Genomic DNA, 57,671 nt, shown 5'->3' on the forward strand with positions numbered 1-57,671 from the left:
CGACTGATCAAAGTCAGAGGGGAGACGGAAAAAACACACAGAGAGTTTATGATTCCAATTCCAGACGGCCTGATGCCGCATCTGCAGTTGCTGATGGACATCGCGCATCGCGTCGGCTTCGTCGCCGCCGATCAGATCTTCAATGTGAACAGATTTTCGGGTCATTACAGTCGTTCACAGATGAACTCTGATCAAGTCGAAGCGATGTACAAAAAGCTCACAGCTATGACAGGCATACGAATGACGCCTCATCGCTTCAGACACACGATCGCCAGTGAAATGATGCGACAGCCAGAACGAAACATCCACATCACGAAAAACCTGCTCAACCATTCCAACATCGCAACCACCATGGAATACATCGAGCCTGATTACGATGTGATGCGCGAAGTCATGAACGAGCGCGGAAGGAAACCAGCGAAAATCAACTACCTCGCCAAGTCAGATGCTGACAACCAAGAAAATATGCGGACAGCAAAGAGAAAACTCGCGAAAAATTTAACTCTGCACGCAATGGAAATCAGCCCCTGCGCAGATACGAGCGTTTTGTTGGGAGGCACAGAAACTCTTGCCCCAATTGCAATTAACCAATCACCCCTCACTGCCCCAGGCCAAAACGGCACGATCAACCAAGATAAAGATATTGCCGCGCACCACCAGAAGGTGAACAGCGCTGAATCAGTGCCAATTCAGCAGGAAATACCTCCAGATAACTCTGCCAAGCTGCGAACGAGTCGTCGAACTCAGTTTTCAGGCTACAGTCCGGACGATCTCGTCACGCGGTTGGAGGACAGCTCGCAGTGGGATGTGGGTGCTCTAAACGGCAAATTGACTGCAAACCCGATGACCGGCGATAGCCCGCCATCGTCCGGAACCGATGAGAACATGGGGTGTTTGCCGGTGTCGCGCTTTGAGCCTGCTGCTTGGACAAGCCGATCTGGATGATGAGCAGGGTTGCAATCGCTTACTGCCATCAGTCACGGACCTATCCAACCGTCATCTGAACCGACAGCCGACTTCAGTAGGCGTATGAAAGGCCGATAAGACGGACGCACTGGGAAATGCACGCGCACAAAAAAACGCCCTGACCGCAAGCTTTCGCTTGGAGCAGGACGCTGCAATTTGACATCACCGCGTGTCAGCGCTATGTTTCGCGACAGACGGCTGCTTGCCTGGATAAATCGCTTCGCCTGCAAAGCTCGCCTCAAGAAGAAAACGACTCACTGCAATTGAAGATCTGAAGCACACAACAGCATTTGGTCGGGGTAAGGGGATTCGAACTCCTGACATCCTGCTCCCAAAGCAGGCGCGCTACCGGACTGCGCTATACCCCGGTAAATCAAGGCACCTCAACCAGCTGCCTGCGAACTGATACGAGTGGCATCAGATCTTTAAAATTCGGCTCCAAGGTGAACCTTGAAGCCAAAAATGGTGGGTCGTGTGGGATTCGAACCTACGACCAATTGGTTAAAAGCCAACTGCTCTACCAACTGAGCTAACGACCCAAATATGGTCGGGGTAAGGGGATTCGAACTCCTGACATCCTGCTCCCAAAGCAGGCGCGCTACCGGACTGCGCTATACCCCGACTGAAACTGCGTTGCATCTTGCGAAATCTGGCTCCACGACCTGGACTCGAACCAGGGACCCAGTGATTAACAGTCACTTGCTCTACCAACTGAGCTATCGCGGAACTATTGATTTCAGATTCAACGTTACAACCTGTTGCCTTGAAACCAGCGTGCTGTTAACTCGTTGATTTCAATCTCATCGACCTTTGCGCTTCGTTTGTATCGTTGCGTTCACGTCTCTGAGGCGCGCTATTCTACAATTTTAAAAACACCTGTCAACCCTATAAATTGCTTTTTAAGACAATGATTTGCGATTTTTTTTCAGATCGCCTTTCGGGCCTGATTTACAGCTGGCAGCGTCCTCAAGAAAAAGGCCCTCGGCGTGAGGGCCCTCTATAGAGAGTAGAAGAACGCTGTCAGGCAAACACAATCTCGTCGTCGACCACCTTGCCGGTGATGGTCGTGCCTGGCATGAAGCCTCCAGAGAGGATCATCTGTGCCAGCGGGTTCTCGATCCAGCGCTGGATCGCCCGTTTCAGCGGCCGTGCACCATAGACCGGGTCGTAACCGACGGCAATCAGCTTGTCCAGAGCCTCTGGGCTCAAGGTCAGCGCCAGCTCGCGCTCGGCCAGACGCTTGCGCAGACGACCCAGCTGGATATCGGTGATACCGGCAATCTGATCACGCGCCAGCGGCTCGAAAATCACCACTTCGTCGATCCGGTTAACGAACTCAGGACGGAAATGCGTACCGACCGCGTCCATCACCGCAGCACGCTGCGCCTCACGATCACCGACCAGCTCCTGAATCTGCGCCGAGCCCAGGTTGGAGGTCATGACGATCACGGTATTGCGGAAATCCACCGTCCGCCCGTGGCTGTCAGTGAGGCGTCCATCTTCAAGCACCTGCAACAGAATGTTGAATACGTCGGAATGCGCCTTCTCGACCTCATCGAGCAGAATCAGCGAATACGGCTTGCGACGCACGGCTTCTGTCAGGTAACCGCCCTCCTCGTAACCGACATAGCCTGGTGGTGCACCGATCAGGCGAGCAACGGAATGTTTCTCCATGAACTCGGACATGTCGATACGCACCATGGCCTCTTCGGTGTCGAACAGGAACTCGGCCAGCGCCTTGCACAGCTCGGTCTTGCCCACCCCGGTAGGACCGAGGAACATGAACGAACCACTTGGCCGATTAGGGTCTGACAGACCGGCACGCGAACGACGCACAGCGTTGGAAACCGCGACCACTGCCTCTTCCTGACCGATCACCCGATTGTGCAACAGGGTTTCCATGCGCAACAGCTTCTCGCGCTCGCCTTCCAGCATCTTCGACACAGGAATACCGGTCCACTTCGACACGACTTCGGCAATTTCTTCCTCGGTCACTTTGCTGCGCAGCAACTGATTCTCGGGCTTGCCATGCTGATCGACCATTTGCAGGCTGCGTTCCAGGTCAGGAATGATCCCGTACTGCAATTCGGCCATACGGTTCAGATCGCCGCGACGGCGTGCCGCTTCCAGTTCCTGACGAGACTGTTCGATTTTCTGCTGGATCTGCGCCGAACCGGTGACTTCGGCCTTTTCCGAGGTCCAGATTTCTTCAAGATCCGCGTACTCAAGCTCAAGGCGTTCGATTTCGCCCTGGAGTTTTTCCAGACGCTTGATCGCAGCTTCGTCCTTTTCCTTCTTGAGAGCCTGGGCTTCTACCTTCAGCTGGATCAGGCGTCGCTCAAGGCGGTCAAGCACTTCGGGCTTGGAATCGATCTCCATGCGAATGCGGCTGGCCGCTTCGTCGATCAGGTCAATCGCCTTGTCCGGCAACTGGCGATCGGTGATATAGCGGTGGCTCAGTTTGGCCGCTGCGATGATCGCACCATCGGTGATGGCAACCTTGTGGTGCACTTCATAGCGCTCCTTGAGGCCACGCAGGATCGCAATGGTGTCTTCTTCGCTCGGCTCGTCGACCAGCACTTTCTGAAAACGACGCTCAAGCGCAGCATCCTTCTCTATATATTGGCGGTACTCGTTGAGCGTAGTGGCGCCGACACAGTGCAACTCGCCGCGCGCCAGCGCAGGCTTGAGCATGTTGCCAGCGTCCATCGAGCCTTCACCCTTGCCCGCGCCGACCATGGTGTGCAGCTCATCGATGAACAGGATGATCTGGCCTTCCTGCTTGGACAGCTCGTTGAGCAGCGACTTCAGGCGCTCTTCGAACTCGCCACGGTACTTGGCACCGGCAATCAGCGCGCCCATGTCCAGCGACAGCAGACGCTTGCCGCGCAAACCATCCGGCACCTCGCCATTGATGATGCGTTGCGCCAGCCCTTCGGCGATGGCGGTCTTACCCACGCCAGGCTCACCGATCAGCACCGGGTTGTTCTTGGTACGGCGTTGCAGGACCTGAATAGTGCGACGAATCTCGTCATCACGGCCGATCACCGGATCGAGCTTGCCCTCTTCGGCACGCTTGGTCAGATCGACGGTGTACTTGTCCAGTGCCTGACGCGACTCTTCGACGTTCGGGTCGTTAACCGCACCTTCGCCGCGCAGGTTGTTGATGGCATTTTCCAGCGCCTTCTTGCTGACGCCCTGTCCCAGCAGCAACTTGCCGAGCTTGCTGTTCTCGTCCATTGCCGCGAGCAATACCAGCTCGCTGGAGATGAACTGATCACCTTTCTGCTGTGCCAGACGGTCGGCCTGGTTGAGCAGGCGCGCCAGATCCTGCGACATGTTGACGTCGCCGGTCGGGTTCTGGATTTTGGGCAGCCGGTCCAGCTCTGCACTCAGTTCCTTGCGCAGGCTGTTGATGTCGAAGCCGACTTGCAGCAGTAAAGGCTTGATGGAACCGCCCTGCTGTTCAAGCAGCGCCTGCATCAAATGCGCAGGCTCAATGGCGGGATGGTCGAGGCCAACGGCCAGCGACTGGGAATCCGATAACGCTAACTGTAATTTGCTGGTCAATCTGTCGATACGCATTAGTCACCTTCCTTTTAATGCAGGCCGGAGCAATGAACACACCTATAACGAAAACCTGCTGAATAGCCAGTTAGATGCGGACGATTCTGCGCGTTTCAAGCTGGCCGGGGTTGATACACATCAGAGGAGCGCTCAGGCAAGCCTAGCTGGCTGGCGTAAAACAGCCTGCATTCAGGCGTGATCGATCCAGATCAACGAAGCGAAACGGCCAGTGCGAGCGGCACGCCGGTAGGAAAAGAACCGAGGGTCGGTAAAAGTGTCCAGACCGCCGCCATACACGGCATGGATACCCTGCGCAGCAAGACGCAGTCGGGCAAGCCTGTAGATGTCGGCCATGAAGCGATCAGGATTCGAGCTGGCGACAAATGCATCGGCTGTCTGGGGATGGCTGCGAGTAAAGACTTCACGCACTTCGGAGCCGACTTCGAACGAAGGCTGGCCGATGGCCGGGCCCAGCCAGACCATGATGTCTTCGGCAGCGCACTGCAAACTGTCGGCAGTGGCTTCCAGCACACCAGCCGCGAGCCCGCGCCAGCCGGCATGCGCTGCAGCGACGCGAGTGCCATCACGACGACAGAACAACGCGGGCAGACAGTCGGCGGTCATGATGGTGCAGGCGACGCCGTGGTTGCCGGTCCAGCTGGCATCCGCTTCGACGACCCGGGACGGGTCGGCAGGCACGACGCCTATGCCGTGCACCTGCTTCAACCAGGCAGGTTGAACATTGAGGCTGGAGGTCAGGCGCAGGCGATTGGTCGCCACGGCCTCGGGGCTGTCGTCGACGTGATCGCCCAGATTAAAGCTGTCGAACGGAGCCAGGCTGACCCCGCCCGAGCGAGTGGTAACGCAAGACTTGATCTGTGCTGGCGCAGGCCAGTCAGGTATCAGCCAGTCATTCACCCGATGAACGCCTCGCGATCCTGCTTGAGCAACGATAGCAGCCAGACAAAATCATCCGGCAGTGGCGATTCCCAGCTCATGCGCTTGCCGGTGACTGGATGGTCCAGCTCCAGGAAGCGGGCATGCAGCGCCTGGCGCGGAAAGGTCTTGAGCGAATCGACCATGGTCAGGCTGGCCGCTGGCGGAATGCGGAAACGACCGCCATAGGCCGGATCGCCGACCAACGGGTAGTTGATGTGCGCCATGTGCACGCGGATCTGGTGCGTCCGGCCGGTTTCCAGCTTGACGCGTACATGGGTGTGCGAACGGAAGCGTTCCAGCACGCGGTAATGACTGACGGCCTGCTTGCCGCCCTCCATGACGGCCATGCGTTGACGCTGCTGGCCGTGACGACCGATCGGTGCGTCGATCTTGCCGCCAGCAGTCACCACGCCGATCACGATGCACTCGTAGATGCGGCTGACACTGCGGCTCTGCAACTGGGTCACCAGTTGCGTCTGTGCCTGGATGGTCTTGGCGACCACCATCAGACCGGTGGTGTCCTTGTCCAGGCGATGCACGATACCCGCACGCGGAACATTGATAATGTCCGGCACGTGGTGCAGCAAGGCATTGAGCAGCGTGCCGTCGGCATGACCGGCAGCCGGATGCACCACAAGCCCCGCAGGTTTGTTGATGACGAGGATCTGGTCGTCTTCGTAGATGATGTCGAGCTCGATATCCTGAGCGACCCATTCACCCTGGGCCTCCTGCTCGGCAATCAGTTCGAGAACAGCGCCACCATGCACGATGTCGCGAGGGCGCAGTACGCCTCCGTCCACAGTCAGGCGGCCGTCCTTGATCCAGGCGGAAAGGCGCGAGCGCGAGTGCTCAGCGAATAATTGTGCGGCGACTTGATCGAGGCGTTGACCGCCCAATTCGGACGGCACCTCTGCGCGGAGTTCTATATTTTCGGACATGACCAGACTAGGTGGCGGCTAGCCTTTGGTTTCGGCAGCGCGCTTGTGGTTAAATACGGCGTCTTTTGTCCCGCCGGTATCGCGGGGCGCTCATCATAACAGGACGGCCCCGCCCAAGACAGCAGGCCGTTATAGGGACGCAAGCCGCCATGCAAGTGAAACACCTGCTGCTGATCGCCATCCTCGCATTGACTGCGGCCTGTTCGTCGAAGGAAGTCATCGACGAAAACCTCAGCGAAGTCGAGCTGTACCAGCAGGCGCAGGCCGACCTGGGAAATAACAGCTATAACAGTGCCACCGAGAAGCTCAAGGCGCTGGAGTCACGCTACCCGTTCGGTCGCTACGCCGATCAGGCCCAGCTCGAGTTGATCTACTCGAACTACAAGAACGGTGAACCCGAAGCAGCCAAATCCGCTGCCGAACGCTTCATCCGCCTGCATCCGCAGCACCCGAACGTCGATTACGCGTATTACATGAAGGGCCTGACCTCCTTCGACCAGGACGTAGGCCTGCTGGCGCGTTTCCTGCCGCTGGACCAGACCAAACGTGACCCGGGGGCTGCCCGCGACTCGTTCAACGAGTTCGCTCAATTGACCAGCCGCTTCCCGAACAGCCGCTATTCGCCTGATGCCAAGCAGCGCATGATCTACCTGCGCAACCTGCTGGCTTCCTACGAAATCCACGTGGCCGATTACTACCTGACTCGTCAGGCCTATGTTGCCGCCGCCAACCGTGGCCGCTATGTAGTGGAAAACTTCCAGGAGACGCCATCGGTAGGTGACGGTCTGGCTGTGATGGTCGAATCCTATCAGCGCCTGCACCTTGACGACCTGGCAGCCACCAGCCTTGAAGTGCTCAAGACCAACTACCCGAACCACCCGCAGCTGGCTGACGGCAAGTTCACACCGCGTCAGGCCGAAGCCGACAACCGCTCGTGGCTGTCGAAAGCGACGTTGGGGCTGATCGACGGTAGCGCACCGCTGCCACCGGGCCAGACCCGCGCCGATCAGGACATGAAGAAGCAGTATCAGGACGCCAAGGACGCCATCCCGAAAGAGCTGCTGCCGGAAAATCAGGCAGAGCTGGACGAACAGGCAGAAAAAGAAGCCGAAGCGAAAGGTACCAAGAGCCGTTCATGGTTCAGCTACATGACGCTGGGTCTGTTCGACTGATCTGCACTGCATGAACAAAGAGGCCTGCGGGCCTCTTTTTTTATGCATCACATTTATGAGCAGCAGCCTCTGTGCGCCCGCCTGCGGCTTGGCTACACTGCGCCATCGTCAACCACCAAGCTGGTAATCATGATTCGCCTATTAATGTGGGTCGCGTTGATCGCGGCGGTGATCTGGTTCATCAAGCGCCTGATCAATCCTCCTACACCGAAATCCCGCGCCGAGCCGCCGGAAATAGCAGCTACCCCGATGGTGCGTTGCGCACACTGCGGCGTTCATCTGCCTCAGGATCGTGCGTTAAGCCAGGCGCAGCAATGGTATTGCAGCGAGGCACATCGCCTGGAAGGCCCCGCGGCACGTGACCGCTGATACGCCCTCCCTTGCCAGCCCGCAGGCGCAGCGGATTCTGCGGCTGTACCACCTTTACCGACTGACCATTGGCGTCGTACTGGTCTTGCTGATCTCCAGCAGCCTGGAAACCGAACTGCTGCAACTGGCCAACCCGAATCTGTTCCGTTCGGGCTGCTGGTTGTATCTGGTGTTCAACATTCTGGTGGTGGTGCTGCTGGAACGCCCGAGCCGTCAGGCACAGCTGTTCAGCCTGGCAATGACCGACGCAATCATGCTCTCCGCGCTGTTCTACGCAGCGGGCGGCCCTTCCAGCGGCATCGGCAATCTGCTGATTGCTTCAGTGGCGATCAGCAATGTGCTGCTGCGTGGCCGTATCGGTCTGCTGATCGCCGCTGTTTCTGCCATTGGCATCATCTACCTGACGTTCTACATCAGCTTCGGCACACCGTCGGTCTCCAATGACTACGTGCAGGCCGGCTCGCTGGGTGCCCTGTGCTTCGCCGCAGCATTGCTGGTGCAGGCTCTGACGGCACGCATGCAGGTCAGTGAAGTGCTGGCCGAACAGCGCGCTGCGGATGTCGACAGCCTTGAAGAACTCAACGCGCTGATCCTGCAACGCATGCGCACCGGGATTCTGGTACTGGATGCCCGCCGCCAGGTGTTGCTGGCCAATCAGGGGGCCCTGACCCTGCTGGGCCACGAGCGACTGGTCGGGCAGATTATCGACGCCTACTCGCCGCAACTGGTAGAACGTCTGCGCCAGTGGCTCGTCAATCCGATCATGGTGCCGCGCAGCATCACGACTTCCCCCATCGGGCCGGTGCTGCAACCGAGCTTTGTCGCACTCAATCGTGGTGATCAACGGCAGACGCTGATCTTTCTCGAAGACCTGTCGCAGATTGCCCATCAGGCGCAGCAGCTCAAACTCGCCGCACTGGGACGCCTGACCGCCGGGATTGCCCATGAGATACGCAACCCGCTGGGCGCAGTCAGCCACGCGGCACAACTGCTCAACGAGTCGGAAGAACTCAGCACGGAAGATCGACGCCTCGGGCAGATCATCCATGAGCAATCTGGACGAATTGATCAGGTCATTGAAAACGTTCTGCAACTGTCACGTCGGCGCGAGGCGCAACCCGAGCTGCTGGATCTGAAAACCTGGCTGGAACAGTTTGTAACCGAGTTTCGCAGCGCCGCCGCGGCCAATCAGTCGATTCATGTCGACATCAGCCCCGGCACGCTGACGACGCGCATGGATTCTGGACAACTGACCCAAATCATGACCAACCTGTTACAGAACGGCCTGCGCTACAGCGGCAAACATCATCCATCCGCGCAGGTCTGGCTGAAGCTGCATCACGACTGGAAAAGCGATTTGCCCATCCTGGAAGTACTGGACGACGGACCTGGGGTCAGCGAACAACACCTGAGCAAGATGTTCGAGCCGTTTTTCACCACAGAGAGCAAAGGCACCGGTCTTGGTCTATATCTGTCACGCGAGCTGTGCGAAAGCAATCAGGCGCACCTGGAATATGTCCCGCGACAAGGTGGCGGCAGTTGCTTGCGCATCACCTTCGCCCACCCGTTCAAAACGAGCTGAGCATGAGCCAACGGCAAAAAATCCTGATAGTCGATGATGAGCCGGATATTCGTGAGCTTCTGGAGATCACGCTGGGGCGCATGAAACTCGATACTCGCAGCGCCCGTAACGTTGCCGAGGCGCACGAATTGCTGGCCCGCGAGCCGTTCGACATGTGCCTGACCGACATGCGTCTGCCCGACGGTAACGGCCTGGAACTGGTGCAACACATCCAGCACGGCTACCCCCAGGTGCCGGTGGCAATGATCACCGCCCACGGCAATCTGGATACCGCAATTAACGCACTCAAGGCCGGGGCTTTCGATTTTGTGACCAAACCGGTCGACCTCGGCAGGCTGCGCGAGCTGGTCAACAGCGCGCTGAGCCTGCCTTGCGCCCAGCCAGCACCTGGCATCGACAGCCGTCTGCTGGGCGATTCGCTGGCGATGCGCACCTTGCGCAATCAGATCGGCAAACTGGCGCGCAGTCAGGCCCCCATCTATATCAGCGGCGAGTCGGGCAGCGGCAAGGAGCTTGTCGCACGGTTGATCCATGAACAGGGCCCGCGTATTGACAGGCCGTTCATACCGGTCAACTGCGGGGCAATTCCTTCCGAACTGATGGAGAGCGAATTCTTTGGTCACCGCAAAGGCAGTTTCAGCGGTGCCCACGAAGACAAGCCCGGTCTGTTTCAGGCGGCGCATACCGGGACGCTGTTTCTCGACGAGGTCGCCGACCTGCCGTTGGCGATGCAGGTGAAACTGCTACGAGCCATCCAGGAAAAGTCCATCCGCAGCGTCGGCGGCCAGCAAGAACAGGTCGTGGACGTGCGCATTCTGTGTGCCACCCACAAGAATCTGAATGCGGAGGTCGCGGCCGGTCGGTTTCGGCAGGATCTGTATTACCGATTGAACGTGATCGAAGTGCGTGTGCCCTCATTGCGCGAGCGGCGTGAGGATATCGATCAACTGGCAGCCAGCGTTCTCAAGCGCCTCGCAGGGAACGGCGCACAACCCGTCGCGCACCTGAACGCGCAGGCGCTGGAAACGCTGAAAAGCTACCGCTTCCCCGGTAACGTGCGCGAACTGGAAAACATGCTGGAGCGCGCTTACACGCTTTGTGAAAACGATGAAATCCACGCCAGCGACCTGCGCCTGACAGAGTCCGCCAGCCCTCAGGAGGGCGACGGCCCGAGCCTGGCCGACATCGACAACCTTGAAGATTACCTCGAAAGCATCGAGCGCAAGCTCATCCTGCAGGCACTGGAAGAAACCCGCTGGAACCGCACCGCAGCGGCAGAAAGGCTCAGTTTGTCCTTCAGGTCACTGCGCTACCGGCTGAAGAAGCTGGGCCTGGATTGAATGCGTTGCGTGGCAAAAAACGTGTGACGCAGAGCGTCACGAAAGGCATTCCCACGCTGGAGCGTGCAGAACGACAGGTGCGCGTGAGAACACCATCGCGCCCTACGCTCTGCGTGACCGTGAGAATGGCTAGCCTGTCAGACGCCCCGTCGGCGTGTAAGGTGCCGGGTCGATGATCGGCTCGCGGTCCAGCAGCAGGTCGGTGATTAACTGGCAGGAAGCAGGCGCAAGCACCAGCCCATTGCGGTAATGACCACAGTTGAGCCAGAGCCCGTCAAAACCGTCAAGCGCTCCGATAAAAGGGATGCCCTCAGGCGAACCAGGGCGCAAACCTGCCCACTGGGCGACCGGCTCTACAGGGGCCAATTGCGGAAGCAACTCGACGGCCGACGCCTTCAAACTCTCCAATGCAGCCTGTGTGGTGGTTTTGTCGAAACCTTCATGCTCAAGGGTGCTGCCAATCAGGATATGCCCGTCACGACGCGGTATCGCATAACGCCCTTTTGCCAGCACCATGCTCGACAGAAAGTCCGGTGCACACTTGTAGAGAATCATCTGGCCTTTTACCGGCTCGACCGGCAGCTCCAGACCCAGGGTCTTGAGCAATTCGCCGCTCCACGCACCCGCCGCCAGAATCACCCGATCACCGGTGATGTTCCCTGACGGTGTCTGCACACCCGAAATCCTGCCGCCCTCATGCACAAAGCCGCTGACTTCACACTGCTCGCGAATCTCGACATCGGGCATTGCCAGCAAGGCCGCCTTGAGCGATTTGACCAGCCGAGGATTGCGTACATTGGCCACATCGGCCATGTAGATCGCCCGCGAATAGCCCTCCCCCAGCACCGGCACGGCATCATTCACCGCCGAGATATCCACGCGGTTCAAGGAGCGTTTTTGGCGCACCGCCCATTCAAGCGCAGCCGGTTCGTCGTCAAGGTCGAGCCAGTACAGGCCCGTCCTGTGGACTTCGGGATCGATACCGCTCAGTGTGAGCAAACGCTCGGCAAGGTGTGGGTAAAAATCCTGCGACCAGTGCGCCAACGCGGTGACTGCCGGGCTGTAGCGCCACGGATAAAGCGGCGAGACAATTCCGCCGCCCGCCCAGGAGGACTCCTGGCCAACGCCCGAACGGTCCAGCAACACGACGCTGACCTGCTCGGACGCCAGATTGAAGGCGGTCAGCAACCCTATGACGCCACCGCCGACAATGACTGTTTTTTGCTTGGACATCTCGGTCTCAGGACAAGAAAAGCGGTTTTAGCGGCCCCAACAGTCTTTGGCCGTTACGCCGCCTGTCGTGCCCGTATTGGTACGCGCCCCGGTGTTAGTGATCACGAAGCTGCCGCACTTGTCGCCAGCCATCAGCGTACCTGCAACAGGGTCAGCTGTCAGGGTGAAGTCGGTGGCGGTAAGGGTCGGCGTTATAGTGTAGTACGTATTGCCGCCGCTCACGGTGGCCCCCACGTAAGTGGGTTGGGCCGCTCGTGAATAAAACCGCTCCAGCGCCTGAGTCTGCTCGGACAGCAGGCTGGCGATTGCCGACCGCTGGGTACGCTTCACGTATTCGGTGTAACTGGGGTACGCGATGGCAGCCAGAATACCGACAATCGCCACGACGATCATGAGTTCGATCAGCGTAAAGCCCCTGGATGTCGCTCGCATGATTAGTTTCCCTATTGGATTTGTCGCCACATGATGCGTTTGTAAACGTTACCACTCCCGCCCTTTTCCTTCAGGACGTCAGGCGTGTTGCCAGTGGAGTTATTGATGATTTTTACCTCGTTACCGTCCCCCGTACCCGCGACAATAGCCGATACGACAGGGATACCGGTGTACCCGATCCCGGCAGCAAACAGATCTGAATTGTTGATGCTGTTATCGCCGTTGGTATCAAGCACCTGATAGTTGAGCATGCTCCCGGTGGCCGCGTTGAGTTCAAAAACGCGTCCAGTTCCCGTGCTCTCGCAAGGGTCTGCGGAGTTCACTGAGGCTGTCGAGAAGATAATGCGTCCCCTGCTGGTCTGCGCGGGGTAAATAATCCGCTCCCCCAGATAAGGTGCAACGGCCGAAAGCGGCATGTACCAGCCCTTTTTGACAGACCAATCCACATCATTGGTTGTCGACGTGAAGTACGTAGCTCCGTTACTGATGACACTGCCATTGACCGCTTGCGCCTGCAGGTTTGCTTCTACAGTGCTGCCCGTCCCGCTGTCGGCATCCCATATAGCGTAAAAATCCTGAAGCGCGGTGGTTTGCTTGTCTGCGACTTCCAGGAACTTGCCAGTCCCGAAATAAACGATCTTGCCGTTAAGTGGATGATCCAGCATGAAGGGTTGAGCCGTTATCGGCTGATTTGCGCCACGCGGTGCGGTGAACAAGGGTGCGCCGCCAAAAGCCACTTTCCAGCTGGCGGCAGTAGCACCGCTCATGTCGAACTTCCAGAGTCGTCCTTTCAGGTCGCCAGCGTAGGCGGCCTGAACCACATTCTGGGAATTGACGCGCAACTTAACCGACGACAACCCGTTATCGGTTTCGTTGTTAAGGACCGGCGTCTGTATCTCGGCGATGAACGCACCGGTATTGGCATTCAATACATAGAGCGACGCTCTGCCAGTGAAACTGCCGTAACCGTTACCGACCACCATAATCCCGGTACCGTCTGCCATTCGTGCGACATCGGGTTTGGAATAGGTATATCCCAGGTTGTTGAATTTGTTATTTGCGTCAGAAGTATCGGGTGCCTTGACCTCCCATAACGCACTGACCGTATTGCTGACGCCCTCGAACAACTTGATGGCAAAAAACGCTTTGCCACCTGCTCCGGTGCCGCCATAAGCAACGGTGCGCCATGCTGATCCGGCTGACAGCTGCGTATCGAACACTGCAATCTGCCCATCCACGGTAAACTTATGAACGCCAGATCCATAAGTGGTCGCTGCAATGGTGGCCAGCGAGGTCAGTGCAGTCGACGGCATATACGCATATCGTCTTGAGCCGTCACTGGTGTTGATCACGTTGAAAAAGCCATCGTTGGCATTGGCCAGAATACTGGGCGTCATGCTGCTTGCCTTGGTGGCAAGGTACGTAGTGTAGGTGCTGTCCCCGGTCAAATCAGCAGCGGTCTTTTGTGATGGGAATGCCGTGCCAAGCGACGAGTTGACAATATCGCCCAGCAGCCGGGTACGTGCCCGGAACTTCGCGTTGGCAGTGCCTTTGGCCCATGCGATAAGTTCCGCTCCCGTCGTATTGGTTGGCAACGTGGCATTCAGTGCCGCCTGCTGGGCAGGGCTGAAGCTGGCGTAATCCAGCGCGATCCTTGCCGGGGTGGTAGCAGTACTCCACGATTCGAAGACCGGTGCCGTCGATCCGCTGACGATCGCGGTGTCGGTGGTCCAGACAGGTGTGCTCAACGCCCCCGTTATCTGATCCAGGTTATAGGCTCTGATAGTGCCATGCCAATCTGTCGGGTCGTAAAGGGTCTGATAAAACTGAGTACCCGCCTGAAGCGTCGACGAGTTTGCCGCTCCTCCTGCACCGGAACCGACTTTGGCATAGATGTCACTCAGCGCCAGATTCAAGGCGGAACTCAACCCCGCACTGTCGTTGGCCTGAAAGTATTTGCCATGCCCGTGGTTATCGTCGGCAGCATCGATCAGCATCTGGTTCGACGCAGTAAATCCGATAGTATAGGTGCTCATATTTTGTTTCACGAAACCTGCTGTATCCCAGCTTTTGCCGGTCAGGTCACCCCCGGCAGACACAGCATCCCGGCGCAAATCGATGTCATAGGCAAATTTGGCAAGATCGTCCAGATAAAGCGTGTCCCCTTCACCATCGCCGGACAGGTTGTCACCGTCATTGGCTGCATTCAAATCCCAGTTGGGTAGCGAGCGGGTGGTGTCCAGAACATCATCAGGATCGTTGGCCGGGAACGTCCGGTCATAGGTTGGCAGGCCATCGGTAATCACGACGCCATAGTTTTTCTGACAGCGGTACTGTATCGGACTCACATAGGTCGATCCGCTTTGATAGAACGGTGTCATGCCTCGAAAATATCGGGTGATCTCGTAATAGGTTTCTGCCAGCGGGGTATTGGCTGACGGCGTCAGATTGCTGATGGCCGTCTTGAGATCAGTGATATTTTGCGTGGCCTGCTGTTGAGAGACGCCGGTGGTCTGGTAAGTACTGACCGCCACCGGGGAGAGGTCTGTGACCACTCTGGCAATCTTGCCGCCCGGCCCGGGGTCGCTGTTCGTGGGCTGGTTGAAGGACGCGAGCCCGATCCTTAGCGATGTATTGTTGGTCACAAGGTTGGTCCCCACGGTTTTCGCGACATTCATTCGGTAATCGTTGGGGATGACACCATTGGTGTAATTACGAACACCAAAGAAATTAGGGCTGACAAGGTCAATGAGGTAGGAGAGATAATCAGCCGTATAACGCGTTAGTCCGTTACCGGCAGGATCTGGCAAGTTAAGGCAGTACTGTATGTTATTGCGAAAAACCGGACGCCCGCCAAATGGACACATCAGTGACAGGGTGAAAATACTGTAGGCATTGATATCACCTACCGAGAGAGTCTGATCGTCAGAGATAGTGCTCATGAACGGGCACACTACGGTAATCAGTCCACTCAGGCACTGAGTCGAGTAGTAACCAATATTCGGACGATTGACCGACGCGTCAAATCCTGAATCCCAGATAATGTTGTACATACTGCCCGAATTGTCGACAAGCAGCATAAGGTTGGGCGGTACCGCCGGAGAACTTAATAATGGTACTTGAGCTGGCGTAAAGGCATAGACTGGACTCGCCAGATAAAGCACCAGCACCATGCCATAGACGTATTTCAGGCCCCTGCGAAACGCCTTAGCAATTGGCATAGATACTCTCCAGCACCGTTCGCGAGGTGCCCTGAACGGCAACGGCGGTCACACGGTACATGGTGACCGAGCCAGTACAATTTGGACGATTGATCGGCGCCGTCGTGGTGCCCAGGTTCTGGATGCCATACAGCATGGTGCTTGTCCCTATCCAAGTCACCCCTGAAGTACCCAGGCCCGCATTCAAAACGGTAGTCGAATCAGCAGGCGGAGCACAGGTAGCAGGAGTACAGACAGCCATTGCAAAACCGGACGCCATGATTGCCGACTCTCCGAGACGTAACTGTGCCTCAGCTGCCTGAAAAGAAACATTACGAACCGTAACGCTGCCTGCCATCTTCTCTTGCAACGTAGCGTTCTGCATGGAAGAAATACCCAGCAGGGTGAGCAACAGCAGGAACACCAGACTGACCAGCAGCACCATGCCGCGCTGCCGTGAGGGGAAAGCCTGTGTCGAATTGAATAGAACGATCTTGTTCATGCTAGGCCTGTTCAAAAGCGGTTACGCAGATAAGCGACAACGTTGTACTGCTGGGGCTTGACGATATCGTTCTGCCCATCCCGCACCGTCAGGCTGATGCGAACGCTGCGTACATCGCCGGCATTTGCTTTGGTAACAGCCGTGGTATAGGACATCGGATTACCCGCCATGCCGAAGGAAACGCTGAAGTCTGCGACATTCTGCAAGAGCGGTTGAACGGCCCCGGCCGTGCCGTATTGAATGTTCAGGTTTGTTCCGGTAAGCGTGTAGACCAACTGGCGCAACGGAAAAGCCGTTTGCCCTGAAGCGGGCGCTCGTGTATTTGCGTAAAGCTGCGTGGTGGTCTGACAGTCTGAAACAATGGTCCAGGTTGGCGCGCTACCAGCGGTTCCTACGTCGGCAGTGACCAGCGTCAGTGTCTTGCTCGCGTTATCCCAAAGGACCGGATTGTCAAGTGCTGCGGGCCAGGCGATAGCAGGTGACACAGGCGTGTAATTGCTGAAACTCAGGCAACCATACATTCCGGTCATCCTGATTTCCTGAATAAGCTTGCTCAATATGAAACGTGCGTCCTCTTGCATCCGTGCTGCAGCATTCTGGCTTTGATAGGTGCCTCTGGCAGCCGTGAATATCTGCACGATACCGAGGCTGACGACCAGCCCCAGCACCAGCGCCACCATGATTTCGACCAGACCGAAGCCTCTGGAAGGTTTCCTCATGGGTTGACCCCGATCCTGGAGACCAGTTTGAAGCTCTGAGTGGTCGGGCTGCCGGTCGTATTCCCTGTTGCCTGATTGCTCGAGCTCGCAGCGCGTGTGTCGCTCCAGCCAATGATGATGGTCACCTCCGGAGCCTTGCTGACATCAATGCTGCCCGTGCCGCTCGTGCCTGCAAAATTAATGATGTTTTTCTTGAAATCGAACAGATCCTGAACCCTGGCATCGTTGAGGTTGGCAACTTGCGTCGCCGCCAGACTTGCCAGGGCATAGTTGGCCAGGACATTGGTCGACCCATTGGCAGACGAGTTGCCATCAACATTGGCGCGGATACGATCCATCATGTCGTAGGCAATGAAGCTCGCCTGGCTGGTCATCGCCGAGCTGTCGGTGTACTTGAGCGCGTTGAGCTGGATAGCGGCTGCGCCCAGCAGGCCTATTGCCAGGATGAGTACCGAAACCAGCACCTCGATCAGGGTCATGCCGGTCTGGCGATGTGGGGGATCATTGAGCATTGCAGCTTCCATTGAGAACGATTCGGCCAGTCAGGCAAATACTCATGGTTTTGGTCGTGCTGCCTCGGGTGTAGGTCATGGTCACCGCCGCAGCCGGGGCAATGAGGGCACCCAGATTGTTGAAATCAATTGCCGTGGCATTGTTGTCTGCCACCAGCGTGCCGCCGCTGCCGATTGCGGCCACTTTACGAAGCGCCTTCTTGTTGGCATCGGAAACCAGATAAACCTGCAATTCGCTGGTCCAGGCCGTTCCGCTGGTGGGTGCGATGCGCACCGCCACTCCCCTGTTTATCGCCTCAAGTCGCGCATAGTTGAGCGCGCGCTGCAAATCACTGAGCTCGGTGTCGGCCTTGTTGCTCTGAATGGAGCTGGTGAAACTCGGGATAGCGATAGCCGCCAGGATGCCCACCAGGGACACAGTGACTAACAATTCGATGAGGCTGAATCCCTTGGCTATATGACGCATTGAGTGTCTCCTAGACGTTACGACTATAAGGCAGCAATGCCGCTGGAAAATCCATGGCGGGACGTACGGTTGTTTTGCGACGACGAACGTCCGCAAGGTGCTGAAACAGCGGCTTCCAAGGAGGAAGGCATATGAAGCATGCAGGATTCACACTGATCGAATTATTGATCGTCGTTGCACTGATCGGCATTCTCGCCAATATCGCAACACCCTCTTTCAAGGAACTGATCGATTCAAGTCGCGGGCTTGCAACCGCTCGTGAACTGGCCAGCGGCATACGCTCGGCGAGAGCCGCCGCCGTTACACGCAATCAGATCGTTACCATTCACGCCATTGAAGAAGACTGGAGCAACGGCTGGCGGATCATACTCGACGTGGATGGCAAAGGTCCCGACGAAAACGATACGGTACTGATAGAACGCGCCAATGGCGACACAGCGCGGGTGGTCGATAACCGCAAGCGTGTCGAGGACATCAGTTTCAACGGTTTGGGCACGTTGCGGCGCAGAAACGCCAGGACATTGCACGTTTGCGCCGCGGACCAGCCGGTCAGCAACTATCGAGTGATAGTCGCACCGGCGGGGCGCGTGAGGGTCGAGGACACGAAAACCGATGCAGCGCTGTGTGGCTGAACAGCCTCAGAGCAGCGACTTGACCCGCAGTTCCTTGGGCATGGAGAAGGTGATGTTCTCTTCGCGACCAGCGAGTTCATCTGCACCGGTAGCGCCCCAGGCCTGCAATTGCTGGATAACACCGCGCACCAGGACCTCAGGGGCGGACGCACCGGCGGTAATGCCAATACGCTCGACGCCGTCGAACCAGCCTTGCTGCATGTCTTCGGCACCGTCGATGAGGTAAGCCGGAGTCGCCATGCGTTCGGCCAGCTCGCGCAGGCGGTTCGAATTGGAGCTGTTCGGGCTGCCCACCACCAAGACCACATCGCACTCGTCGGCCAGTTGCTTGACCGCGTCCTGACGGTTTTGCGTGGCGTAGCAGATGTCGTCCTTGCGCGGCCCGCCAATGGCTGGAAAACGCTTGCGCAAGGCGTCGATCACCCGACTGGTGTCGTCCATGGACAACGTGGTCTGGGTCACGAATGCCAGAGAATCCGGGTTACGCACCTGCAGGCTGGCAACGTCGTCTTCGTCTTCGACCAGATAGATCGCACCGCCATTGCTGGCGTCGTACTGGCCCATGGTGCCTTCGACTTCCGGGTGACCGGCGTGGCCGATCAGAATGCACTCGCGACCGTCACGGCTGTAACGGGCAACCTCGATATGCACCTTGGTGACCAGCGGACAGGTGGCATCGAAGACTTTCAGGCCACGACCGGCTGCCTCGGTACGCACCGCCTGAGAAACACCGTGGGCGCTGAAGATGACGATGACGTCGTCCGGCACCTGATCCAGCTCTTCGACGAAGATCGCACCACGAGAGCGCAGGTCTTCGACGACGAATTTGTTGTGAACGACTTCATGGCGCACATAAATCGGCGGACCAAACACTTCCAGAGCGCGATTGACGATTTCGATCGCGCGGTCCACTCCGGCACAGAAGCCGCGGGGGTTGGCGAGTTTGATTTGCATGCTGTGCCTCATGGTTGGTACGGGGCAGCCCGGCCTGGGCCGGGCTTGATGGCGAAGGTCAGGAAGCCAGAATCGCCTTTACTTCGAAGATTTCCACTTCGAAGCTCAGTGTCTTGCCTGCCAGCGGGTGATTGAAGTCGATGGTGACCTGATCATCATCGAAAGCCTTCACCACGCCGGGCAATTCGGTATTGGCGGCGTCGTTGAAGATCACCAGCAACCCTTCGGACAGTTCCATTCCCACAAACTGCGAGCGTGGCATGATCTGCACGTTTTGTGGGTTGGGCTGACCAAAGGCGTTTTCCGGCGGAATCTGTACAGTCTTCCGGTCGCCCGCCTTGAAGCCGAAAATCGCCATTTCGAAACCGGGCAACAGGTTGCCGTCACCGACCTTGAAAGTGGCCGGAGCCTTTTCGAAGGTGCTGTCGACGGTATCGCCGTTTTCCAGACGCAGGGCGAAGTGCAAGGTGACCTGCGTATTCTGACCGATGCGCAGCTCGCCAGACGAGCCTTGAGTCGACGACTGCTCAGTCATTGACGGTTTCTCCGGTTTTCTTGCTCTTGAACATGTCCAGCGCCAGCATGATTGCGCCGACAGTGATCGCGCTGTCGGCGACATTGAACGCCGGGAAGTACCAGCGGTTCTCCCAGTGGACCAGAATGAAGTCGATCACATGGCCCAGCACGATACGGTCGTACAGGTTGCCCAGCGCGCCGCCGAGCACCAGCGCCAGCGCAACGGCCAGCCACGTATCGTCGCGCCCCAGACGCTTGAGCCAGACGACCAGCACGGCACTAACCACAATGGCGATCAGGGCAAACAACCAGCGCTGCCAGCCAGCACCGTCTGCCAGAAAACTGAAGGCAGCACCGGTGTTATAGGCCAGGGTCCAGCTGAAGAGGTCTGGAATCACAATGATCTGTTGATACAGGCTCAATGCGTTTTCGAAGTAATACTTGCTGGCCTGGTCGATGACCAGAACCAGCACGCTCAACCATAGCCAGGCCAGTCGGCCATATGCGGCGTTAGGCATAGTGACGGACCTCGCCGGTGCCGTTGATGTTGTCTACGCAACGGCCGCAGATTTCCGGATGCTCAGGGTTCACACCCACATCCTCGCGGTGATGCCAGCAACGGGCACACTTGGCGTGGCTAGACTTGAGCACCTTGAGCTTCAGGCCCGCGACCTCGGTAACCACCGCATCAGCCGGAGCCGACACAAGCGGAGCAACGCTGGCCGTCGAGGTGATCAGCACGAAGCGTAGTTCGTTGCTCAGCTTCGACAGGTCAGCCACCAGCGACTCTTCTGCGTACAAGGTCACTTCAGCCTGCAGGTTGCCGCCAATGGCCTTGGCAGCGCGCAGGTTTTCCATTTCCTTGTTGACCGACGTCTTCACCGCCATGATCCGCTCCCAGTAGGCGCGGTCCATGTCGAAATCGGCAGGCATTTCGGTCAGGCCTTCGTACCAGGTGTTGAGCATCACCGATTCGTTGCGCTCGCCCGGCAGGAACTGCCACAGTTCGTCGGCGGTAAAGGCCAGGATCGGCGCGATCCAGCGCACCAGCGCTTCGGAGATGTGAAACAGTGCCGTCTGGCAGGAACGCCGTGCAGTGCTGTCGGCCGCTGTTGTGTACTGACGATCCTTGATGATGTCCAGATAGAAACCACCCAGCTCCTGCACGCAGAAGTTGTGGATCTTGGAGTACACGTTCCAGAAGCGGTATTCGCCGTAATGCTCTTGCAGCTCGCGTTGCAGCAGCAGCGTGCGATCCACGGCCCAACGGTCCAGCGCGAGCATTTCCTCGGCAGGCAGGATGTCGGTCGCCGGGTTGAAGCCCGACAGGTTGGAGAGCAGAAAACGTGCCGTGTTGCGGATACGACGATAAGCGTCGGCGCTGCGCTGCAGGATCTGATCGGAAACCGCCATCTCGCCCGAATAATCAGTCGCCGATACCCACAGGCGCATGATGTCCGCGCCCAGTGAATCGTTGACCTTCTGCGGTGCCACGACGTTATTCAGCGACTTGGACATCTTGCGACCGTTCTCGTCGACCACAAACCCGTGAGTCAGCAACTCGCGATACGGCGCGTGATCGTCCAGCATGCAACCGGTCAGCAGCGAGGAATGGAACCAGCCGCGGTGCTGGTCGGAACCTTCCAGATACAGGTCGGCACGTGGGCCGCTTTCATGGCCCATCGGGTGTGAACCGCGCAGTACATGCCAGTGCGTGGTACCCGAGTCGAACCAGACGTCCAAGGTGTCGGAGATCTTGTCGTATTTGGCAGCCTCGTCGCCCAACAGCTCGCTGGCGTCCAGCTTGAACCAGGCTTCGATACCCTCTTTCTCGACGCGCTGGGCCACTTCTTCCATCAGTTCGACGGTTCGCGGATGCAGTTCGCCGCTTTCCTTGTGCAGGAAGAACGGAATCGGCACGCCCCAGTTGCGTTGACGCGAGATGCACCAGTCAGGTCGGTTGGCGATCATCGAGTGCAGGCGCGCCTGTCCCCAGGCCGGTACGAACTGCGTATCTTCGATGGCCTTGACCGCACGCTTGCGCAGTGTTTCGCCGCTTTCAGGCTGCTTGTCCATGCCCACGAACCACTGCGCGGTAGCGCGGTAGATCAGTGGCGACTTGTGGCGCCAGCAATGCATGTAGCTGTGGCTGATGGTTTCGGTGTTCATCAGGCTGCCGACTTCGACCAGCTTATCGATGATGTTCTGATTGGCCTTGAAGATGAACTGGCCACCAAAGAACTCCAGCGACTCGACATACACGCCGTTGCTCTGCACCGGGCTGATGATGTCGTCGTTGGTCAGGCCGTACTGCTTGCAGATATTGAAGTCGTCTACGCCATAGGCAGGCGAGCAGTGAACAATACCGGTGCCGGCACCCAGCTCGACGTAGTCAGCCAGATAAACGGGCGACAGGCGATCATAGAACGGGTGACGGAAGTTGATCAGTTCCAGCGCCTGACCGGTGGTGGTCGCGATGACCGAGCCTTCCAGCTTGTAACGGGCCAGACAGCTTTCGACCAGTTCGGAAGCCAGCACCAGCAGTCTGTCGCCGACATCGACCAGCGCGTACTCGAATTCAGGGTGGACGTTCAGCGCCTGGTTGGCGGGAATGGTCCACGGCGTGGTTGTCCAGATGACGATGGACGCAGGCTTGCCCAGCGAGGAAACGCCGAACGCGGCTGCGAGTTTTGCTTCGTCAGCGATCGGGAACGCGACGTCGATGGTTGAAGACTTCTTGTCCTGATACTCGACTTCGGCTTCAGCCAGTGCCGAGCCGCAGTCGAAGCACCAGTTGACCGGCTTGAGCCCCTTGAAGACGAAACCGCCCTTGACCATCTCGGCCAGCGCGCGGATTTCTCCGGCTTCGTTGGCGAAGTTCATGGTCAGGTACGGATTGCTCCAGTCACCCAGCACACCCAGACGGATGAACTCGGACTTCTGGCCTTCGATCTGCTCGGCGGCATAGGCGCGGCACAGCTCACGCGTACGGTCTGCAGAGAGGTTCTTGCCGTGAGTCACTTCGACCTTGTGCTCGATCGGCAGACCGTGGCAATCCCAGCCCGGTACATAAGGCGCGTCGAAACCCGCCAGGGTCTTGGAGCGCAGGATCATGTCCTTGAGAATCTTGTTGACCGCATGACCGATGTGAATATTGCCGTTGGCGTATGGAGGACCGTCGTGCAGGACGAACTTGGGACGATCCTTGCCAATCTCGCGCAGCTTCTGGTACAGGCCAATGCTGTCCCAGCGCTGCAGAGTTTGCGGCTCGCGCTGGGGCAGGCCGGCCTTCATAGGGAAGGCGGTGTCCGGAAGGTTTAGCGTGGCTTTATAGTCAGTCATTTCAGGCTCTTGTTTAGCGGTTAGCCATGCCAATGGGCACGGGCGGCGGCGACGTCCGCATTGATCGCCGTCTTGAGCGCCTCCAGTGAGGCGAAACGCTGCTCATCACGCAGCTTGTGGTGGAAAGCCACCGTCAAACGCCGGTCATAAAGATCGCCGGCAAAATCCAGAAGATGCACTTCAAGGTGGGCACTGCCATCACCCTCTACCGTCGGGCGCACGCCGATGTTGGCGACACCCGGCCAGGCTTTGCCATCAATGTCCGTGCTGACCAGGTAAACCCCGCTCAACGGCACACGACGACGCTTGAGCTGCACGTTGGCGGTAGGTGTACCCAACTGGCGTGCCAGCTTCTGACCATGCAATACCCGTCCGGTTATCTGAAACGGACGACCAAGCATACGCTCGGCCAGGGCAAAGTCCGATGCAGCCAAAGCCTTGCGCACTTTGGTACTGCTGACCCGGATGCCGTCTATTTCAACGGTCTGCGCCGCTTCTACGGTAAAGCCATACGTCGTACCGGCCTGTTGCAGGAAGTCAAAGTCGCCGACCCGGTCAAAACCGAAACGAAAATCGTCGCCGACTTCGAGGTGCTGAACACCAAGCCCCTCGATCAGAACCGTTTCTACAAAACTTGCCGCGCTGAGCTTGCACAGGCGCTGATTGAAGGACAGGCAAAGTACCCGGTCAACGCCTTCGGCACTCAGCAGCTCAAGCTTGTCACGCAGGCGGGCAAGACGTGCAGGAGCCGTCTCGGGGGCGAAGAACTCACGCGGCTGAGGTTCGAAAATCACCACACAGCTGGGCACACCCAATTCGACGGCACGTTCGCGCAGACGCGCCAGGATAGCCTGGTGGCCGCGGTGAACGCCGTCGAAATTGCCAATCGTGGCGACGCAGCCCCGATGCTCGGGGCGCAGGTTGTGAAGGCCTCTAACCAGCTGCATAACGCACTTCTTGCTCATAAAGTGGCCGATTATAACCACACACGGCCGTGGACGACAGGCAACACACCAAGACCGGATGAAGGTTCTCGGCGTGCGGCGACAAAAAACGGCGGTCAACCCTTGCGATGCACCCTACATAATGGCCTTGCGGGCAAAATCCCTGAGGCGAAAGCCTAATAGCAGAAGCATGGCGAAATAGGTCACGACCCCGGCGGCAACCAGCGCCCCCAGACGCAGAAAACGCTCCAGCATGTGCCCTTCATCCCACGCCGGCATGACCTGCATCAGCCCCAGCAGCACCGTCGACATCACGGCAACGGCGATCACCAGTTTGAACAGGAATTTCGTCCAGCCAGGCTGCGGTTGAAACAGATCCTGTTTGCGCAATTGCCAGAACAGCAACCCGGCATTGATACACGCCCCCACGCTGATGGCCAGTGCCAGACCGGCATGCTGCAAGGGCACGATAAAGGCCAGGTTGAGCAGTTGAGTCACTATGAGGGTGAAGATCGCGATTTTCACCGGGGTGCGGATATTTTGTTGCGCATAAAAGCCGGGAGCCAGCACCTTGATCAGAATGATCCCCAGCAAACCGATCGAATAGGCGACCAGGGCACGCTGGGTCATGGCCGAATCAAGCGCATCGAATTTACCATACTGGAACAGCGAAACGGTCAACGGCTCGGCGAGCAGCCCCAGTGCCAGGGTACAGGGCAGGACCAGCACAAAGCACAACCGCAGCCCCCAGTCGAGAATGCGCGAGTACTCCTGACGGTCCCGTTGCGCATAGGTTTTGGACAGGATCGGCAGCAGGATCGTGCCCAGCGCCACACCCAGCACACCGGAGGGCAACTCCATCAGACGGTCGGCGTAGTACATCCATGACACCGAGCCGGCGACAAGGAACGAGGCAAATATCGTATTGATGATCAGAGATATCTGACTGACAGAGACGCCAAGTATGGCGGGCAGCATCTGCTTCATCACGCGCCAGACGCCGGTATCGCGCAGGTTCAGACGCGGCAGCACCAGCATGCCGATCTTTTTCAGGTGGGGCAGTTGGTAAAGCAACTGCAACAGACCGCCGACCAGAACTGCCCAACCCAGCGCCATGACCGGAGGATCGAAATACGGGGTCAGGAACAGCGCGAAAAAGATCATGCTGACGTTGAGCAGCGTCGGCACGAACGCCGGTACCGAGAAACGGTTCCAGGTATTGAGGATCGCTCCGGCCATCGATGACAGAGAGATCAGCAATATATAAGGAAAGGTCACGCGCAGCAGATCCGAGGTCAGCGCGAATTTCTCCGGGGTATCGACGAAGCCGGGCGCAGTGGCCCAGATCACCCAGGGCGCAAAGATCACTCCAAGCAGCGTCACCAGTGCCAGCGCCAGGGTCAGCAGGCCGGTGACATAGGCGACAAACGTACGAGTCGCCTCCTCCCCCTGCTGGCTCTTGTATTCCGCAAGAATGGGTACGAATGCCTGGGAAAAGGCACCCTCCGCGAAAATCCTGCGCAACAGATTGGGCAGCTTGAAGGCGATGAAAAATGCATCCGTGGCCATTCCGGCTCCGAAAGTGCGCGCGATGATGGTGTCGCGAACAAAGCCCAGAACCCGGGAAACCATGGTGATAGAGCTGACGGCGGCGAGTGACTTGAGTAGATTCATTGAAAGAGTTGTGCGCCTTGGCAAAGGATGGGCGATTAAGCCATCCATTTATGCGATACTTCGCGCCGCAAAAACGCCCGAAGCAAAGGCCGCGAGTTTACAGGTCACAGCCCGGAAATAAATCCTCCGGTCAAATGTAGCAACCACTCAGCGGAACACCTTAACTGCCCTTGACAAGACTTCAACTCATCGGCATGATTCGCGGCCTATTTTGTTTGCTATTTCACAAAGTCTTTCGAGGAGCTCGACGGTGGCCAACACACCTTCCGCCAAAAAACGTGCAAAACAGGCTGAGAAGCGTCGCAGCCACAACGCCAGCCTGCGTTCCATGGTTCGTACCTACATCAAGAATGTAGTTAAAGCCATCGACGCAAAAGACGCAGAAAAAGCGCAAGCCGCTTATGTTCTGGCTGTACCTGTTATCGACCGCATGGCCGACAAAGGTATCATCCACAAGAACAAAGCTGCTCGCCACAAAGGTCGTCTGAACGGTCACATCAAGGCTCTGAGCCTTGCTGCTGCAGCCTAAGCGACAAGCTTGTTAAAAAACCGACCTCAGGGTCGGTTTTTTATTGCCTGCTGGAAAGTAGCGGGGAACGCAAATGTGCGCGCTGCACAGATCTTTGACGCAGAGCGTCACGAAAGGCATTCCCACGCTGGAGCGTTAGGAACGGCAGCCCTGTAACTATCGTACCCACGCTGGAGCGTGAGGAACGAGAAGCGTCCGATCCCGCTACAGACTCAAGGCGCAGGCGCAGTTGTCCAAGGCAGGATCGGAATTGCAGTCACGGCATTCTGCGGACTGCCCTCGATGACCCGGTCGCTGTAAACCAGGTACACCAGCGCATTGCGCTTCTTGTCGAAGAAACGCACCACTTGCATCGTCTTGAAGACCAGCGAAGTACGCTCCTTGAACACCTCATCACCGTCCTTGAGCGTTTCCTTGAAGCGGATTGGCCCGACCTGACGGCAGGCGATGGACGCCTCGGCACGATCCTCGGCCAACCCCAGGCCACCCCTTACCCCACCTGTCTTGGCTCGCGAGAGGTAGCACGTCACCCCGTCCACCTTGGGATCATCGAACGCCTCGACCACGATGCGATCGTTTGGCCCCACCATCTTGAACACAGTCGACACCTGACCAATCTCTTCCGCCGAGGCCAGCACCGGCAGCAGCAACGCGACGGCCAACACACCTTTCATGAAACGCATCAAATCTTCCTTCTGCAGCCTTGAGTCAGACAAGGATCAGGTTGTCCCGATGAATCAGCTCAGGCTCGGCCATATAGCCTAGCTCGCGCACAATGGATTCGGATGAATGACCAATGATTTTCTGGGCCTCGATGGCACTGTAGTTACTCAGCCCGCGAGCGATTTCGCGACCATCCGGAGCGACACAAACGACCATTTCGCCACGCCGGAAGCTGCCCTGTACCAGCTTGACCCCCACCGGCAGCAGGCTTTTCTGATCCTTGGCCAGCGCCACCACCGCACCATCATCCAGCACCAGCGTGCCACGAGTCTGCAGATGACCTGCAAGCCACTGCTTGCGTGCGGCAAGCATGCCACGCTCGGGAGACAGCAGTGTCCCCAACCGCTCTCCACCCTTCAGCCGCGCCAGAACACGCTCGATACGCCCACCGACAATAACGGTATGCGCACCGGAGCGCGCCGCCAGACGCGCGGCGCGCAACTTGGTCTGCATACCACCACGCCCCAGCGCACCCCCCGTGCCGCCAGCCACCGCGTCCAGCGCAGGATCATCGGCACGCGCCTCGTAAATGAGTTGTGCATCCGGGTTGTTGCGCGGATCAGCGTCGAACATGCCATCGCGATCGGTCAGGATGACCAGCAGATCGGCCTCGACCAGATTGGCAACCAGCGCCGCCAGCGTGTCGTTGTCGCCGAAACGAATTTCGTCAGTGACCACTGTGTCGTTTTCGTTGATGACCGGGACTACTCCCAGCTCAACCAGCGTACGCAGGGTGCTGCGGGCATTCAGGTAGCGCTTGCGATCCGACAGGTCGTCATGAGTCAGGAGAATTTGCGCGGTATGCCGGCCATGCTCGGCAAAGCTCGACTCCCACGCCTGCACCAACCCCATCTGGCCAATGGCCGCAGCAGCCTGGAGTTCATGCATGGCACTGGGTCGGGACGTCCAGCCAAGACGGCTCATACCGGCAGCCACCGCCCCGGAAGACACCAGCACCAGCTCGACACCTGCTTCATGCAGCGCCACCATCTGCTCCACCCAAACACCCATGGCGTTGCGATCCAGCCCCTTGCCGTCCGCGGTCAGCAAGGCACTGCCAATCTTCACAACCCAGCGCTGGGCGCCCGTCACTTTGCTGCGCATCTTCTTCCAACCTTAGCCAGAGAGTTTTCAAATTCGGGATACAAAAACGCCGCTGACAATCGTAGCGGCGTTCAAGTTTACTTCAAGCGATCAGTCACGGACGTAAATGATTTCCGGACCATCTTCATCGTCCACGTCTTCTTCATCCCAGTCATCGTCACCGATGTCATGCACGCTCTTCACGCCACTGCGACGCAGGGCACGCTGATCGTCCAGCGCCTGCAACTGGGCACGGGCTTCGTCTTCGATGCGCTGATCCAGTTCGGCCAGCTCTTCGGCGTAGCCAGGCTCCTCGGCAATGCGCTGACTGCGCTCTTCGAGGTAACGCATGATGTCGCGGGTCAGCTGCTCGGTACCTTCTTTGGCAATTGCAGAGATCACGTAAACCGGGCCGGTCCACTCCAGACGATCAACAATTTCCTGCTTACGCGCCTCCTGCTCTTCTTCAAGAATCTGGTCGCACTTGTTCAGGACCAGCCAGCGATCACGCTCGGCCAGCGACGGGCTGAATTTTTCCAGCTCATTGACGATCACTTCGGCGGCATCCGGAGCGCTGCTTTCATCCAGCGGCGCCATATCAACGAGGTGCAGCAACAGGCGGGTACGCGCCAGATGCTTGAGGAAGCGAATCCCCAGACCAGCACCATCGGACGCACCCTCGATCAGGCCCGGAATGTCGGCAACGACAAAGCTCTTCCAGCGATCGACACTGACCACACCCAGGTTCGGCACCAGCGTGGTGAACGGATAGTCGGCGACTTTTGGCTTGGCAGCCGATACCGAACGAATGAAGGTGCTCTTGCCAGCATTTGGCAAGCCCAGCAGGCCCACATCAGCCAGCACTTTAAGCTCAAGCTTGAGATCACGCTGATCACCCGGCTTGCCCGGCGTGGTCTGACGCGGGGCGCGGTTGGTACTGGATTTGAATCGGGTGTTACCCAGACCGTGCCAGCCGCCTTGCGCAACCATCAGACGCTGACCGTCTTTGGTCAGGTCACCGATGATTTCCTGGGTGGTTGCGTCGATGATGGTGGTGCCGACCGGCACACGCAGCACCAGCTCTTCACCCTTGCGACCCGTGCAGTCGGCGCTGCCGCCATTGGAGCCGCGCTCGGCGTCGAAGTGACGGGTATAACGGTAGTCGACCAGCGTGTTCAGGTTGACGTCAGCAACCATGAAGATCGAACCGCCATCACCACCATCGCCACCGTTGGGACCACCGTTCTCGATGAACTTCTCGCGACGGAAGCTCATGCAACCGTTGCCGCCATCACCGGCCTTTACTCGAATGGATACTTCATCTACAAATTTCATAACGCACGCCTCCCGCCACAGGGACGAGCAGAACCACATAAATTACATAAGACTCTTGCAAAAATGAGCGTTGCGATACCGATCAGAAACCAGCGACCCCAAGGGTCAACATCACAACAGCCCGCACAAACAGTTTTGCAAGAGACTCACCTGCCTCTCTACCTCTACAAACAAAAAAGCCCCGTCGCAAGACAGGGCTTTTAAGCAACTGCGTGATTACGCTGCGGAGACTTCAGTCTTCGGAACGATGCTCACGTAGCGGCGACCGAAGGCGCCCTTGACCTGAAACTTGATCACGCCTTCCACTTTCGCGAACAGGGTGTGATCCTTACCCATGCCAACGCCATAGCCAGCGTGGAATTGGGTACCGCGCTGACGCACGATGATGTTGCCAGGGGTGATAGCCTGGCCGCCATACATCTTCACGCCAAGGCGTTTGGCTTCTGAGTCGCGCCCGTTACGGGTACTACCACCAGCTTTTTTGTGTGCCATGAGTCAATTCTCCAAATGAGGATTAGGCTGAATTAAGCCTGAATACCTGTGATTTTGATCTCGGTGTACCACTGGCGGTGGCCCATACGCTTCATGTGGTGCTTACGACGACGGAACTTGATGATACGAACCTTATCGTGACGACCTTGCGAAACCACTTCAGCCACAACGGTAGCGCCAGCAACAACAGGAGCACCGATATTGACGTCGTCGCCATTGCCAACCAGCAGAACGCGGTCAAACGTGACGGATTCGCCAGTAGCGATTTCCAGTTTTTCAATTTTCAGGTATTCACCTGGGGCGACTTTGTACTGCTTGCCACCGGTAACAATTACTGCGTACATGGTATTTCTCCGAAAATCCTGCTCACCCAGCTCTTTATAAGAAGAGTATCGGCTGGCATGGCTGCATGGGGCTGGAACGGCCCGTTTGCATTGCGTAAGGCAGGTGCTGCCCAGGAAAGTTAGGGTGCGCGATTGTACGCAAGGCATCCGTGTGTTGCAAGAGGCCGCTCGTCATACCTTGACACGCTCTACCCCGCGACCTAGCATGCGGCGCAACCTATCCGGAGCACCTGTCGCTGATGCAACCCCAAGCCTTCTATCGCGCGGTGGCGGACGACTTTAGTGCCGTTGACCTTATCATCAAAAAGCAACTGACGTCGCGCGTACCGCTGGTCTCGAAAATCGGTGATTACATTACGTCGGCAGGCGGCAAACGTCTGCGCCCGTTGCTGGTGCTGTTGTGTGGCAAGGCTCTGGGCCGCGAAGGCGACGACATCCGCCTGCTGGCCGCCACCATCGAATTCCTGCACACCGCGACCCTGCTGCACGACGACGTCGTCGACATGTCCGGCATGCGTCGCGGACGTTCCACCGCCAATGCACTCTGGGGTAACGCGCCCAGCGTGCTGGTGGGTGACTTCCTCTATTCCCGGTCGTTCGAAATGATGGTCGAGCTGGGCTCGATGGAGGTGATGAAGATCCTCTCCAAGGCGACCCGTATCATTGCCGAAGGCGAAGTGCTGCAGCTCTCGAAGATTCGTGACGCCAGCACCACCGAAGAAACCTACATGGAAGTGATTCGCGGCAAGACGGCCATGTTGTTCGAAGCCTCGACTCACAGTGCCGCGGCCCTGTGCAATGCCTCCGATGTACAGAGCGAGGCATTGCGCACGTTTGGCGACCACCTGGGTGTGGCCTTCCAGCTGGTCGACGACCTGCTGGACTATCGTGGCGATGCCGAGACTCTGGGCAAGAACGTCGGTGACGACCTCGCGGAAGGTAAGCCGACCCTGCCGCTGATCTACACCATGCGCGAAGGCAGCCCGGAACAGGCCGCCCTGGTTCGTCAGGCGATCCAGAAGGGTGGCCTGGAAGATCTGGAAAGCATCCGCAATGCCGTAGAAAGCGCTGGAGCCCTCGATTACACCGCGCAGCTGGCCCGCGACTATGCGGCCCGCGCCATTGCCTGCCTGGACGCACTGCCGCCCAGCGAGTATCGAGACGCACTGGTTGAACTGAGCGAATTTGCAGTCGCCCGCACGCACTGACCGCCAGCCTGGTCAAAAGCCCGTCCAGCGCGACGGGCTTTTTATTGTCTGCTTACAGCGCCAATCGCCAGATGCTAACGCACTCAAGTGCCGTCAGTGTGCGTAGTCGGCAAGCTTGTCCTGCATGAAATCCAGAAAGCATTGAATCCTCAACGCCAGTCGGGAATTGCGGTAGTACACCGCATGGATAGGCTGGCGATAACCGCTATTGGCCTCGCGCAACAGACTGACCATCCGCCCCTCACGCAGATCCTCTCGGGTCATGAAGTCGGACAGGCAGGCAATCCCGACACCCTCAAGCACCAGATGACGCAAGGTGTCTCCGCTGGAGGCCGATATGGCAGGCTTGATCGGCAGGCGATCACCGTCTGCATGGCGCAGGGGCCATTGATTGAGAAACTCCACCTGCGTGAAGCCCACCAACACATGCTGCGCCAGGTCTTCCGCAGTTTTGGGAGTACCATGACGCTTCAGATAAGCCGGGCTGGCGACGATATTCAGCAGGCAACTGCCCAGCGGGCGGGCGTGCAGGGTGGAATCAGGCAGCACACCGATACGAATGGCAATATCCGTGCTCTGCTCGAGCAGGTCGATGAACCAGTCATCGCTGTTGAGCTCCAGCTCGATACCCGGATAACGCTGTCGAAACTCCGCCACATGCGGCACGATGGAATGCAGCATGAACGGTGATGCAGCGTTGATACGCAAGCGTCCGGCGGGCGTCTGTCGGGATGACGAGAGCCTTTCCTCCAGGCTTTCCATCTGCTCGAGGATATGACGGGCCCGCTCCAGAAAGAACCTGCCCTCCTCGGTCAGGTCCATGCGCCGCGTCGTTCGGTTGATCAGCGTGGTTTCAAGCTTGGCTTCCAGACGCGACAAAGTACGGCTGACGCCTGAAGGCGTCTGGCCCATTTTCTCGGCTGCAGCGGAAATCGAACCACTTTCGACGACCGAGACAAACACCTGCAATTCATCGGATCGGGCTTTCACTGTTGTCCCCTGCTCAACACGCAGGGGATATTAGCGCTGTTCAGTGCAAAAGTTCTGCGTACTGCACGTTTTGCTCACTGCACAGCAAACACAGCACCCAGGTGCGCTTCATAACGCTGTACGTCCGCTTCGATAGTCGGCACTTTCATCACGTCCACGGCAAGAAACGTCGGCAGCCCGGTCATGCCCAGAAACTCGTTGGCCTTGTGAAACGGGAAGTACACCGCATCGACGCCTTTGGCCTCGAAGAAATCGGACGGATCGTCGAAAGCTTTCTGCGGCGCATTCCAGGTTGCGGAGATCATGTACTGCTTGCCGTGCAGCAAGCCGCCACTGCCGTAAGTCTGCGATGCATCCGAACGGGTGCGGCCGTCGTTGGCGTAGAGGCTGCCGTGACCTTCGGTAAACACTTCATCAATGTATTTCTTGACTGTCCAGGGCGCGCCCATCCACCAGCCAGGCATTTGCCAGACGATGACATCGGCCCAGAGAAACTTCTGCACTTCCTCGGCCACGTCGTAGCCGCCGTCGATGAAAGTTTGCTGCACATCAAAACCGGCACGGTCCATGAACGCTACACCAGCCTCATGCAGGGTTGCGTTGTAGCGGCCATCGGAATGCGCAAACTGTTTACCGCCGTTGAGGAACAATACTTTTTTCATGGCTGATCTCTCGCTGCTCGCCCCGGCAAATCTTGAAACCGGGGGAAGGTCATTAATGGATGAGCCGAGGATAGAGGGATGTACACGCATGAGTAAGGCAGCAACGGTCAAAATACTCTTGCTGCCAAGTCACGAATAGCGTTACGACTGTTGAGCCGAACGGATGAACCCTCGTCCAAGCACAACGGATCGAGATCAGCCTTTTATCAGCAGATGCAGTCCCAACAGCCCCATGCCGATGAAAAACACCCGCTTGAACAGCACAGCGCTGATCCGCTGTCGCAGCCATTGTCCGAGCAGCATGCCCAGCAGGGCCGGAATCAGCGCCAGTGTCGACGCGCCCAGCTCTGCGCCGCCCAGCGCACCGTTCCACGACAGACCAGCCGCCAGTGCCAGCGTCGAGACGGTAAACGACAACCCCAGCGCCTGAACCAGTTGATCGCGCTCAAGCCCCAGCGCCTGCAGATAAGGCACCACGGGGATCACGAATACACCGGTGGCCGAAGCGATAACCCCGGTCACCAGGCCGCACAACGGCCCCAGCCAGCGCTCGGCTGCGGCCGCAACCCTGAAGGTCGGCAGGAACAGCCCGCTCAACGCATACAGAAACAACGCGCCGCCTAATGCTCGCGTCATCGAATGGCTGCCGCTCATGCCAAGCCAGAAGGCTCCGGCCAGGGTGCCGATAAAAATCATGCTCAGCATCGGCCACAACCGTTTCAACAGAGGCCGCAGATTCCCCCCGGTCGCCAGTTGCCAGACATTGGTGAAGGTCGATGGAATAATCAGTAACGCGGCGGCCTGTGCCGGCAGCATGGCCAGTCCCAGCAAACCCATCGCCACGGTGGGCAAACCAAGACCGATGACACCCTTGACGGTACCGGCCAGGAGGAACGTGCCGATCACCAGCGCCGAAAGCCCCCAACCGAGGGCCTGATAGAAATCGACGATTGAGTGCATGGCATCCCTGGCCAGATTGATGGGTGGGTTAGGGCTTAGCGTTTGTCAGATCGCTCGCGCAAATAGGCCAGCACGTCCGCCTGATTGCCTGCGAATTCGATACGCGCCGCTTTGTGTTCGCGCTGATAAGCGTACATCGGATCGTAATATTCGCCGAGCAGGCCTTCGATCCAGACTCTGTGCAGGTCAACCGTACCGTTACGCTGTTGCGCTTCCAGCGCCGTCTGCATCAGGCCCGAAAGTCGCTGATGACGCTCGCCGCCCAGGCGTTTGTGAATGTTGGCCAGACTTTTCAGCAAACGCTCAGCGAACAGACCAAACCCCTGCTCTTCTCCCTTGACGCTGATGAATTCGGCGCACAGGTTGACGACATAATCATCCAGAATGCGCTCGACACGGTTCTCGAAGCTGTCTTCCAGCCAGACCACGGGGCAGCCCTGCATTGCCTGGTGCAGTTCCAGAGGTACGTTGCAGCTGCCGACCAGACGGCTTTCATCCTCCACAACGAACTGTTCGATACCGGCTGCACGCTTCTTGAGCAGGTCGATGGCCAGACGATTTTCGAAGTCGATCTGCGCGGGCTGACCGGTTGCACGCTTGCCGAAGCTGGAGCCGCGATGATTGGCGATTCCTTCCAGATCCAGGCTGTTGGGCAACTGTGTCAATACCTCGGTCTTGCCCGTCCCGGTCATGCCGCCCAGCACGACAAGATCGCACTCGGTCACGGCATCGTGCAGGGTATCCAGCAGGAAGGTGCGCATCGCCTTGTAGCCGCCAAGAATGCGCGGGTAGTCGACTCCGGCCTCCTTCAGCCAGCGCTGGACCGTCTGTGAACGCAGACCGCCGCGGAAGCAATACAGGTAGCCGTCCGGGTTCGCTCTGGCAAATTCGATCCACGCGCTGACCCGTGCGTCCTTGACCTGACCGCACACCAGCTGATGCCCTAGCTGGATAGCGGCGTCCTGACCGTGTTGTTTGTAACAGGTGCCGACCTTCTGCCGCTCGATGTCATTCATCAGCGGCAGGTTGATCACCCCGGGAAAAGCGCCCTTGGAGAACTCGACTGGCGCGCGAGCGTCCATCATCGGCACATCGTCGAGAAAAAGCCTGCGGTAATCGCTGCTGTTGTCGGCCATCAGAACACCTCGACGGCGTGGGTCTGTCGCTCATGCAAAGTGCCGATAGGGTTGAGCAGCAGGCCCAGTTCGGCAGCCACCATCAGAAACTCCGCTTCGCCTTCGGGGCTGACCGCGACCAGCAAACCGCCACTGGTCTGCGGGTCGCACAGCAGATCGCGTTGCGCATCGCTGAGCGACGCAATCCTGTCGCCATAACTGTCGAAATTGCGCAATGTGCCGCCCGGCACACAGCCCTCGGCAATGTAATGCTCGACGCCGGGCAGCCGCGGTACGGCGGCGTAGTCCAGGCGGGCAGTCAAACCTGCGCCGTCGGCCATTTCCACCAGATGCCCGAGCAGGCCGAAGCCGGTGACATCGGTCATTGCCGCCACGCCTGCCAGTTTGCCAAAACGGCTACCCGGCTTGTTCAGGGTACACATCCAGTCGCGCGCCAGACCGATATCTTCATCGCGCAACTTCGACTTTTTTTCGGCGGTCGTGAGGATGCCGATGCCCAGGGGTTTGGTCAGGTAAAGCGTGCACCCCGCCTGCGCAGTGTCGTTGCGTTTCATGTGCTTTTTCTGCACCACACCCGTCACAGCCAGACCGAAGATCGGCTCCGGCGCATCGATGGAGTGCCCGCCAGCCAGCGGAATACCGGCAGCATCACAGACTGCACGGCCACCGCGAATGACCTCGCGCGCGACTTCGGGCGGCAGCTCGTTGACCGGCCAGCCGAGAATGGCGATGGCCATCAGCGGGTCGCCGCCCATCGCGTAGATATCGCTGATGGCGTTGGTGGCAGCGATGCGCCCGAAGTCGAACGGGTCATCGACGATGGGCATGAAAAAGTCAGTGGTCGATACCACGCCGCGTTCGTCATCCAGCGCATAGACCGCAGCATCGTCACGCGAGGCGTTGCCAACCCAGAGGTTAGGGTCGAGGTTCTGAGCGCCACTGCCCGCGAGGATCACGTCCAGCACTTTGGGGGAAATCTTGCAGCCACACCCTGCTCCGTGACTGTACTGGGTCAGGCGGATTGGCTCGTTCATCGCAACACTCTCGGTTACCGGGAAACAGGCTGCGGAGTCTAGGGGCTGTGCCCTTATCAGCGCAAACCGCGTCGCCCGCCGGTTGTGCATCCGGGCGAAGAATCTGCCGAACTGGCCTTTCTCGCCATGCCTCTTATAATCCCCGCGCATCACCATCGAATCCTGTGAAGCACCGCCTGCTCATGCTCGCGGGCCTCGCTCAATCCTTTTTCCGCTATTGAACCGGAGAACCTCCATGCTCAAGCGTACCCTGGCGCTCGCCGCCGGCCTTGCCCTGTCCTTCTCCGCACTGACCAGCCATGCTGCCGACACCCTGCGCGTTTCGGCCATTCCCGATGAAGCGCCTACCGAACTGCTGCGCAAGTTCAAACCGCTGGGAGCCTATCTGGAACAGCGCCTGGGCATGAAAGTCGAGTTCGTTCCGGTTGCGGATTACCCGGCAGTGGTCGAGGCACTGGCCACTGACCGGCTCGACATGGCGTGGCTGGGCGGCTTCACCTTCGTCCAGGTCAACCTCAAGACCGGTAATGCGGTGCCACTGGTACAGCGTGAACAGGACGCCAGATTCACCAGCAAATTCATCACTTCCGATCCGAACGTGAAAACCCTGGCGGACCTCAAAGGCAAGACGTTTGCCTTTGGCTCGGTGTCGTCGACATCCGGCAGCCTGATGCCGCGCTATTTCATGCTCAAGGAAAACATCAAGCCGGAAACATTCTTCAGCCGTGTTGCTTATTCCGGCGCGCATGACGCAACCGCTGCCTGGGTTCAGGCGGGCAAGGTCGATGCAGGCGTGCTCAACGCCAGCGTGTGGGACAAACTGGTTGCCAGCGGTAAGGTCGACACGAGCAAGGTGCACGTTTTTGAAACCACACCGGCTTATTTCGACTACAACTGGACCGTACGTGGCAGCCTCGACCCGGCGCTGGCGGCGAAGATCAAGCAGGCGTTCCTTGACCTCGACCCGGCCAACCCGGAGCAGAAGGCAATTCTTGATCTTCAGGCTGCCAGCCGTTTCATCGAGACCAAACCAGAAAACTACAAGGGCATCGAAGAAGCCGCACGCGCTGCCGACCTGCTGAAATGACCCTGCGTCTGTCCGGCATCGAGCTGCGCCACAGCGACGGCACACTGGCGTTGCGCGGCCTGGACCTGAGCATCGCTCGCGGCGAGCGGGTGGCGATCATCGGGCCGTCCGGTGCGGGCAAGACAACGCTGCTCAATCTGCTGGCCAGCGCGCTGCCACCCAGTGCCGGTCAACTTGAGGTGCTGGGGGCAAATCCCTGGCAACTCTCCAGCAAACACCGCCAACGCCTGCGCAGCCGCATTGCGCTGATCCATCAGGCACCACCGTTGCCTGCGCGTCAGCGGGTCATCACGGCGGTGTCTGCGGGCCGACTGGGTCAATGGGGGCTGGGCAAAAGCCTGCTGAACCTGCTGCACCCACTGGACATCCGCGGTGCCCGCGAGGTGCTGGCACGCCTGGACCTGGCGGACAAACTGTTCGAGCGCTGCCAGCAATTGTCTGGCGGGCAGTTGCAACGCGTCGGCATCGCCCGCGCCTTGTATCAGACGCCTGAACTGCTGCTGGCCGACGAGCCGGTTTCGGCGATGGACCCGCGTCTGGCCGATCACACCCTTGCGCTGTTATGCCAGCACGCCGTCGAGCACAACGTGACGCTGGTCGCCAGCCTGCATGCGGTAGAACTGGCGCTGGCCCACTTCCCGCGAGTCATAGGGGTGCGTGACGGGAAAATCCACTTTGACCTCACTGCAAACGAGGTCGACAGGCAGCATCTGGACACGCTGTATGCCAATGAACAGCTGAGCCCTCGATCCATCATGGATGCGCCTGAAACACACTGGACGCCTCGATGCTGACCCGGGATCAGCGCGATCCGGCAGCAATGCCACGACTGTTGCTGACGCTGTTGGCTGTCGTCCTGCTCTGGCCGGGCATTCGTCTGGCCGAGCTGAACCCGCTGGTCCTGCTGCACGCCGACAATGCCCGGACAATGGGCAGCTTCCTCGCCGGGTTCTGGCCTGCAGCGCACTCAGCAGAATTTCTCGAACTGCTGCTGGATGCGACCTTGCAAACGCTGGCTATCGCCACTGCGGGCATCGCGCTCGCTCTGCTGCTGGCCATACCGGCAGGTCTGCTCGCCAGCAAGGCCTTGTCCCTGTCAGCCGCCTCCCGCGGCGGACGGCCCGGCTGGCTCGGCCAATGCCTGCGCTGGCCGGTGCGCGGCGTGCTGATTTTCCTGCGCAGCGTGCCGGAAATCGTCTGGGCACTGTTGTTTGTGCGTGCGGTCGGGCTGGGTCCGACCGCAGGCGTGCTGGCCATCGCCATCACCTATGCAGGCATGCTCGGCAAGGTGTACGCCGAGATTTTCGAATCGGTGGACCAGCGCCCCGCCCACGCGCTGCTCCAGTCAGGCAGCGGACGGCTGGCCGCGCTCGCCTACGGCATCCTGCCCAATGCGGCCGCAGAGTTGACGTCCTATACCGTGTATCGCTGGGAGTGCGCCGTGCGCGCCTCGGTGGTCATGGGCTTTGTCGGCGCGGGCGGACTGGGTCAGCAGATTGACCTTTCGATGCGCATGTTCGCCGGTGACGAAGTGGCGAGCATGCTGCTGACTTTTCTGCTGCTGGTCCTGCTTGCCGACCAGCTCAGCCGTCTGTTGCGCAGGCGCTTCACATGAAGCGCATGGGCAACCTGCTGTTGTTGTTGGCGATGATTGCGGCTGTGGTCGCCTCGTTTGCATATCTCGGCCTGGACCTGTTCACGCTGGGCAGTCATGACAATCTGACGCAGATGAGCCGTTACGCGTCGCGCTTCCTGAACCCGGACCTGAGCAGCGACCATCTGCAGGCGATCGGCAAAGGTGCCCTGGAAACCCTGGCCATGTCTGCGCTTGGCACGTTGCTGGCGGCCATTGCAGGTTTGCTCCTGGCATTGCCCGCTGCCGGGCGTTTCGGTTGGCTCCTGCGCAGCATGAGTCGCCTGCTGCTCAATGCGCTGCGCGCCATTCCGGAACTGGTGTGGGCCGTGTTGATGGTGCTGGCTGCCGGGCTCGGCCCCAATGCCGGCACGCTGGCACTGGCACTGCACACCACGGGCGTTCTGGGCCGTCTGTTTGCCGAGGCACTGGAAAATACCGCGCCGCAACCCGCTGCAGCGATTCGCCTGCAGGGCGGCAGCGCCTGGCAGGCGTTCAGCTATGGCACCCTGCCCAACCTCTGGCCGCAGTTGCTGGCCTACACGCTGTATCGCTGGGAAAACAACATTCGCATGGCCAGCGTACTGGGTTTTGTCGGGGCGGGAGGCTTGGGCCAGATGCTCTACATCAGTCTCAGCCTGTTCCAGGAAGCACAGGCCAGCACGGTCATTCTGGCGATGCTGATACTGGTGTTTGCCGTCGACGCATTGAGCGGCTGGAGCAGACAGCGCTGGGTGCGCAGTTGAAACCACAGCAGAAACAAAGACGCCACAGTCCTGACGTACAGAACCGTGGCGTGATCAGTGGCGTGACTTAGTAACCCAGCGACAAACCGGTGTTACGGCGCGGGTCGTTGGCACCATAGAAGCGGTTGTTACCGACCGGTTTGCCAGCCAGCGAAGGCGCGCCCACCAGAATTGCCGCTACGTGATTGAGTGGCTGAGGACCGGCGAACTTGTGGCCCCAGCTCTCGAGAATCTTCAGCGTGTCGGGGCTGACCGCAAAGGTGTCGATGTTGGTTGCCTCGGGCTGCCATTGCTGGTGGAAACGCGGCGCATCCACTGCTTCCTGAATGTTCATGCCGTAGTCGATGACGTTGAGCATGGTCAGCAGGGTCGCGGTAATGATGCGACTGCCGCCCGGCGTGCCGACGACCATGACAGCCTTGCCGTCCTTGGTGACGATGGTCGGGCTCATGGACGACAGCGGCGTCTTGCCCGGCGCAATGGCGTTGGCCTCACCCTGCACCAGACCGTACATATTGGGCACGCCGACCTTGACGGTAAAGTCATCCATTTCGTCGTTGAGAATCACACCGGTCTTGCTGGCCATGACGCCCGCGCCGAACCAATTGTTCAGGGTGTAAGTCACCGAAACCGCATTGCCCCATTTGTCGACAATCGAATAGTGGGTGGTATTGCTGCCTTCATGAGGCGCGACACCCGGTTTGATCTTGTTCGAATCACCGGCTTTTTGCGGTTCGATGGCGGCACGCAGTTTGGCCGCGTACTTGACGTCCAGCAGATGCTCGACCGGATTCTTGACGAAATCCGGGTCGCCCAGATAACTGTTGCGATCCGCGTAGGCGTGACGCATGGCTTCGATCTGATAGTGCATACCCTGCGCCGAGCGGAAGCCCAGCTCTTTCATCGGGTAGCCTTCGAGGATGTTCAGAATCTGGCAGATGACCACACCGCCGGAGCTTGGCGGTGGCGCTGACACTACGTGATAGCCACGGTAGTCACATTCGACGGGGGCCAGCTCGCGGGTCTTGTAGTGATCGAGGTCCGCCTGGGTAATGATGCCCTTGCCGGCCTGACTGGAATCGACCAGCGCCTTGGCGACCCAGCCCTTGTAGAAGCCGTCGCTGCCCTTGTCGGAGATTTCCTGAAGGGTCTTGGCGAGGTCTTTCTGCACCAGTTTCTGACCGACCTGCATCGGCTCGCCCTTGTCGAGGAAGATAGAGCCGGAGTCGGCCATGTCTGCCTTGAACACATCCGTGGCGCTCGACAACATGTCCACATCGCCCTGACCCAGCACAAATCCTTCTTCTGCGAGTTTGATTGCCGGTGCGATGACCTCCTGGCGTTTGCGAGTACCGTACTTGCTCAGCGCCATTTCCATGCCGGATACCGTGCCCGGCACGCCAACGGCCAGATGGCCTTTGGCGCTGAGGTCAGGGATGACCTTGCCGTCCTTGTCCAGGTACATGTTGGCGGTCGCTGCCAGCGGTGCTTTCTCACGGAAGTCGAGGAAGGTCTTGCGCCCGTCCGCCAGCTGGATGGTCATGAAACCACCACCACCGAGGTTACCGGCGGCAGGATAGACCACCGCCAGTGCGTAACCGACGGCTACGGCCGCATCGACAGCGTTACCGCCAGCCTTGAGCACATCGACACCCACATGCGTGGCCAGGTGCTGAGCCGTGACAACCATGCCGTTTTCGGCAGCAACCGGGGCTTGTGACGCAGCGAATGCGGGGGAGTACGCGACAATCAGTGCCGTCGCAATCAGCGATCTGGCGAGGGGTTCGAACTTCATGATCGATCTCTTCTTTTTCTGAGTCAGGGACGTTTGATGATGAAAGCATTGCCACCCTGCCGGGGACACCGCACTTCTCATCGAAGCGTACCGGGTATCCCTGCGCCGGTGTGACGGGTCAAAGTAGCCGGTTCCTGCGCGTTTACCTAGCGTAAAAATCCACAGGCAGGTGAGGTAGCGCCCGTTCGAATAATGGCTTTTCGCCCCCGGCGGCGACTTGCCAGTCACAAATGGGATAAAATCTCAGAAACCAATGAGAATCATCCCCACGCGCAGTCCAGGAACATCATGATGTGCACTACACCCCAGTCTCGCCCTGCTCCGCGCGTGCTTGTCGTGGACGATCACCGCAAGATCCGTGATCCGCTGGCTGTTTACTTGCGTCGCCATTTATTCGATGTGCGCACCGCTGAAGATGCAGCGGGCATGTGGCAGTTGCTCAGGCAGCAGGCGTTCGATGTGGTGGTGCTGGATGTAATGCTGCCGGACGATGACGGGTTTGAACTGTGCAGCCGCTTGCATCGCCGCGAGAATATCCCGGTGATCCTGCTGACCGCACGCGACACCCCTGCCGACCGGGTTCACGGGCTGGATATCGGGGCCGACGATTACATCACCAAGCCATTCGAACCGCGTGAACTGGTGGCACGCATCAACAGCGTATTGCGCAGGCGTGGGCCGGGCCGCGGCGAAATCGGCGCTGCACCTGCCAACGATCTGCCCACGGTAACGCAGCGCTATGCGTTCGCGGGTCTGAGTTTCACCACCCGAACCGGGACGCTGCTGCGCAGCGACGGCTCGGCGGTCAGGCTCAGCACCGTGGAAAGCCGCCTGCTGAACGTGTTGCTAAGCCACCCCAATACCATTCTCAGTCGCCAGCGACTGATCGACCTGACGGCGCGACCGGGCAATGAAGTCTACGACCGCGCCATCGACCGGCAGATCAGCCGCTTGCGCCGCAAACTCTGTGACAACCCGGTCGAGCCGGAACTGCTGCGTACCGTCTGGGGTGATGGTTACATGTTGGCGGCCACCGTCGACACGCTCGACGCATGAACAGGTTGAGCCGTTTCTGGCCCAGGCGCATGACCCACCAGCTGGCGCTGTTATTGCTGCTGGCTTTGCTGGCCTCCAATGCCATCGCCATGCTCTATCTGCAACGCACCGGCGCGTTGATTCATCCGCTGTCGCGCACGCTGGCCATCGAACGGCTGATCACCGCTTACCACGCTACGCAGGGAATGCCGGCCGAGGACGCTTCGCGCTTGCTGGCCGCGTTGCAGACGTCCGATTCGGAGCTGTGGGTGTCTGCTTATCCCGTCGCCAATACGCTGGACATGCGCGCTGAAGAACACCGGTTGATCGCCGACCTTGGCAAGCGTCTGACGCTGCCCGTCGACACTAGCATCGGCATGCAGCTTGAGCGGATCAGTGGCGGTCCGGCGCGCGAGCATGTGTTCGTTGCCGCCGGGTGGGCGCCGTTGCGTCTGCGCACTAGCATCGACCTGCTCAACGGCGCGTACCTCAATGCGATTCAATACCCGGCAGGCGGCTACGAATGGGGGCGCATGCTTGCTTACACACTGCCGGTAACCACCATTCCGGTATTGCTGATCGTGGTGTTTTTCATGCGCCGCATCGTGCAACCGGTCAGGACACTGGCGAAGGCGACCGAGCGTGTCAGTCGCGGCGAATGGATACCGCCTCTGCCGCTGTCCGGCCCGCAGGAAGCACGTGATCTGACCATGGCCTTCAACATCATGCAGGAACGCATCGCCCGTCATGTCGAAGGCCGCACGCGCATGCTGGCCGCCATCAGCCATGACCTGAACACACCGATCACCGAATTGCGTCTGCAGATGGAGCTGCTCGAAGACAGCCCGGCACGCGATGACATGCTGGAAAGTCTCGATGAGCTGCGTGCGATGGTGCGCGAGACATTGAATTTCGTACGTGGCGATGCCGTGCAGGAAGCCACTGTCGACATATCGTTGACTGCCCTGCTTGATGATCTGGCGAGGCGTTATGCGGCGATGGGACAACCGATCACCCGCGACAGCGCAGTTGAGGTTCGCTACAGCTGCAGGCCTCTGGCGCTGAAACGTGCGCTGACCAACCTGATCGATAACGCACTGAAGCATGCAGGGGACGCTACGATCAGCCTCGGCAAAGAGCCTGACGGGCAGATCCGGCTGGAGATTCTTGATCACGGCCCAGGCATCGAACAGGCCTGGCTGACTCAGGTATTCGAACCCTTCGTGCAACTGAGCCAGACCGGCGCAGACCACACACAAGGTGGCGGGCTCGGTCTGGGTCTGGCCATCGCCCGCGCCTGCGTACAGGCCCACGGCGGCGAACTCACCCTGGAAAACCGTCCGCCAGCAGGGTTGTGTGCGGTGGTGCGATTGCCGGTGGGCTGAGTCTTCGCGATAGGCTGGCTGACGATTATCGTGGCAATGCTCTGCGCTCAGCGCTGTGCCTCAGATTTGTGACGCAGAGCGTCAACCAAGGCGCTCACACGCTGGAGCGCAGGGAACGATAATCTCAACGATGACGAACGATAAGTGCTGCCTCAAAACCGTACGGTCGTGCTCGCCCACAGGGTCCGACCGTAATTGACGGTGCCGTAGGTTTCATCATCCAGGCGCTTGTCCGCCACGTTGTACAGGGCGGCGTTGAGCGAGATGTTTTTGCTCAGTTCATACGAGCCGCCGAAGTCGGCTGTGGTGTAGCCCGGCGCGGCCTCGTCGGTGAGGGTGTTGCCGTATTCCTTGCCGTAGTAATTGGTTGAGGCCCACAGCTGGGTGCGGTCATTGAGGGTCCACTCTGCGCGTACATTGGCTTTCTGCTCCGGGGTCAGTGCCAGCGGTGCCCCTGCGTTGGCACCGCTTTTCTGCTCCGAGTCGGTGTAGGTGTAATTGCCCTTGATCGCAACCGCCGATGTAATGTCCCAACGGCCGTTAAGCTCGACGCCCTTGATGACGGCCTTGTCGACATTGACCCTGTCCATGACGATGAAGCCGTTCCACACCTGGGTGGTGGTGACGGTGGAGAGTTTGTCCTGGAAGTCGTTGTAGAACACCGTTGCGCCTGCCGACAGGTCGTTGCGATTGGACCACAGCGCAGACAACTCGTAGTTGGTGCTGGTTTCCGGCTTGAGGTCCGGGTTGCCGAACATCACGAACCGGTTGCGGCGCAGATACGAATAACCCGGCACTACGGCACGAACTTCAGGTGCCTTGAAGCCGCGCGCGACGCCGCCTTTGATGGTCCAGTCATCGGTGGCACGCCAGACGCCATAAACCCTGGGGCTGAAATGCACGCCATACTGTTCGTGATGGTCCATGCGCAGACCGGTAGTCAGCGCGAAGGTGTCGGTCACAGACCATTCGTTTTCAGCGAACAGCGCCTTTTGCACAACCGAGAACTCATAGTCCTTGCGGTCACCCAGCCCCTGATTCCAGTCGGTCACGGTGGTGTCGTTCCACTGCAGCCCGGTGGTGGTGATGTTGCGTTCGGTGGGCATGACCAGTTTGGCGTCGAGCACCTTGTTTTCGACCTCGGGCTTGCGTCCTAGCACGTCGGTCTGTGTCGCACTGGCCTTGCCTTCACGACTGGATTTTTCGTACGCAAAAGACACGTCCGAGGTCGCCCAGCCCCAGCGCCCCTGGTGTGAAACCGACCAGTGATCACGGTTGTTTTCCTGCTCGCGAGTCGCCCAGTTGGCGCTCACGCCATCGCCGTTCTTGAGTCGCGTGGCACCGGCTTCCAGCAGGATGTCGTGGTCAATGGTCGGCGTGAACGACAGTCGAGCGGTCAAATCGCGGTGGTCGGCCTTGCTGAAACCGTTGGTTTGCTCGACATTGTCATCTGCCTGCCGGTCCAGATAGCGTCCCCAGACCTGTAGCCCGAGCATGTCTTCCTTGATCGGTCCACCGAGAAAGAACTGGGTCTGACGTGCATTACTCTGATCACTGTGCTGGCGTGCCGAATAATCGTAAGTGACCGAACCGCCCCACTCCGGCGTGACCTTGCGCGTGATGATGTTGATCACCCCGCCGATTGCATCCGAACCGTACAACGATGACATTGGTCCACGAACGACTTCGATACGTTCGATGGCTTCGGCGGGTGGAATAAAGCTCTGTTCGTAACCACTGTTGCCGTTGACCCGTGATTCGCGAGCACTCTGACGTTTGCCATCGACCAGGATCAGCGTGTAGTCGGCAGGCATGCCGCGGATGGAAATGTCGGTTTCATTGGCGCCGCCGTTGACGGTCACACCCTCAACGTCGCGCAGCGCATCGGTGAGATCGCGAAACGATTTCTTGCGCAGTTCGTCGCCGGTAATGACCGTCATCGAGGCGGGTGCATCCTCCAGGTTCTGCTCGAAACCGGAAGCCGTCACCACAACGTCGTCGATTGATAGCACGTTGGCGGGCTCGATCACCTGCTCGGCAGCGTAAAGCTGACCTGATGCAATGCAGGTCAGCGCGAGTTTGACCATCACAGCTGCAGGCCGCAAACGAAGAGGAGAATGCATGGAACTTCCTTACGATTCACAAGTAAAAGAGAATCGTATGCATCTGCATTCAGGAAGGTTGGACAAGATGTGACAACATCCTGAGGCGGCATTGCCGCCCCGCAAGCGTCGCGATCAAAGCGCCTTGTGGCGATACCCCTCGATAATCGCCGAGAAGTCCTTGCCGCCATCGCCGCGCAGGCTCATGGCTTGGTACAACTGTTGCGCCACCGCACCAAGAATCACCGGCTGACGCGCAACGCGTGCAGCCTCGGTTGCCAGCCCTAGGTCCTTGAGCATCAGTTCGGCACCAAAGCCACCGCTGTAGCCTCGCGAAGCGGGCGCGGTTTCGACAACGCCGGGCCAGGGGTTGTACGCCTCGGAACTCCAGCAGCGGCCAGTCGAGGTATTGATGATGCTGGCCAGCACTTCGGTATCGATACCCAGCGCATTGCCCAAGGCCATGGACTCGGCCACACCGATCATGGAGATCGCCAGCAGCATGTTGTTGCAGATCTTGGCGATCTGGCCGGTGCCCACATCGCCGCAATGCACGATATTGCGGCCCATCTGCGCCAGCAGCGGTTTGAGCACGGCAAAGTGCTCAACCGAACCGCCGACCATGAAGGTCAACGTCCCGGCCTGCGCACCACCGGTGCCGCCAGACACCGGCGCATCGCCCAACACCACGTCTTGCTGTGCGGCGATAGCCGCGATGTCGCGAATGGTCTGCGGGTCGATAGTGCTGCAATCAACAGCCGGGACGCCGGGTGAGATACCTTTCAGCACGCCGTCTTCATTCAGGTAAACGCTGCGCACATGCGCCGCAGCGGGCAGCATGGTGATGACCAGCTCACTGCCTTTGGCCGCCTGTGCGGGCGAGTCGCCGACCTGTGCACCCAGCTCGGCGAATTCAGCCAGTACGCTCTTGTTCAGGTCGAACACCTGCAAGGCGTGACCGGCTCTGATCAGGTTGCGGGCCATGGGCGCGCCCATATTGCCCAGACCGATAAATGCGATGTTCATTGTTGTTCTCCTGGCCCGGCTGGCCGTGTTCAGCGCAAATTGATCGTAGTGTTCACACCGGTGTTAACGCTGTCGTCATCGAACCAGCGGCTGGTAACAGTCTTGGTCTGAGTATAGAACTGCACCACCTGTTTGCCGTACGGGCCCAGATCGCCCAGTTTGGAACCCCGCGAGCCGGTAAAACTGAAAAACGGCACCGGCACAGGAATCGGAATATTGATCCCGACCTGCCCGACATCAATCTCGCTTTGAAACTTGCGTGCCGCCGCGCCGCTCTGGGTGAACAGCCCGGTGCCGTTGCCGAACGGGTTGGCATTGACCAGTGCGATAGCCTCATCCAGGGTATCGACCTCCAGCACCACGAGCACTGGACCGAAAATCTCCTGAGTGTAGATCTGCATGTCGGTGGTCACGCCCGAGAACAGCGTCGGCCCTACGAAGTTACCTCCCTCGTAACCCGGCACCGAAACCTCTCTACCGTCCAGCTCAAGCGTTGCGCCTTCACGCACACCGCTCTCGATCAGGTCCAGAATGCGCTGCTTTGCTTTTCTGGAAATCACCGGGCCGATATCGGTATCCGGTTCCTGACCGGCATTGACCTTGAGTGCCTGCGCCCGCGCCTTGAGGTCCGGCAGCCACTGTTTCGACGCGCCAACCAGTACCACCACCGAGGTCGCCATGCAGCGCTGGCCCGCCGCACCAAAACCCGCGCCCACCAGCCCATTCAGCGTTTGCTCGCGGTTGGCATCAGGCAGCACGACGGCATGATTCTTCGCCCCCATCATTGCCTGTACACGCTTGCCGTGCCGACCGGCAAGGTCGTAGACATGTGTACCGACTGCGGTCGAGCCGACAAAGGAAACCGCCTTGATGTCCTTGTGAGTGCAGATCGCGTCCACCACTTCCTTGCCGCCATGCACCACATTCAGCACGCCGGCCGGTACGCCCGCCTCAATCGCCAGCTCGACCAGCAACAGGGTCGACAGCGGGTCTTGTTCAGAGGGCTTGAGGACAAAGGTATTTCCGCAGGCAATCGCCATCGGAAACATCCACAGCGGAATCATCGCCGGGAAGTTGAACGGCGTGATCCCAGCGCATACGCCTATGGGCTGGCGCAACGTATAAGTATCAACGCCACCGGCAACGTTCTCGGCAAACTCGCCCATTTGCAGCGTACCGATAGAACAGGCGTGCTCGACCACTTCAAGACCGCGAAAGATATCGCCCTCGGCATCGGCCAGTGTCTTGCCTTGCTCGGCGCTCAACACTGACGCGATACGTCTGGAGTGCTCGCGAATCAGCGCCTGTAATGTGAGCATGATGCGCATCCGCACACCGATTGGCGTTTCCCGCCAGGTTCGATAAGCCGTGACAGCCGCAGCAACGGCAGCGTCGACTTCAGCGGGCGTGGCGAATGGCACCCGAGCGAGGATCTGCTGAGTCGCCGGGTTGACGATGTCTTGCCATTCGTTGCTTTGCGAGTCAATCCACTCACCGTTGATCAGCAGTTTCGCGCGGGCAATCGAGGTCGTGGTGTCGTTCAGTGAGGCATTCATTTCAACGGTTCTCCCTTCGACAGATCGTGCATCCAGCGCGTATGCCGATGGATAGCCGCGGTCTGCCGGCAGTCTTGTTTTTGAGTTGGTCAGGGGGCGTGCTTTGGAGTATAGATGTGCAAACTTCTAACAAGAATGCAGATAAAAGCAGGGTCAACATGCAAAAAAACATCACCTCCCTTGGGCTGTTGAACTGGGATGACCTGAAGTTTTTCCTTGAAGTGGCACGCACCCGAAAAGTCAGCAGCGCTGCGCGGCGTCTGGCCGTCGACTACACCACCGTGTCGCGACGCATCAATTCGCTGGAAACCTCGCTCGGCACACTGCTGTTCGAAAAATCGCGCAACAACGGTTTCGTCATGACCGCCGAAGGCCAGCGCCTGCTGGGCTACGCCGAGTCCATCGAAAGCACACTGCACATGGCCTGCGAACAGGTTTCCGGGTCCAGCGTGGCGTTATCCGGGCATATCCGCATAGGCTGCACCGAAGGCTTCGGCAGCTTTTTCATTACCCCGCAACTGAGCCACTTTCTCGACCGTTACCCGAGCATCTCGCTGGATATTCTGCCGCTGCCGCACTTCATCAGCCTGTCGAAACGCGAGGCCGATCTCGTCATCGCTCTGGAACGCCCGGAACATGGCCCCTACGTATGCTGCAAACTCTGCGATTACAGCCTGCGTGTGTATGCCACCCAGGCATACCTGGACAGCCACCCGCCCATCGAGCACAAAGCGGACCTGAGCGAACACGTCTTCGTCAGCTACGTCGACGACCTGGCGTTCAGCTCCGAGCTGCTGTACCTGATCAACCTGCTGCCCAACGCCCAGGCACAACTGCGCAGCACCAGCGTCATAGCCCAATACACCGCGGCCCTGCAGGGCCGCGCACTGGCGATCCTGCCGTGCTTCCTCGCAGCCCAGGACCCGAGGTTGCTGTCGGTGCTACCGGATGAAGTGAACATCACCCGGCAATTCTGGATGTACTGCCGGGAGGACCTGCGCAAGTTGAAACGGATCACGTTGCTGTGGGATTACATTCGGGAGGTGACGGAGTTGAACAAGGGGTTTTTGTTGGGGGAAAACCGCGCTATTCGCTTCCTGTAATCACAGTTTTTTCAAGGAATCAGGTGGCCGCATAGTAGTGGGGCAGACCGGAGTTGGCCGACAGTTTGTGACACTGATGCTAGTTCGCTCCCATTGAGGTCACCCCGACCTTTCGATCAGATTCTCAAGGTCCTGCGCAAAATTGAGATTTCCCCTACATATCGACTTTCACGCTTCCGGTAGCCTGCCACGCGTCAACTAAACGCTGGTTGGCGTCTACGTATCAGAAACGCAGGGACGGCATGCAATGATTTCTTCAGCTCGATTGGGCGACAAGCACGCCTGCCCATTGCCGGGTCTCGCTACAACACCTATCGCGTCTGCATCCGGTGACGTCAACATCCACGTCATGGGCGCAGCACGTGTGGGTGATACCTGCGGGTGTGGTGCGGTGATCACTACAGGCTTTCTTCCTGCCATTCTGGTGAATGGCCGTCCTATGGCCCACTTGGGGAGCCCCACCAGTCACGGCGGGACGATCATCACGGGCTCAAGTGACGTTGGTGGAGGCTTCGTCATGGGCGACGCTGCTGGCGGAGTTAGTGGCTGAACCGAAGCTCACGGAGAAAGCTTTGGCAGCGGACGCTTTGGTAGACCCCAAGGCTGCAGGGAAGGCCTCAGATGCGGGGCCTGAGTCAAAAGCGGAACCTGTCGTTTGCAGAGACCCTGACAGGATGGAGGAGCTGGCGACTTATATTGCTGGCGAGATAAGCCGGAAAGCCTGGACATGATCAAAGCCCCAACATCAACCCACTCAGGCGTTTGACCTTGCGGCGCAGGGCTTCTTCGAAGATTCCTTGGCGCGGTTCGATCAGGCTGAACCAGTGTTTGGCGCGGGTGATGCCGGTGTAGATGAGCTCTTTGGTCAAGACCGGGTTGAGCGCTTCGGGCAGGATCAGGGCGGTGTGGGCGAATTCCGAGCCCTGGGATTTGTGCACAGTCATGGCGTACACGGTTTCTACCTCATTTAGGCGGCTAGGCAGGACGAAGCGCACGCCATCGCTGCCGTCGTTGCGGGGGAAGGCGACGCGCAATACGTGTTTGCCTTCGCCGTCGCGCTCGGGCAGGCGCAAGGTGATGCCGATGTCGCCGTTCATCAGGCCCAGGCCATAGTCGTTGTGGGTCATCAGCACCGGGCGACCTTCGTACCATTGCTGTTCGCTTTCAATCAGCTTCGCGCTGAACAGCGCGTGAGTGATGCGCTGGTTCAAGCCTTCCACGCCCCAAGGACCTTTGCGCACGGCGCACAGCAGTTGAAAGGCGTCGAAGGCGCTGAGTACCGAGCGCGCCCATCGGGTCCAGCACTCGTCATCAAGTGCCGAATCATCGGCGGGCCGCCCGGCGGCCAGTATATTCAGGTAGTGCCGGTAACCCTGCGGGCCTTGCTCGCCTCGGCCAAGACCGTCAAGCACGAGGCGTTCGAATTTGAGGTCCTGCTCGCCCTTCAGCGCCAGGGCGAACAGATCGTCGTGACTCCCCGCCGCAAGCAGTGCGCGGGCCTGTTGCTCTTGCTGCTGGTTGACCAGCCGGGCCAGCCGGCCGATGCCGCTCCCTTCTCCGAAGCGGCGCGAGTGACGCAGCATGACCACTTGCTGCGCCAACGGATGATGCTGCGCGTCGCCTTGGCGCAACATGCCTTTGCTGAGGTCTTCGCCGCTGACCGCTTCAAGCCATGCCTGGGTTTCAGGGCTGTAGAAACCCTCTTCGGCGTCGCGACACAAATCGCCCAGCACGGCACCTGCTTCGACAGAGGCCAACTGGTCCTTGTCGCCCAGCAGAACCATGCGTGCATGCGGCGGCAATGCGTCGAGCAGGTTGGCCATCATTTCCAGGTCGATCATGGACGCTTCATCGACCACCAATACATCCAGCGGCAGTAAATTGCCTGCATGGTGGCGGAAATGCCGGGTACCGGGGCGACTGCCCAGCAGGCGGTGGACGGTGGTCACTTCGCTGGGGATTTTCTGCCGTACGTCGTTGCTGACCTCCAGGCTCTGCACCTGTTGGCTGATGGACTCGGTCAGGCGTGCGGCTGCCTTGCCGGTGGGCGCCGCCAGGCGGATGCGCAGCGGCTGGCCACTCTGCACCGCCGGGGCCTGCAACAACGCCAGCAGGCGCACCACGGTCGTGGTCTTGCCGGTGCCGGGGCCGCCGGTGATGATGCTGAAACCCTTGCGGGTCGCCAGTGCACAGGCAAGTTTCTGCCAGTCGATGACGGCTTGCGGCGCGGCGTCGGCCAAGCCGAACAATGCGTCGAGTCGCTGAGGCAGATCCTCCGGAGTTGCTTCGCTGCTGGCCAGTCGCTGACGCAAGGACGCGGCAATACGCCGCTCGTAAGTCCAGTAGCGGCGCAGGTACAGACGCCGCTCGGCCAGCACCAACGGTTTTTGCTGCGCCTCGGCACTCGAGTCTCCGACCTCGGCGACCAGCACGCTGCGTGCCAGCGCCTGGCACCACACTGCACCATCCAGCGCGGCCAGCAGTTGCGAGGGCAGCAACATCGGAGCGCTCTGCTGATCGCCTTCGGGCGGGAGTGACAGCGCAAAATCCGGCTCTTTCAGGGTCTCGTACAGATCAAGACAGACATGGCCGTGACCAAGCTGATGACTGGTCAACGCCGCAGCCACCAGCACCAAGGGATCGGCCTGTGGGTCGAGATCACTAAGAAACGCAACGAATGCCTTGTCCAGCGCACGCAACCAGCCGCGTTCGACCCAACGCTCCAGCAGAATCAACAGGTCGCCGACACGCGTCAGCGGGCTTGAATCGGCGAGGCTGATGTCGTCCAGCGCAGTAGGCAACAGATCATCGAACGAGCGGCTCATGCCAATGCTCCCGGCAAGTCATGCGCGAACAGTTTGCCCTGGAACAGCAGATCCAGGCTCTCGATCAGTTCGCGTGGCGGACGGGTGAAGTACGCGCCTTGAGACGCCGAGCGACTGCCGCGCAGGAACAGGTAAAGCGCGCCGCCCATGTGCTGATCGTAATCATAGTCGGCCATCCGCGCCTTGAGCTGACGATGCAACGCCAGCAGGTACAGGACGTATTGCAGGTCGTAGCGGTTGTCGAGAATGGCGGCTTCCATCGCCTGCCCGGTATACGCAGTGTCATCAGTACCCAGCCAGTTGGACTTGTAATCGGCCACGTAATAACGGCCCTCATGCTCAAACGTAAGGTCGATGAAGCCTTTGAACATGCCGTTGAGCGAGACCGTCTCGGTCGCAGCACGCGGCGCGTTGTCGTGGGTGAAACGGCGCACGAGGGCATCCATGCGTGCCACGTTGACGTTGTTGCTGGCGAACCAGAACTCCATCTCCACACGGTACTGATTGGGCTGATCCAGTTCGCCCAGCGCAACCGGCGTAGCATCCGCTGACAGACGCAGCGGCATGTTCAGCATGTGTTGCAGCCACTCGCTCAGGGTTTCGATCCAGCCCGACCAGCCACGACGGTTACAGCGACGTGCAACGGCGTCTCTTATCAGTTCAGGGTTGTGTGCGGTTAGCGCAAAACCGTCGTTGCCCGCCCACTCCAGCAGCCCGTGCAGAAAGGTACCCGGGTTTGGTCCCCGAGGAAAACGGTGGATATCGCCGCCGCTGGTCAGGATGTCACGCGGGGCTTCAGGGTCCAGACGCTCATCGTCGAACAGTTTCTGTGCCTGCGGGCTGTCAGGCGATTCATCGGCACCTGTCGTTAGCGTGTCGCCGATACGCAGGGCACTGTAGGACGCGATCCACCAGTTCTCGGCAGCGCGGCGTTTGGGCACCAGCAGCTTGACCAGCGCGGCGTCGTTGCGTGGCGCGCTGAAGCGTTCGTCAGTGGGCTCGGGAACAGGCTGCAAGGCAATCGCGCCACAATTGTGGGCCAGCTCACGCAGCCAGACTTTCAGCTCTGCAGACTCGTTCAGCGCTAGGCCGCCGCCCAGTAAGTAACCCAGCGCCGAACGGTGCAGCATCGAGCTGTTGGCATTGCCGCGCTTGAGGTCGGCGACGCCCAGCCAGCAGGCATGTTCCGAACGGGTCAGGGCGACATAGAGCAAACGCAGGTCTTCGGCCAGACGTTCGTCATCGGCTTGCTGGATCAGCGCTTCGGTGGGCTGCAGGCTGATCTGGGACTTGCCGTCGGCGTCATGAAACTGCAGTGGCAGGCGACTGCCATCCACGGGCTTCGAGGAGCAAATGAACGGCAGGAAAACCAGCGGATATTGAAGGCCCTTGGACTTGTGGATGGTCACCACTTTGACCAATTGCTCATCGCTTTCCAGACGCAGGATCTGTTCTTCGCCAGCCTGCCCCGAGAGTGCCAGGTGGTCACCCAGATGACGAATCAGCGCCTGTTCGCCGTCCAGTTCGGCGGCGGCCTGTTGCAGCAGCTCAGACAGGTGCAGCAGGTTGGTCAGGACTCGCTCGCCGTCGGTGCGCGTCATCAATGTCTGTGGCAGGGCAAAGTCGTGCAGCAAGCGGCGCAGCATCGGCAGCACACCCTGGCTGCGCCATATGGCACGGTAGCCACGAAACTGCATGACGCGCTGCTCCCACGCCAGTTCGTCCTGATTCAGACGCTCCAGCTCGGCCAACGGCAGGTCCAGAGTGATACAGGCCAGTGCGGCACGCAGCGTGCGCTCTGAATCCGGCTCGGCACAGGCTTTTAGCCAGGCCAACAGGTCATGGGCTTCCTGAGCGGCGAACACCGAATCCTTGTCCGACAGGTAAACGCTGCGCACTCCACGCGCGGTCAGTTGCTGGCGCACCGCCTGCGCTTCCTTGCCGTCGCGTACCAGAATCGCAATGTCAGCCGGACGCAGCCCGCGCAGTGGTTTGTCGGGCGTGACGAAACCGGCGCGGCCCCGTTGACCGGCGTTGAGCAGGCGCACAATCTCGCTGGCGCAACTGGCCGCCAATTGTTGCCGATAAATGACGCCTGACACCGGCTGGTCGCTCTCCAGATGCCAGACCGTCAGCGCAGTCAGTGGCGCGCCATCGACTTCCAGTGTCTCTTTGCGCCCCTGAGCCAGCGCATCGGAAAACGGCACCTGATTGCCTTGGTCATCACGAAACAGGAACGCTCCGCGCCCTTGCTCACGCTGCTCTGCCTGCGTAAACACATGGTTGACCGACTCGACCATCGCATGACTGGAACGATAGTTGGTGTCCAGCGTGTGCCAACGACCGTGGGTGGCCTGCCGGGCGCGCAGGTAGGTGTAGATATCGGCACCGCGAAATGCATAGATTGCCTGCTTCGGGTCGCCGATCAGGAACAGCCCGGTCTGCTCGTCATTGCCTTCAAGGCGATAGATGCTGTCGAAGATCCGGTACTGCACAGGATCGGTGTCCTGAAATTCGTCAATCAACGCCACCGGAAACTGCTCGCGAATCAGCGTGGCCAGACGCTCGCCGCCAGCGCCGTGCAGGGCCGCGTCAAGCCTGAGCAGCATGTCATCAAAGCTCATCTCGGCGCGACGACGCTTCTCTTCTTCAAAACGGGCGCTGACCCACTGCGCCGCATGTTGCAACACGGCAGCGTCCGGTTCAGGCAAGCCGTCGAGCGCAGTTTTCAGCTGTGCCATGGCCTCGAAAGCCGGGTGCACAGGCGGGTCGCCTTTCCAGGCTTCGGCAACGCCTTCCGGGGTCAGGCGAGTGAAGCCGGTGCCCAAGTCCAGTGCTTCCTGAGTGTCGTCAGCGGCCCAGGCGGCAAGCTTTTCAAACCAGGGTTTGAAGTAGCGCTCCTGCATTTTCCGACCATCGACCGCTTTACGGGCTACAGCGTCCAGGCAGATGGCATACAGCTCGTCAGCCCAGACGACCCAAGGTGCTTTCAGGGCTGCAAGCGCAGCTCGGCGCTCCTGCAGTGACGCCTCGATCAGTTCCGCCGGCTCTTGGCCAAGTGGGCTGCGATCGCGCCCGAACAACCCTCGCACACGCGGTAACAAAGCTGCCGGACCGCTGAGATTTTCCCGCACCCAGGTCAACGCATCGCCGCTCATGGGATAGCAGAAGCGTCGCCAGTAATCGCGCAGGACTTCACCGAGCAAGTCGCTGTGATCGGTTTCCAGCGTCTGAGTGAACAGGCTGCCGCTGTCGAATGCGTGCTCGCGCAACATGCGCTGGCACCAACTGTGGATGGTCGAAACCGCGGCCTCGTCCATCCACTGTGCGGCGATGTCCAGACGGCTGGCACAGGCCGGCCATAGCGACGCTTCGAACTGTTCGCGCAGCTCGGCGATCAGACTATCGGGTGCAGCGATCTCGTCACGAAAGAACCGCGCAGCCTCCGCCAGCCGGGTACGAATCCTGTCACGCAATTCCTTGGTGGCGGCGTCGGTAAAGGTCACCACGAGGATCTGCGGCGGCAGAAGTTCGCGACCGAAGCCCGACCGCTCGGTGCCGTGGCCGAGCACCAGACGCAGGTACAAAGCGGAGATGGTGAAGGTCTTTCCGGTCCCGGCGCTGGCCTCGATCAACTGGCTGCCGCGCAGCGGAAAGCGTAGCGCGAGAGGAAGGGATTGTTCGTTCATGCACTGCCCTCCCCGCCCGACAGCGATTGCCAGGGAGCGTCGTAAATCGGCTTGTAGAGGGTCTCGCACCAGCCTGCAAATTCTTCACTGTCCAGCAGTGCGTCGAAGTCCGGAAACTGTCGGGCCAGTGCCGTGCTTTCGCGACGCTCGCCATCGGTGGTCTGCCCGTCACCTTCATAAGCCTTGCGGGCCGCCGCCTCGGCTTTGTCGGCGGGCTGGCCCAGCCAGGCAAACGCGGTTTTGACGGCGACGGGCAGCGGCTCCTGCATGCCGCGCAGCCAGGCCATCAGCACGTGATTCAGTGTGGTAATGGCTGCATCCTTGTCCAATGGATCAAGCATCAGGGTTTCATCACTGGCGACCAGCGCCGTGTGCAACGGCAGTTCACAGGCACAGGCCACCAGATGATTCACCCAGGGCCGAATCAGTCGATGCCACTTACGGGTCTTTTTCGAACCAATGCTGTTTGGAATCGCCGTGACCAGCAGTAGCTCACCATCGGCGTTGCGGTGCAGCCCGCCCAGCCAGCCGTCAATGCTCACACCGGCATGACTAAAGCTGATCGGCAATGCGCTGCTCAGTGTGTCGGGCCACAGCGTCAGCAGATCGTGGTAGCGCTTGAGTACGTCCGGCAACGGTTCGATCAGCTCGTTCTGCATCAGAGTGCCGAATCCCGCAAGCGGCAGCAGCCCGCTGGCTTGGAGCTTCAATGCCTGAGTTTGCAGGGCAGTCTCAATATCGTCAGGGCACACCATGGCCGCGCTGAGCAGGCTTTCACTGAGACCGTAACGCTCAAGCGCATCAAGCACGAAGGGTTCTTCATCGGCAAGCGGCGCTTCGGCAACTTCGAAATAGATCTTCAGGCGCTGACTGAAAAAATGCTTTACCGGGTTCCTCAGGAAATCCTGCAATTGTGCAATGGACAAGGGCTCTTCCTGTTGATGAGGAAGAAGCGCTTGAGGCACGGGCATCTGAAGATCCGTTTCATGCAGCAGGCGCCACTCGCGGGCGAAGCTGAAATAACCTGTGCCTGCGTGGAAGTAATTGGCGCTGAAGGGCTGTAACGGGTGGTCCACGGTCAAAGCTTGCAACAAGCGCTCGCCACTATCCTGGCTGTCGTCCGGACCGGTCTCGCTCGCAAGCCGCCAGCCACTGGCCAGGTGATCGCGCAGTTGGCCAATGAGCACCGACGCA

General features: G+C 59.2%; 48 protein-coding genes, 4 tRNA genes and 1 pseudogene (1 of these 53 cut by a window edge). 16 read left to right on the top strand and 37 right to left on the bottom strand.

Translation table 11 applies throughout. The features are described 5' to 3' along the window. The coding region (locus ALO80_RS06405; protein ID WP_235812452.1) for a site-specific integrase at positions 1-945 on the top strand (945 nt) is incomplete at its 5' end. A gap of 312 nt (positions 946-1,257) precedes the next feature. On the opposite strand, the gene ALO80_RS06410 is transcribed toward ALO80_RS06405, so the two are convergent. From ALO80_RS06410 to rluD, 7 genes are all read right to left on the bottom strand, one after another. Beyond that, a tRNA-Pro gene (locus ALO80_RS06410) sits at positions 1,258-1,334 on the bottom strand. A gap of 95 nt (positions 1,335-1,429) precedes the next feature. Further along, a tRNA-Lys gene (locus ALO80_RS06415) sits at positions 1,430-1,505 on the bottom strand. 5 nt (positions 1,506-1,510) lie between these two features. Next, positions 1,511-1,587: transfer RNA gene (locus ALO80_RS06420), tRNA-Pro, on the bottom strand. A 29-nt stretch (positions 1,588-1,616) separates the two neighbouring features. After that, a tRNA-Asn gene (locus tag ALO80_RS06425) sits at positions 1,617-1,692 on the bottom strand. A 294-nt stretch (positions 1,693-1,986) separates the two neighbouring features. Next, entirely contained in the window at positions 1,987-4,551 is a 2,565-nt protein-coding gene (clpB, locus tag ALO80_RS06430; protein ID WP_055005190.1) for an ATP-dependent chaperone ClpB, read from the bottom strand. Between the two features lie 171 nt (positions 4,552-4,722). After that, positions 4,723-5,451 carry a peptidoglycan editing factor PgeF gene (gene pgeF / locus ALO80_RS06435; protein WP_055008340.1) on the bottom strand — a complete coding sequence of 243 codons (729 nt, stop codon included), beginning with the start codon at positions 5,449-5,451 and terminating at the stop codon, positions 4,723-4,725. Next, positions 5,448-6,410 (bottom strand): 23S rRNA pseudouridine(1911/1915/1917) synthase RluD, encoded by a 963-nt coding sequence (gene rluD, locus ALO80_RS06440; protein ID WP_054987670.1) that lies wholly within the window; start codon positions 6,408-6,410, stop codon positions 5,448-5,450. Before rluD ends, pgeF begins: the two co-directional genes overlap by 4 nt. Positions 6,411-6,559: 149 nt before the next feature. Here rluD and ALO80_RS06445 point away from each other — a divergent pair, with 149 nt between their 5' ends. The 4 genes from ALO80_RS06445 to ALO80_RS06460 all read left to right on the top strand — a co-directional run bounded on the left by ALO80_RS06445 (position 6,560) and on the right by ALO80_RS06460 (position 10,873). After that, positions 6,560-7,582, top strand: a complete 1,023-nt coding sequence (locus tag ALO80_RS06445; RefSeq protein WP_054987671.1) for an outer membrane protein assembly factor BamD — start codon at positions 6,560-6,562, stop codon at positions 7,580-7,582. 129 nt (positions 7,583-7,711) lie between these two features. Continuing rightward, positions 7,712-7,951: a PP0621 family protein gene (locus tag ALO80_RS06450; RefSeq protein WP_054987706.1), complete on the top strand. Its 240-nt coding sequence runs from the start codon at positions 7,712-7,714 to the stop codon at positions 7,949-7,951. Continuing rightward, positions 7,941-9,533 (top strand): sensor histidine kinase, encoded by a 1,593-nt coding sequence (locus ALO80_RS06455; RefSeq protein WP_055008341.1) that lies wholly within the window; start codon positions 7,941-7,943, stop codon positions 9,531-9,533. Before ALO80_RS06450 ends, ALO80_RS06455 begins: the two co-directional genes overlap by 11 nt. Positions 9,534-9,535: 2 nt before the next feature. Further along, the gene (locus ALO80_RS06460; protein ID WP_055008342.1) at positions 9,536-10,873 is read left to right on the top strand and encodes a sigma-54-dependent transcriptional regulator; all 1,338 of its coding nucleotides are present in this window, start codon (positions 9,536-9,538) and stop codon (positions 10,871-10,873) included. Positions 10,874-11,002: 129 nt separating this feature from the next. Here the strand turns inward: ALO80_RS06460 and thiO are convergent, their stop codons facing one another. Genes thiO through ALO80_RS06495 form a run of 7 tightly spaced genes read right to left on the bottom strand, consistent with a single transcriptional unit; the run spans position 11,003 to position 17,937 of the window. After that, positions 11,003-12,106 (bottom strand): glycine oxidase ThiO, encoded by a 1,104-nt coding sequence (thiO, locus tag ALO80_RS06465; protein ID WP_055008343.1) that lies wholly within the window; start codon positions 12,104-12,106, stop codon positions 11,003-11,005. 27 nt (positions 12,107-12,133) lie between these two features. Further along, on the bottom strand, positions 12,134-12,538 hold the full coding sequence (locus ALO80_RS06470) for a type IV pilin protein (RefSeq protein WP_055008344.1): 405 nt from the start codon (positions 12,536-12,538) through the stop codon (positions 12,134-12,136). A gap of 11 nt (positions 12,539-12,549) precedes the next feature. After that, positions 12,550-15,759 carry a pilus assembly protein gene (locus ALO80_RS06475; RefSeq protein WP_055008345.1) on the bottom strand — a complete coding sequence of 1,070 codons (3,210 nt, stop codon included), beginning with the start codon at positions 15,757-15,759 and terminating at the stop codon, positions 12,550-12,552. Then, a complete protein-coding gene (locus tag ALO80_RS06480) occupies positions 15,746-16,240 on the bottom strand; it encodes a pilus assembly PilX family protein (protein ID WP_055008346.1) in 495 nt (164 codons plus the stop codon). The genes ALO80_RS06475 and ALO80_RS06480 overlap by 14 nt, the downstream gene beginning before the upstream one ends. Positions 16,241-16,251: 11 nt before the next feature. After that, positions 16,252-16,959, bottom strand: coding sequence for a PilW family protein (locus ALO80_RS06485; protein WP_055008347.1), 708 nt, complete (start codon positions 16,957-16,959; stop codon positions 16,252-16,254). Then, the gene (gene pilV, locus ALO80_RS06490; RefSeq protein ID WP_055008348.1) at positions 16,956-17,471 is read right to left on the bottom strand and encodes a type IV pilus modification protein PilV; all 516 of its coding nucleotides are present in this window, start codon (positions 17,469-17,471) and stop codon (positions 16,956-16,958) included. Before pilV ends, ALO80_RS06485 begins: the two co-directional genes overlap by 4 nt. After that, complete coding sequence (locus ALO80_RS06495; protein ID WP_055005182.1) at positions 17,461-17,937, bottom strand: GspH/FimT family pseudopilin; 477 nt, start codon at positions 17,935-17,937, stop codon at positions 17,461-17,463. The genes pilV and ALO80_RS06495 overlap by 11 nt, the downstream gene beginning before the upstream one ends. Before the next feature lie 131 nt (positions 17,938-18,068). On the opposite strand from ALO80_RS06495, the gene ALO80_RS06500 reads away from it, so the two are divergent. Further along, complete coding sequence (locus ALO80_RS06500; protein WP_055008349.1) at positions 18,069-18,569, top strand: GspH/FimT family pseudopilin; 501 nt, start codon at positions 18,069-18,071, stop codon at positions 18,567-18,569. A 6-nt stretch (positions 18,570-18,575) separates the two neighbouring features. Here the strand turns inward: ALO80_RS06500 and ispH are convergent, their stop codons facing one another. From ispH to murJ, 6 genes are all read right to left on the bottom strand, one after another. Further along, on the bottom strand, positions 18,576-19,523 hold the full coding sequence (gene ispH / locus ALO80_RS06505; RefSeq protein ID WP_054987682.1) for a 4-hydroxy-3-methylbut-2-enyl diphosphate reductase: 948 nt from the start codon (positions 19,521-19,523) through the stop codon (positions 18,576-18,578). A gap of 58 nt (positions 19,524-19,581) precedes the next feature. Further along, positions 19,582-20,058, bottom strand: coding sequence for an FKBP-type peptidyl-prolyl cis-trans isomerase (locus ALO80_RS06510; protein ID WP_055008350.1), 477 nt, complete (start codon positions 20,056-20,058; stop codon positions 19,582-19,584). After that, positions 20,051-20,557 (bottom strand): signal peptidase II, encoded by a 507-nt coding sequence (lspA, locus tag ALO80_RS06515; protein ID WP_055008351.1) that lies wholly within the window; start codon positions 20,555-20,557, stop codon positions 20,051-20,053. The genes ALO80_RS06510 and lspA overlap by 8 nt, the downstream gene beginning before the upstream one ends. Beyond that, on the bottom strand, positions 20,550-23,381 hold the full coding sequence (gene ileS, locus ALO80_RS06520; protein ID WP_055008352.1) for an isoleucine--tRNA ligase: 2,832 nt from the start codon (positions 23,379-23,381) through the stop codon (positions 20,550-20,552). The genes lspA and ileS overlap by 8 nt, the downstream gene beginning before the upstream one ends. Positions 23,382-23,401: 20 nt before the next feature. Continuing rightward, positions 23,402-24,328 carry a bifunctional riboflavin kinase/FAD synthetase gene (gene ribF, locus ALO80_RS06525; RefSeq protein WP_055008353.1) on the bottom strand — a complete coding sequence of 309 codons (927 nt, stop codon included), beginning with the start codon at positions 24,326-24,328 and terminating at the stop codon, positions 23,402-23,404. 132 nt (positions 24,329-24,460) lie between these two features. Then, a complete protein-coding gene (murJ, locus tag ALO80_RS06530; protein WP_055008354.1) occupies positions 24,461-25,999 on the bottom strand; it encodes a murein biosynthesis integral membrane protein MurJ in 1,539 nt (512 codons plus the stop codon). Between the two features lie 250 nt (positions 26,000-26,249). Here murJ and rpsT point away from each other — a divergent pair, with 250 nt between their 5' ends. Then, positions 26,250-26,528: a 30S ribosomal protein S20 gene (gene rpsT / locus ALO80_RS06535; RefSeq protein WP_003344603.1), complete on the top strand. Its 279-nt coding sequence runs from the start codon at positions 26,250-26,252 to the stop codon at positions 26,526-26,528. A 212-nt stretch (positions 26,529-26,740) separates the two neighbouring features. On the opposite strand, the gene ALO80_RS06540 is transcribed toward rpsT, so the two are convergent. The 5 genes from ALO80_RS06540 to rplU form a co-directional block, all read right to left on the bottom strand. After that, complete coding sequence (locus ALO80_RS06540; RefSeq protein WP_055008355.1) at positions 26,741-27,211, bottom strand: CreA family protein; 471 nt, start codon at positions 27,209-27,211, stop codon at positions 26,741-26,743. A 25-nt stretch (positions 27,212-27,236) separates the two neighbouring features. After that, positions 27,237-28,355, bottom strand: a complete 1,119-nt coding sequence (gene proB, locus ALO80_RS06545; RefSeq protein ID WP_054987688.1) for a glutamate 5-kinase — start codon at positions 28,353-28,355, stop codon at positions 27,237-27,239. Positions 28,356-28,445: 90 nt separating this feature from the next. After that, a complete protein-coding gene (gene cgtA / locus ALO80_RS06550; RefSeq protein ID WP_002551973.1) occupies positions 28,446-29,669 on the bottom strand; it encodes an Obg family GTPase CgtA in 1,224 nt (407 codons plus the stop codon). Between the two features lie 216 nt (positions 29,670-29,885). Then, positions 29,886-30,161, bottom strand: coding sequence for a 50S ribosomal protein L27 (gene rpmA / locus ALO80_RS06555; RefSeq protein WP_055008356.1), 276 nt, complete (start codon positions 30,159-30,161; stop codon positions 29,886-29,888). A gap of 32 nt (positions 30,162-30,193) precedes the next feature. After that, complete coding sequence (gene rplU, locus ALO80_RS06560; protein WP_002551971.1) at positions 30,194-30,505, bottom strand: 50S ribosomal protein L21; 312 nt, start codon at positions 30,503-30,505, stop codon at positions 30,194-30,196. 239 nt (positions 30,506-30,744) lie between these two features. On the opposite strand from rplU, the gene ALO80_RS06565 reads away from it, so the two are divergent. After that, the gene (locus ALO80_RS06565; protein ID WP_055008357.1) at positions 30,745-31,713 is read left to right on the top strand and encodes a polyprenyl synthetase family protein; all 969 of its coding nucleotides are present in this window, start codon (positions 30,745-30,747) and stop codon (positions 31,711-31,713) included. Positions 31,714-31,806: 93 nt separating this feature from the next. Here the strand turns inward: ALO80_RS06565 and ALO80_RS06570 are convergent, their stop codons facing one another. The 5 genes from ALO80_RS06570 to selD all read right to left on the bottom strand — a co-directional run bounded on the left by ALO80_RS06570 (position 31,807) and on the right by selD (position 36,495). Then, positions 31,807-32,703, bottom strand: a complete 897-nt coding sequence (locus tag ALO80_RS06570) for a LysR family transcriptional regulator (protein ID WP_055008358.1) — start codon at positions 32,701-32,703, stop codon at positions 31,807-31,809. Between the two features lie 74 nt (positions 32,704-32,777). Beyond that, positions 32,778-33,365 carry an NAD(P)H-dependent oxidoreductase gene (locus ALO80_RS06575; RefSeq protein WP_054987691.1) on the bottom strand — a complete coding sequence of 196 codons (588 nt, stop codon included), beginning with the start codon at positions 33,363-33,365 and terminating at the stop codon, positions 32,778-32,780. A 195-nt stretch (positions 33,366-33,560) separates the two neighbouring features. Further along, positions 33,561-34,325 (bottom strand): sulfite exporter TauE/SafE family protein, encoded by a 765-nt coding sequence (locus tag ALO80_RS06580; RefSeq protein ID WP_055008359.1) that lies wholly within the window; start codon positions 34,323-34,325, stop codon positions 33,561-33,563. A 35-nt stretch (positions 34,326-34,360) separates the two neighbouring features. After that, positions 34,361-35,461 carry a tRNA 2-selenouridine(34) synthase MnmH gene (gene mnmH / locus ALO80_RS06585; RefSeq protein WP_055008360.1) on the bottom strand — a complete coding sequence of 367 codons (1,101 nt, stop codon included), beginning with the start codon at positions 35,459-35,461 and terminating at the stop codon, positions 34,361-34,363. Then, positions 35,461-36,495 carry a selenide, water dikinase SelD gene (gene selD, locus ALO80_RS06590; protein ID WP_055008361.1) on the bottom strand — a complete coding sequence of 345 codons (1,035 nt, stop codon included), beginning with the start codon at positions 36,493-36,495 and terminating at the stop codon, positions 35,461-35,463. The genes mnmH and selD overlap by 1 nt, the downstream gene beginning before the upstream one ends. A gap of 235 nt (positions 36,496-36,730) precedes the next feature. On the opposite strand from selD, the gene ALO80_RS06595 reads away from it, so the two are divergent. The 4 genes from ALO80_RS06595 to phnE are packed head-to-tail and all read left to right on the top strand — an operon-like array spanning position 36,731 to position 39,961. Then, entirely contained in the window at positions 36,731-37,582 is an 852-nt protein-coding gene (locus tag ALO80_RS06595; RefSeq protein ID WP_055008362.1) for a putative selenate ABC transporter substrate-binding protein, read from the top strand. After that, positions 37,579-38,376, top strand: a complete 798-nt coding sequence (locus ALO80_RS06600) for a phosphonate ABC transporter ATP-binding protein (RefSeq protein WP_055008363.1) — start codon at positions 37,579-37,581, stop codon at positions 38,374-38,376. Before ALO80_RS06595 ends, ALO80_RS06600 begins: the two co-directional genes overlap by 4 nt. Continuing rightward, the gene (locus ALO80_RS06605) at positions 38,370-39,197 is read left to right on the top strand and encodes a PhnE/PtxC family ABC transporter permease (RefSeq protein WP_055005176.1); all 828 of its coding nucleotides are present in this window, start codon (positions 38,370-38,372) and stop codon (positions 39,195-39,197) included. The genes ALO80_RS06600 and ALO80_RS06605 overlap by 7 nt, the downstream gene beginning before the upstream one ends. Then, positions 39,194-39,961: a phosphonate ABC transporter, permease protein PhnE gene (gene phnE, locus ALO80_RS06610; RefSeq protein ID WP_055005175.1), complete on the top strand. Its 768-nt coding sequence runs from the start codon at positions 39,194-39,196 to the stop codon at positions 39,959-39,961. The genes ALO80_RS06605 and phnE overlap by 4 nt, the downstream gene beginning before the upstream one ends. 67 nt (positions 39,962-40,028) lie before the next feature. Here phnE and ggt read toward each other — a convergent pair whose 3' ends face one another. Continuing rightward, positions 40,029-41,756, bottom strand: a complete 1,728-nt coding sequence (ggt, locus tag ALO80_RS06615) for a gamma-glutamyltransferase (protein ID WP_055008364.1) — start codon at positions 41,754-41,756, stop codon at positions 40,029-40,031. Between the two features lie 291 nt (positions 41,757-42,047). On the opposite strand from ggt, the gene ALO80_RS06620 reads away from it, so the two are divergent. Together ALO80_RS06620 and ALO80_RS06625 are read left to right on the top strand one after the other, a co-directional pair. Then, a complete protein-coding gene (locus ALO80_RS06620) occupies positions 42,048-42,812 on the top strand; it encodes a response regulator (RefSeq protein ID WP_055008365.1) in 765 nt (254 codons plus the stop codon). Positions 42,813-42,841: 29 nt separating this feature from the next. Next, complete coding sequence (locus tag ALO80_RS06625; protein WP_054987701.1) at positions 42,842-44,176, top strand: ATP-binding protein; 1,335 nt, start codon at positions 42,842-42,844, stop codon at positions 44,174-44,176. 152 nt (positions 44,177-44,328) lie between these two features. Here the strand turns inward: ALO80_RS06625 and ALO80_RS06630 are convergent, their stop codons facing one another. The 3 genes from ALO80_RS06630 to ALO80_RS06640 form a co-directional block, all read right to left on the bottom strand. After that, positions 44,329-46,299 carry a TonB-dependent receptor domain-containing protein gene (locus ALO80_RS06630; RefSeq protein WP_055008366.1) on the bottom strand — a complete coding sequence of 657 codons (1,971 nt, stop codon included), beginning with the start codon at positions 46,297-46,299 and terminating at the stop codon, positions 44,329-44,331. A 114-nt stretch (positions 46,300-46,413) separates the two neighbouring features. Next, the gene (gene mmsB / locus ALO80_RS06635) at positions 46,414-47,304 is read right to left on the bottom strand and encodes a 3-hydroxyisobutyrate dehydrogenase (RefSeq protein ID WP_055008367.1); all 891 of its coding nucleotides are present in this window, start codon (positions 47,302-47,304) and stop codon (positions 46,414-46,416) included. A gap of 29 nt (positions 47,305-47,333) precedes the next feature. Beyond that, positions 47,334-48,860 carry a CoA-acylating methylmalonate-semialdehyde dehydrogenase gene (locus ALO80_RS06640; protein WP_055008368.1) on the bottom strand — a complete coding sequence of 509 codons (1,527 nt, stop codon included), beginning with the start codon at positions 48,858-48,860 and terminating at the stop codon, positions 47,334-47,336. 158 nt (positions 48,861-49,018) lie between these two features. Here ALO80_RS06640 and ALO80_RS06645 point away from each other — a divergent pair, with 158 nt between their 5' ends. After that, positions 49,019-49,963 (top strand): LysR family transcriptional regulator, encoded by a 945-nt coding sequence (locus ALO80_RS06645; protein ID WP_055008369.1) that lies wholly within the window; start codon positions 49,019-49,021, stop codon positions 49,961-49,963. A gap of 247 nt (positions 49,964-50,210) precedes the next feature. After that, a pseudogene (locus ALO80_RS06650) lies at positions 50,211-50,676 on the top strand (PAAR domain-containing protein); the annotation flags it as partial. Positions 50,677-50,694: 18 nt separating this feature from the next. On the opposite strand, the gene recD reads toward ALO80_RS06650, so the two are convergent. The 3 genes in view from recD to recC are tightly spaced (each overlapping or abutting the next) and all read right to left on the bottom strand, a layout consistent with a single transcriptional unit that may run on beyond the window. After that, entirely contained in the window at positions 50,695-52,788 is a 2,094-nt protein-coding gene (gene recD, locus ALO80_RS06655) for an exodeoxyribonuclease V subunit alpha (protein ID WP_055008370.1), read from the bottom strand. Further along, positions 52,785-56,477, bottom strand: coding sequence for an exodeoxyribonuclease V subunit beta (gene recB, locus ALO80_RS06660; protein WP_055008371.1), 3,693 nt, complete (start codon positions 56,475-56,477; stop codon positions 52,785-52,787). The genes recD and recB overlap by 4 nt, the downstream gene beginning before the upstream one ends. Continuing rightward, positions 56,474-57,671, bottom strand: partial view of an exodeoxyribonuclease V subunit gamma gene (gene recC, locus ALO80_RS06665; protein WP_055008372.1) — the 3' end only. The gene runs 2,279 nt beyond the window's last position; only the last 1,198 of its 3,477 coding nucleotides appear in the window; its start codon lies off the right edge, out of view — the gene reads right to left on this strand; its stop codon occupies positions 56,474-56,476. Before recC ends, recB begins: the two co-directional genes overlap by 4 nt.

Source organism: Pseudomonas caricapapayae, assembly GCF_001400735.1.
Lineage (GTDB): Bacteria > Pseudomonadota > Gammaproteobacteria > Pseudomonadales > Pseudomonadaceae > Aquipseudomonas > Aquipseudomonas caricapapayae.

Excerpts from the sequence above, each read along its gene's own strand:
- clpB (WP_055005190.1), bottom strand. The coding sequence starts at position 4,551 with ATGCGTATCGACAGATTGACCAGCAAATTACAGTTAGCGTTATCGGAT.
- rluD (WP_054987670.1), bottom strand. The coding sequence starts at position 6,410 with ATGTCCGAAAATATAGAACTCCGCGCAGAGGTGCCGTCCGAATTGGGC.
- ALO80_RS06445 (WP_054987671.1), top strand. The coding sequence starts at position 6,560 with ATGCAAGTGAAACACCTGCTGCTGATCGCCATCCTCGCATTGACTGCG.
- ALO80_RS06450 (WP_054987706.1), top strand. The coding sequence starts at position 7,712 with ATGATTCGCCTATTAATGTGGGTCGCGTTGATCGCGGCGGTGATCTGG.
- ALO80_RS06460 (WP_055008342.1), top strand. The coding sequence starts at position 9,536 with ATGAGCCAACGGCAAAAAATCCTGATAGTCGATGATGAGCCGGATATT.
- thiO (WP_055008343.1), bottom strand. The coding sequence starts at position 12,106 with ATGTCCAAGCAAAAAACAGTCATTGTCGGCGGTGGCGTCATAGGGTTG.
- ALO80_RS06470 (WP_055008344.1), bottom strand. The coding sequence starts at position 12,538 with ATGCGAGCGACATCCAGGGGCTTTACGCTGATCGAACTCATGATCGTC.
- ALO80_RS06475 (WP_055008345.1), bottom strand. The coding sequence starts at position 15,759 with ATGCCAATTGCTAAGGCGTTTCGCAGGGGCCTGAAATACGTCTATGGC.
- ALO80_RS06480 (WP_055008346.1), bottom strand. The coding sequence starts at position 16,240 with ATGAACAAGATCGTTCTATTCAATTCGACACAGGCTTTCCCCTCACGG.
- ALO80_RS06485 (WP_055008347.1), bottom strand. The coding sequence starts at position 16,959 with ATGAGGAAACCTTCCAGAGGCTTCGGTCTGGTCGAAATCATGGTGGCG.
- pilV (WP_055008348.1), bottom strand. The coding sequence starts at position 17,471 with ATGCTCAATGATCCCCCACATCGCCAGACCGGCATGACCCTGATCGAG.
- ALO80_RS06495 (WP_055005182.1), bottom strand. The coding sequence starts at position 17,937 with ATGCGTCATATAGCCAAGGGATTCAGCCTCATCGAATTGTTAGTCACT.
- ALO80_RS06500 (WP_055008349.1), top strand. The coding sequence starts at position 18,069 with ATGAAGCATGCAGGATTCACACTGATCGAATTATTGATCGTCGTTGCA.
- ispH (WP_054987682.1), bottom strand. The coding sequence starts at position 19,523 with ATGCAAATCAAACTCGCCAACCCCCGCGGCTTCTGTGCCGGAGTGGAC.
- ALO80_RS06510 (WP_055008350.1), bottom strand. The coding sequence starts at position 20,058 with ATGACTGAGCAGTCGTCGACTCAAGGCTCGTCTGGCGAGCTGCGCATC.
- lspA (WP_055008351.1), bottom strand. The coding sequence starts at position 20,557 with ATGCCTAACGCCGCATATGGCCGACTGGCCTGGCTATGGTTGAGCGTG.
- ileS (WP_055008352.1), bottom strand. The coding sequence starts at position 23,381 with ATGACTGACTATAAAGCCACGCTAAACCTTCCGGACACCGCCTTCCCT.
- ribF (WP_055008353.1), bottom strand. The coding sequence starts at position 24,328 with ATGCAGCTGGTTAGAGGCCTTCACAACCTGCGCCCCGAGCATCGGGGC.
- murJ (WP_055008354.1), bottom strand. The coding sequence starts at position 25,999 with ATGAATCTACTCAAGTCACTCGCCGCCGTCAGCTCTATCACCATGGTT.
- ALO80_RS06540 (WP_055008355.1), bottom strand. The coding sequence starts at position 27,211 with ATGCGTTTCATGAAAGGTGTGTTGGCCGTCGCGTTGCTGCTGCCGGTG.
- proB (WP_054987688.1), bottom strand. The coding sequence starts at position 28,355 with ATGCGCAGCAAAGTGACGGGCGCCCAGCGCTGGGTTGTGAAGATTGGC.
- cgtA (WP_002551973.1), bottom strand. The coding sequence starts at position 29,669 with ATGAAATTTGTAGATGAAGTATCCATTCGAGTAAAGGCCGGTGATGGC.
- rpmA (WP_055008356.1), bottom strand. The coding sequence starts at position 30,161 with ATGGCACACAAAAAAGCTGGTGGTAGTACCCGTAACGGGCGCGACTCA.
- rplU (WP_002551971.1), bottom strand. The coding sequence starts at position 30,505 with ATGTACGCAGTAATTGTTACCGGTGGCAAGCAGTACAAAGTCGCCCCA.
- ALO80_RS06565 (WP_055008357.1), top strand. The coding sequence starts at position 30,745 with ATGCAACCCCAAGCCTTCTATCGCGCGGTGGCGGACGACTTTAGTGCC.
- ALO80_RS06575 (WP_054987691.1), bottom strand. The coding sequence starts at position 33,365 with ATGAAAAAAGTATTGTTCCTCAACGGCGGTAAACAGTTTGCGCATTCC.
- ALO80_RS06580 (WP_055008359.1), bottom strand. The coding sequence starts at position 34,325 with ATGCACTCAATCGTCGATTTCTATCAGGCCCTCGGTTGGGGGCTTTCG.
- mnmH (WP_055008360.1), bottom strand. The coding sequence starts at position 35,461 with ATGGCCGACAACAGCAGCGATTACCGCAGGCTTTTTCTCGACGATGTG.
- selD (WP_055008361.1), bottom strand. The coding sequence starts at position 36,495 with ATGAACGAGCCAATCCGCCTGACCCAGTACAGTCACGGAGCAGGGTGT.
- ALO80_RS06595 (WP_055008362.1), top strand. The coding sequence starts at position 36,731 with ATGCTCAAGCGTACCCTGGCGCTCGCCGCCGGCCTTGCCCTGTCCTTC.
- ALO80_RS06600 (WP_055008363.1), top strand. The coding sequence starts at position 37,579 with ATGACCCTGCGTCTGTCCGGCATCGAGCTGCGCCACAGCGACGGCACA.
- ALO80_RS06605 (WP_055005176.1), top strand. The coding sequence starts at position 38,370 with ATGCTGACCCGGGATCAGCGCGATCCGGCAGCAATGCCACGACTGTTG.
- phnE (WP_055005175.1), top strand. The coding sequence starts at position 39,194 with ATGAAGCGCATGGGCAACCTGCTGTTGTTGTTGGCGATGATTGCGGCT.
- ggt (WP_055008364.1), bottom strand. The coding sequence starts at position 41,756 with ATGAAGTTCGAACCCCTCGCCAGATCGCTGATTGCGACGGCACTGATT.
- ALO80_RS06620 (WP_055008365.1), top strand. The coding sequence starts at position 42,048 with ATGTGCACTACACCCCAGTCTCGCCCTGCTCCGCGCGTGCTTGTCGTG.
- ALO80_RS06625 (WP_054987701.1), top strand. The coding sequence starts at position 42,842 with ATGACCCACCAGCTGGCGCTGTTATTGCTGCTGGCTTTGCTGGCCTCC.
- ALO80_RS06630 (WP_055008366.1), bottom strand. The coding sequence starts at position 46,299 with ATGCATTCTCCTCTTCGTTTGCGGCCTGCAGCTGTGATGGTCAAACTC.
- mmsB (WP_055008367.1), bottom strand. The coding sequence starts at position 47,304 with ATGAACATCGCATTTATCGGTCTGGGCAATATGGGCGCGCCCATGGCC.
- ALO80_RS06640 (WP_055008368.1), bottom strand. The coding sequence starts at position 48,860 with ATGAATGCCTCACTGAACGACACCACGACCTCGATTGCCCGCGCGAAA.
- ALO80_RS06645 (WP_055008369.1), top strand. The coding sequence starts at position 49,019 with ATGCAAAAAAACATCACCTCCCTTGGGCTGTTGAACTGGGATGACCTG.
- recD (WP_055008370.1), bottom strand. The coding sequence starts at position 52,788 with ATGAGCCGCTCGTTCGATGATCTGTTGCCTACTGCGCTGGACGACATC.
- recB (WP_055008371.1), bottom strand. The coding sequence starts at position 56,477 with ATGAACGAACAATCCCTTCCTCTCGCGCTACGCTTTCCGCTGCGCGGC.